This window comes from Lentzea indica, from assembly GCF_012184385.1.
In the GTDB taxonomy this organism is placed as follows: Bacteria; Actinomycetota; Actinomycetes; order Mycobacteriales; family Pseudonocardiaceae; genus Lentzea; species Lentzea indica.
The window spans coordinates 1-55,817 of record NZ_VSRL01000005.1; the positions used below are offsets into that span (position 1 = coordinate 1).

Below are 55,817 nucleotides of genomic sequence, written 5' to 3' on the forward strand. Positions count from 1 at the left end.
CTTGCCGGCCTGCTGCTGGCGCACGCGCCCCTTCGCGGGCGGCCCTCCCGGCTGCTGGTGGGGCCCAGGCTGGGGCACCGGCACCTGCGGCGGCAGTTGCTGGTACGGCTGTTGCGGCTGGCCGGGCTGTCCCGACTGCGGCGTCGGCTGGCCAGGTCCTGGCAGGTTGTTGTCAGTCATCACCACTCCCGCGGGCAAGGTACCTAGCGACGCGGCTGAAGCATGGCCGATTCAGTGACGAGTGTCCTAATAGCAACACTCGACCGAACCCGGCGCACAGCCGTCTCACACGGCACGGGCATCATGGATGAGATGTCTCCGAGCGCCGGTTGGTTGAGTCGATCAGGTCACATCCGCGACACGCGGCTTGTGATGGTCGGCGCGTTCGTGGGCGCGTTCGTGCTGTTGATGTTGTCCGCGTTCACGTCCGTGCTGGCAGGAGGCCCGCTGGGCACCAAGCGCGAGCTGGTCAACGCCTCCTACGAGGCCGTGGCCGGCGAATGCCTGGACTGGACGAAGGCCGACCTCTCCGACGCGAAGAAGGTCGACTGCTCGGCGGCCCACAAGTTCGAGGTCACGGGCATCGCGGACATCACCGGCGCGTACCCGAAGGAAGCGCCGTTCCCGAACGCGGAGGCGTGGGAGAAGATCGCCCAGGAGCAGTGCGCCCAGGCGGCCACCACCTACATGTCCGGCAAGCTGGACCCGGAAGGCAAGTACGGCGTCAGCACGTTGAACCCGGACGAGCACCGCTGGTCGGAGGGCTACCGCCAGCTCCGCTGCGGCCTGCAGGTCGCCGCACCTTCCGGCGCCGCCCTGCCGTCGTTCGGCAGCGCCAAGACCCAGGACCAGTCGAACGTCTACGACCCCGGCGTGTGCGTCGCGCTCGGTGAGAAGAACACGGTGGGCGACCCCGTCGAGTGCGCCCAGCCGCACGCGTTCGAGATCATCGGCGTCGTCCAGCACCCCGAGGGCGAGTTCCTCGCGCCCGAGAAGCAGGACGCGATCATGTCGGAGAAGTGCGCGGCGATCGCCGCCGAGTACACCGGCGGCGCGGACCTCAAGGCGAGAGGCCTGCTCGTCACCTGGGACACCCGTTCGGAGAAGAGCTGGGCCGTCGGCTCCCGCAAGGCGAACTGCAAGGTCGGCGCCGTCCCCCAGGGCGAGAACCTGGTGGCGTGGAAGGACAGCGTCCGCAACCCCAACGGCGCACCGCTGACCACCTCGAACCCGCCGCAGACCACGTCGGTCAAGCCCCAGGACGAACCGACGGGCGCCCCGCTGCACTCCGAGTCCGGCAAGCCTTCCGAGTCCGGCAAGCCCTCAGAGTCCGGCAGGCCCGACAAGTCCTCCGAGTCCGGCAAGCCCACCACGACGTCAGAGAACCGATGACCGTCGAGATGACCCGCGCGCGCTTCGACGAGCTGGTCGAAGAGGCACTGGACCTGATCCCGCCCGAGTTCATGCACGCGATGAACAACGTCGTGGTGCTCGTCGAGGACCGCAACCCTTCTGAGCCGTCGCTGCTCGGGCTCTACCAGGGGATCGCGCTGACCGAGCGGAACACCGACTACGGCGGCACCCTGCCCGACCACATCTTCATCTACCGCGAGGCGATCCTCGACATCTGCGACTCCGAGGAGGACGTCGTGGAGGAAGTGATCATCACCGTGGTGCACGAAATCGCCCACCACTTCGGAGTGGACGACGCGAGGCTGCACGAGCTCGGCTGGGGCTAGTTCGCGGAATTCCCGTCACGATACGTTTACTCTGTGCAATAGTACCTGGGCAGCGGCAACCGCCGCGTGAGAAGTCCTGGGGGACAGATGAAGAAGAGTTTGGCGTTCGTCGCCGCGTGTTTGATGAGTGCGAGCGCACTGGCGACCGCACCCGCGGCGCAGGCCGCGAACGAGGACTGCGTTTTCCAGCTCGACAACCCGCACGCGTCGCACCACGTGCGCGGCACGACGAATGCGGCAGCGACGATTCGGTGCAACAACGAGAAGAACTACATGGGCATCACCATCGAGCTCTTCACGCACACACCGGTCGCACAGCGGGTCGGCTTCGCTGAGAACGGCAATCCGAGCGGCTCAGCGAAGTTCTTCCGGCTCAACGCGAGCTGGGGCCAGTGCCGGAACGGCATGGTCATGAGCGCGCACGCCAAGTACGCGGTGGTCGACAAGAACGAGCAGTCCACTCTCCTTGAGAAGGACTCCGGTCGCGTGACTGTGAGCAACTGCCCGTAGGTACACGCCGAGATGCAGGTAGACGCGACGCCGGTCATGCGCGAACTGGTCAGCAGGTTCGCGGATGATCCGGCGCGTGTCGACGCGTGGTCGGATTCCGAGCTGTACGCGGAAATCGCTCTTGCCGCGTCCGTTGTCGCCGGAGAGAGTTCTGTTCATGAGCACTTGTGGAACAACGCTGCCGCGGAACGCATCAACGCACGGATGAATTCAGGGTGGTTCGCCGACGTGAGGCTCGGGTCACCGCAGGCGCATTATCGAGACCCCGGCAGCACTCCTCGGGCCGTGAACGTGACGAACGGCGATCCGCGCTCGATCATCGGGCAGAAACCACAGGGTGCGCTGTGGACCTCGTCCCATCTCCCCGACGGATCGAACGGCTGGTCCATCTTCGAACAGGGCGGGGCACGCGAACTCGTCGACGTGAAATTCGACCCGCATCGGGTATGCGTTCATCACCTGGACGACATCCAGGACTACGTGACCCTCGTGACGCGATACCCGCGTACCGCCGAAGGAAATGCACACGTCGACTGGGTGGCAGCGGCAGCCGACCTCGACGCCGTTCATCTCACCGCGCGCGGCCTCGCGAGAATCGAGGGCGTCGTCCGTGACACCCCGTTCGGAGCCGCGTGTCTGGCCGGTTGGAACGCCGAGTGCACCGCGTGGCTGCGCAGCCCGCCCGCCTAGATCTCCACGCCGGCCCACGACCGGCACACCCAGCCGTCACCCTCGGACTCCAGCACCACGACACCGGTGTTCGGCAGCAGGTTCTCGGCCAGCTCGACCGGAATGTTCGACGCCAGCGCCAGCGCGCCCATCCGCCCGGCGCCGCCATGGGTCACGACCATGACCGTGCCGTCCTGCCGGATGGAGTCGACGGCGCCCAGGAACCGGTCCAGCACCTGCTGCCCGGTCTCACCACCTCCGGGAAACGGCACGTCCAAGGAGCCCTCTGCCCACTTGATCACGGTGTCCAGGTAGGTCTTGTAGGCCTCGGTGTCGTTGCGACCCTCGAGCGAACCGACCTGGATCTCGTGGACGCCCTCCAAGATCTGCACGGGCAGCCCGAAGCGTTCGGCGGTGGGAGCGGCGGTCTGCTGGGCGCGCAGGCCGATGCTGGCGTAGACGGCGGCGATGTCCTCGGCGGCGAGGGAGTCGGCCAGCTCGCGGGCCTGCTTCTGGCCCAGCTCGGTGAGCGGGGGACCCGGCATGGCCGTGTCCAGTTTGCGTTCGATGTTCGACGCCGTCTCACCGTGCCTGACCAGCAGCAATCTCACCCGCGCTCGCCCTTTCTGACAGCATCGACCCAGGCGGCTGCTGCGGCGAACTCGTCGTTGTGAGCCTCAACGGGCCCGTGGTCGGCCTTCGGGAAGGACCCGAGGAACCGGATCTCGCGCGAGTGTCGGTGCAGCGCGGCCAGCGCGTCACCGATCCTCGGTTCTGCGATGTGCCCCTCGACGTCGATGTAGAAGCGGTACTCCCCCAGTTTGCCCTTCGTGGGGCGCGATTCGAGGCCGGTGAGATTGATGCCACGCAACGCCAGCTCGGTGAGCAGCTCCGACAGGACGCCCATGCGGTCCGGGGTGGTCACCACGACGCTGGTGCGGTCTGCTCCGGTCGGCTCAGGCAGCTGACCCGGCTGGCGCAGCAGGAGGAACCGCGTGCGCGCGTCGGCCACGTCCAGCACGTCGACGGCGAACTCCTCCAGTGCGTAGTGGTTGATCGCCACCGGAGCGGTCACGGCCGCGTCGAACTCGCCGCGTTCTACGGCGGCGGCGGCAGCGGCGGTGGACGAGGTCGCGATCGAGGTGGCGCCGGGCAGCTCGGCGGCGATCCACTCGCGGACCTGGGCCAGCGCGTGCGGATGCGATGCGATCGTCTTGATCTCAGTGGTGCCCGGCCGGACCAGGACGCTGAACCGGACGTCCAGCACGGTCTCGGCCACCGCGACGACGGGCTCGTCGCGCACGAGAGCGTCGAGCGTCGCGGGCACGGCGCCCTCGACGGAGTTCTCGATCGGCACGCACGCGAACTCGGTTTCGCCCTTGCGCAGCGCGGCGATCGCGAGCTGAATCGTGTCCGCCGGGACGAGCTCGCCCTCGAACCGCAGTGCGGCCTGCTCGGTGAAGGTCCCCTGTGGTCCGAAGTACGCAATGCGCGGCATCAGGTCAGCCTAGAGGCGAGAATCACGCCTGTGTCAGCGGCCAAACCTGGGTTCCGTCAGGACCGTTCGAACTGGAATGCTTGAGGCGTGCCCGCTCTAGCGCCTGAACTCGTGTTGTGCGCGGTCGACGAACCGATGGCGAACGCTTGGCTCGCCGTCGCGGACGGACGCCCCGAGGTGCGGGTGCATCGCGGGTCCGTGCTGGACATCCACGCGCAGGCCATCGTCAGCCCCGCCAACTCGCAGGGCTGGATGCGCGGCGGCATCGACGCCGTCTACGCCACGGCGTTCCCACAGGTCGAGAACAACGTCCGCAGTGCGGTCCTCGCGCTGCACGGCGGTGAGCTGCCGGTGGGCGACGCGCAGATCGTGGCCACCGGCGAGACCGAGCCGGCCTGGCTGATCAGCGCGCCGACCATGCGGCGGCCCGGCGAGCGGCTGCCGATCGACACCGTCCATCCGTACCTGGCGGCGCGGGCCGTTCTGCGGCTCTGGCTCGAGGGTCGGCTGGAGGACGGCACGCCGGTGCGCGACGCCGTCCACACCATCGCGATGCCGGGGCTCGGCACCGGGGTGGGAGGCGTCGCGCCGTCCGTTTGCGCGCATCAGGTCGCGGCCGCGTGGGACGAAGCCTTCAACCCCCTGCACGTCTAGTGGCGTGGCCCAGAACCCAGCCACCATTCTGGGCCACGCCACGAGGTTGTGCACAACCCTGTGGACAGAGGTGTGGACACCTGTGGACTACTGCCGGGGCGCGACCCATCGTTCCAGGTCGAGCTCATCTGTGATGGGGATGCCGTAATCCCCAACCGCGGGGATCTCGGGCTTGAGCTTCCGTGCTTCCCGCACTGCGTCCGGTCTCAACGCCGACAGCTTGAACCCCCGCCGCTGGTAGAAGCGGACCGCGTCGAGGTTGTCGTTGGTGGTCGTCAGACGCACCCGATTGCAGCCGAGTGTGCGCGCCTGGCGAACCGCGGCGTCGACCAGCGCGGTGCCGACGCCGCGGCCACGCCGCAGCGCGCGATCGTCACGATCTCCAACTGGTGGTTCGCCACCGCGTAGGTCAGCAGGCCCAAGACCTGCCCCTGCTTCTCCACGAGGAAGCCCGGCAGACTCGCGGGGAAGAACACCTCGCCGTGCGCGACGGCGGTGTGTGCTCCCCATAGCTCGAGAACCAATCGGGCGACAACTATGCGATCTGCTTCCTCGATCGGCCGTACCGAGCCTTCTGCCATGACAAAGACTGTGCCAATTTGAGTCACGCTCGTGAACAGCCATTCGACGTACGGTGGATTCGTGCCAGTGCGAGTTTTGTTGGTGGACGACCACGAGGTCGTGCGCAGAGGGTTGCGCGAGATGTTGGACGACGAGGCGGACATCTCGGTCGTCGCCGAGGCCGGATCCGTCGACGAGGCGGTGACCCGAGCCGGATCGAACCCGCCCGACGTCGCCGTCGTGGACGTTCAGCTGCCCGACGGCAGCGGCGTCGACCTCTGCCGGTCGCTGAGGGACCTCGGCATCCGTTGCCTGGTGTTGACAGCGTTCGACGACGAGGAAGCATTGGTCGGGGCCATCATGGCCGGTGCGTCCGGCTATCTGCTCAAGCAGGTCCGCGGCCAGGACGTCGTCACGGCCGTGCGCGAAGTCGCGGCTGGACGGTCCCTTCTGGACCCCGCCACGACGGCCCGCGTGCTCGAACGGATGCGCAACCCGGCCCCTGTCGGCCTCACCGATCAGGAACAGCGCGTGCTGGAGCTGATCGGCGAGGGCCTGACGAACCGCCAAATCGGTGAACGGCTCTTCCTCGCGGAGAAGACCGTGAAGAACTACGTCACGTCCGTGCTCGCGAAACTCGGCATGGAACGCCGCACGCAAGCCGCCGCATGGGTGGCTAAACGGGGACGGACCAGGTGAGCGTCGTCCCGTTCGGCGAACTCACGACGCGGAAATCGCCACTCGCGGCCTTCGCCCGTTCAGCGAGATGCCGCAATCCGCGCTGAGTCACGCCGGACGGGATGCCGCACCCGTTGTCCGCGACACGCAGCAGCAGATGCTTCTCGTCACGCCGTACGTCGATCTGGACGTGCGTCGCGCCTGAGTGCCGCACGACGTTCGACAGCGCCTCTCGCAGCGCCGCCCGTGCGTCGTCGGCGTGCTTGCGCGGCACGTTCGCCAGGTCGCCGGCCACGTGCAGGCGCGGCGAAAATCCGAGCAGCTCGCCGGCCGTGCGGACCTCGGCCTTGATCGAGTCGTGCAGGTCGGTGGAGTCAGCGGGGTCGGTGTTGCGCAGCTTGCGGACGGTCGCGCGGACCTCGGCGATCGTCTCGTCGACGAGCTCGACGGCCTCGGAGATCCTGGCGCGCTGGGACGCGTCGAGTTTCTTGCCCAGACGCCGTTCCAGCAGGTTGAGCTGCACGCCGGCGCCGTAGAGCCGCTGGATGATCACGTCGTGGAGGTCGCGGGCGATGCGCTCGCGCTCCTCGTAGACCGCGACGCGCTGCCGTGCGGTGAAGCCCTCGGACAGCACGACGGCGAGGCCGGCCTGAGCCGCGAACGCCGACAGCACGTCCACCGTCTCCTGCGTGAACGGCGGCTTGTCCCGCCGCCGGTAGACCGCGAGCGCACCGATCTTGCGGTCCGACGTGCCGAACGGCGCCACCGCGAACGGCCCGTAGCTCCGCAACGCCTGCGGCACGTACGGGGCCGTGCGCGGGTCGTTCGTCACGTCGTCGGCCATCACCGGGACCCCGGTGCGCGCGGCCTTCGCTGCGGCGCTGCGCGGGCTGAGCGTGGCGACGACCGGGTCGCCGCTGGACGCCTCGACGGTGAGCGTGCCGTCGTCGTCGGCCGTGGCGAGCATGGCCAGCCCGAGGTCGGCGTCCGCGATCTCCGCAGCCGCCTCCACCACGAGCCGCAGCACGTTCTCCGGGTCTTCCAGCGCCGCCGACGTGATCTCGGTGGACGCGACGAGCACGCGCCGCGCCAGGGAGGGGTCCATGGTCCTCAACGGTATGCGGGGGTGCCGAGGTCCAGCACCAGGTCCGCCCGTGCCGCCTCGTCCGGGCGGTGGGTGATGTGCAAGATCGTCCTGCGGTCCTGCCTGAGCTGCTCCAGCAGTTTCCTCGCGGTCGGTTCGTCCAGGTGCGCCGTCGGTTCGTCGAGCAGGACCACGTCGGCGTCGTGCAGCAACGCCCTGGCCAGCGCGAGCCGTTGCGCCTCGCCGCCAGACACCTGGTCGGGCCGGATCACCGTGTCCAGGCGATCGGCCCACTCCGGCAGGCACGCCTTGCGCAGTGCGTCACGCAGCTGCTCGTCGTCGTGCGGGCCCGACATCCGCAGGTTCTCCCGGACGGTCGTGCTGACCAGCATCGGCTCCTGCGGGCACCAGGTGGCGCGCGGCAGCTCGACGATGCCGCGCTCGGGCTGGAGGAAGCCCAGGAGCAGCGCGAACAACGTCGACTTGCCGCTGCCCGACGGTCCGACGATCGCCACGTGCATGCCGGGCTCGATGTTGAGGTGGAGATCGTGGAGCGTCGGCTCGGTCGCGCCTGGCCAGCGGACGTCGACGTTCTCCAGCCTGATCCGCTTGCCCTTCGGCGCTTCCGGGCGTTCCGGGGCATCGAACTGCAGCCGCGCACTGGCTTCCTGAAGAGCCTTGCGTTGCTGAGCGGCCAACGGCAGAGCCGCCAGCGGTTCGGCGAGCGCGAGCGGGACCAGGCCGAGCACCGGGTTGCCGGTGGTGGCGCAGATCAGGGCCGCCGCACCGGTCGCGAGCAGGACGATCGCCGTGGCCGCGCCCGTGCCAAACGCTTGCTTGCGGGTCTCCCCGGCAAGGTCGACGTCTTCGGCGTGCAGGCGCGCCAGCAGGCGGTGGTGGGCGTCGTGCGCGATGAGGTCCGGTGCGGCGGCGAGTGCGTTGATCGTGTCGCGGGCGACCTTGCGGCGGCCCTGGCGAGCTTGGTGCTGGCCCGCCGTTCGGTCCAGACGGCCACGGCCGGGGCGGCGAGTCCCGCCGTGAGGAGCAGTCCTGCCAGCGTCAGAGCCGCAACCGGATCGATGAACGCGAACAGGATCGTGGTCGCGATGCCCGCGCCGACGGCCACGACCGGTGGCACCAGGACGCGCGGCACCAGGTCCCGCACGGTGTCGGTGTCCTCGACGAGCCGCTGCAGGCCGTCACGACGTTGGGTCCGCACGAGCCTCAACCACAGCTTGGTGCGCAGGTCCGTGGCGAGACGAAACGTCTCGTCGTGGGTGACCAGGCGCTCGATGTAGCGGAGCACACCCTTGCTCAGCGCGAACGTGCGCACGCCCACGACCAGCACCGACAGCGTGAGGATCGGCGGCATCTCGGCGGCGCGGGCGATCAGGTGAGCGGCCAGCGCGGTGAGCGCGATGCCCGCGACGGCCGCCAGCACGCCCAGCCCGGCGCCCTTCCACGGGATCGGCAGGCGCTTGGGGCGTTCCTGCTGCGTCTCCTCGGTGACGACCCTGGCGAACGTCTCGTCTTCCGTCGCTTCCTTGTCGCGGTGCGAGGCGAGGACAACTGCCGCCGTGGCGCTTGCTCTCTTGATCGCTTTGTCGACTTTGCGACTTGTCACCGGGTCGAGGTGCGCGGTCGGTTCGTCGAGCAGCAGCACCGTGGCGCCGTGGCGCACCCTCAGCAGAGCGCGCGCGACTGCGACGCGTTGGCGTTCGCCGGTCGAGAGATCGGTGATCCGGCGGTCGAGCAGATGTGCCGCGACGACCTCGTGGGCGACCTGCTCGATGTCGTCCGCGTCCGGAACCGTGAGCTCCAGCTCGGCGCGCGGGGTGGCGGCGGCGAACGCGGGCTTCTGCGGCACGTAAGCGATGTCTCCTGCGACGAACGCCGTGCCGTCAGTCGGCTCCAGGAAGCCCAGGAGCACCTGGAACGTCGTCGACTTGCCCGCGCCGCTCGCACCTTCGAGTCGGTAGATCTCGCCGGGCCGGACGTCGAAGCTGACGCCGTCCGGAGCGAACCCGCCCCTGCGCAGGACGCGGAGGTTGTCGACGTGGACGGAACCGCCGGGCACTCGCGGCCGAGTCCTGTCCTCGTGGTCGACGACCTCGGCGACCCGGCGCACGGCTTCGAGGCCGTCCTCGCTGGCGTGGTGGGCCGCACCTGCGGCGCGAAGCGGCAGGTAGCACTCGGGCGCGAGGATCAGCACGACCAGCGCGGTCATCAGGGTCATGTCGCCGTGGACGAGCCGGACGCCTACGCCCACCGCGATCAGCGCGACCGAGAGGGAAGCGGCGATCTCCAGGACGAGGGCGCTCAGGAACGCGATCTTCAGCGTTCCCATGGTGGCTTTGCGGTGCTGTTCGCCGATCTGTTTGACCGCACTGGCCTGCTGCTTCGCGCGACCGAAGACGGTCAGGACCGGGAGAGCGCGCAGAAGTTCGAGGAGCTGCGCGGACAGGAGCTCGGTGACGTCCGCAGCCTTCTGCACGCGCTTCTCGGTGTACCAGCCGATCAAGGCCGCGAAGACCGGGATCAGCGGCACGGTGACCGCGATCAGGACCGCCGACGGCCAGTCCGTGAAGAGGATCCACGCGCCGACCAGCGGCGGCACGATCACGGCTGTGACCAGCGCGGGCAGGTAGCGGGTGAAGTACGCGTCGAGCGCGTCGAGGCCCTTGGTCGCGAGCACCGACAGCTCGGCAGTGCCGCGGTCGGCGATCCAGCCGGGGCCGCGTTCGAAGGACTTCGCCAGCAGCTGGGTGCGCAGCTCTTCCTTGGCACCGGCGGCCGCGCGGGCGGCGGCACTTTCCGTTGCCCACGAAAGGCCTGCGCGCGCCACGATCGCCACGGCCAGGAGCGGGAGGCCTTCGCGAGTCGTGATCACCGACGCCAGCGCGACGGCCTGGGCGACGAGCACCAGGGCGTTGAGGAACGCCAGCGCGCCCACCCCGACGAGGGCGCGCCTGCGTTCCTGGAGAGCTGGGGCAGAGCTCCCAGCGGGCCTCTTCTCATCTCAGTGCACCGGGATGTGCCGCACGCCGATGCGCTTGCGGAACACCCAGTAGGTCCAGCCCTGGTAGACGAGCACCGCGGGCGTGCCGAACCCGGCGACCCAGGTGATCACCTGCAGCGTGTACGGGCTGGAGGCGGTGTTGGCGACCGTGAGCGACCAGGCGTCGTTCAACGTCGACGGCAGGACGTTCGGGTAGAGCGAGCCGAACAGGATCGCGACGCTCGCCGCGATCGCGAGTCCCATCAGCGCGAACGACTGGCCGTCGCGGTTCAGGAGCAGCCGCCACATCGCGGCGGCGAGGACCAGCACGACCACGCCCGCCCAGAGGCCCGCGACGATCGCCAGCAGGGCGATGAGCGGCAGCAGTGCGACCGGCGCGAGCGTGAGCGCCACGCGGCGAGCCCGTTCGCGGATCTCGCCCTCGGTCTTGAGAGCAGTGAAGACGGCGCCGTGCACCAGGGCGTAGCCGGCGAACGCCAGCGCGCCGACGATCGTGTCGAGCCGGAACGCCGCGAAAGGCGAGCCGACGCGGTCACCGTTCGCGTCGATCGGCAGACCCAGCACCGTCGTCGAGATCAGCAGGCCGACGCAGAGCGTGGCGGTCCACGAGCCGACGATGATGACGGTGTCCCACGCCTTGCGCCAGCGGGCCGACTCGACCTTGCCGCGGTAGTCGAACGCGACCCCACGCCCGATCAGCGCGATGAGGAACAGGGTTAGTGGCAGGTACGCGGCACTCAGCAGTGCCGCGTACCAACCGGGGAAGGCCGCGAACGTGGCACCGATCGCGACGATGAGCCACACCTCGTTGCCGTCCCAGACCGGCCCGATGGTGTTGATCATGACCCGGCGTTCGGCGTTGTCGCGCCCCAGAACGGGCAGCAGCATGCCGACGCCGAAGTCGAACCCTTCGAGGAACAGGTAGCCCAGCCACAGCAGGGCGATCAGTACGAACCAGAGCGTCTCCACGTCGCCTCTCCCCTAGTACGCGAACGCCAGGGCGCCGTCGTCGGTCTTCTGCGGCAGTACGCCGGGAATCCCGCCTCTGACGTACTTGCGGATCAGGTAGAACTCCACGACAGCCAGCACGCTGTAGACCGTGGTGAGCGCGATGAGCGAGGTCAGGATCTCGCCGGGTGTCGAGGCGCTGACCGCCTGGGCGGTGAACATCCACACACCGTCCACACCGGACGGATTCGGCACGACCACGAACGGCTGCCGCCCCATCTCGGTGAAGATCCAGCCGAAGCTGTTGGCCAGGAAGGGAGTCGCGATGCCTGCGAGGCCCAGAGCCGGGAACCACCATCCGGTGGGCGTCCGGTTCTTGCGCGTCAGCCACAGCATCAGGACGCCCAGGCCGGCCGAGATCCCACCGAACCCGATCATCAACCGGAAGCCCCAGTAGGTCACGGGAAGCGCGGGCACGTAGTCGATCGGCTTGCCGCTGAGCTCGCCGAGCCGCTCGTCGACAGGGTAGAACTCGCCGTACTTCTCCTGGTACATCGGGACCAGGTCCTGGATTCCCTTGACCTCGCTGCTGAAGTCGTTGTGCGCCAAGAAGCTCAGCAGTGCGGGCACCGTGATGCTCTTGACGTTCTCGCAGTCGGGCCTGCGGACGTCGCCGTACGCGAAGACCGAGAAGCTCGCGGGCTGTTCGGTGTGGCACAACGCTTCCGCGGCGGCCATCTTCATCGGCTGCTGCTCGAACATCAGCTTGCCCTGCAGGTCGCCGCTGATCGCCAGACCGGCGAACGCGACCACGCCGACCCAGGTGCCGAGCTTGAGCGAGCTGCGCCAGACACGTTCTTCTTCAGATTTCTTGTAGAGGTGCCAGGCGGCGATGCCTACGAGGAACGCCCCTGCCACCGCGAACGCACCGGCGATGGTGTGCGGGAAGGCGGCGAGCACCGTGTTGTTCGTCAGCACCGCCCAGATCGAGGTGAGTCGCGGCCGGCCATCGTGCAGCTCGATGCCGACCGGGTGCTGCATCCACGAGTTGGCGGCGAGGATGAAGTACGCGCTGGCCATCGTGGCGAGGCTGAACGCCCAGGCGCAGGCGAGGTGGACCTTCTTGGGCAGCTTGTCCCAGCCGAAGATCCACAGGCCGAGGAACGTCGACTCGACGAAGAAGGCGACGATCCCCTCCATCGCGAGCGGCGCCCCGAACACGTCACCGACGAACCGCGAGTAGGCGCTCCAGGCCATGCCGAACTGGAACTCCTGCACGATGCCCGTCACGACACCCATGGCGAAGTTGATCAGGAGGAGCTTCCCCCAGAACTTCGTCATCTTGTAGTAGCGCTCGTTGCCCGTGCGCACCCACGCGGTCTGCATCCCGGCGACCAGCAGGGACAGGCCGATCGTCAGCGGCACCATCAGGAAGTGGTAGACGGTGGTGATGCCGAACTGCCACCGCGCGAGTTCGAGTACGTCCACGTTTCTGAGACTAGGTCTCGATCATGGCCGCTATCAGGTACGACGGTCCCGTCCAGGCTCGGGACCAAGGTCCCGTGCGCGAAGTCACGCCTATCGGGTGACATGCGTCAGTTACGATGGATCCGCCAGAGGGGAGTAGTTCCCATCGGAGTTGTCGGCCGGTGGCGTGGTGATCGACATACTGATCCGCCTTCGAGTGGATCCGGTCCCACACCCGTCTTGTACGGGCGAACGAGACCTCCGGCCGGGTTGCAGCATGCCCGGTCGGGGTCTGTTGCGCCTCCGTCCGGGCTCGTATTCGGACGTGGAGGACCTCTTGGCCACCTCATTGCTCGCGTTCATCACCGCGTTCGCGGTGGTGTTCCTCGTCGAGCTCCCTGACAAGACCATGGTCGCGACCCTGGTGCTGACCACGCGCTACCGCGCCTGGCCGGTGTTCACGGGCGTGGTTCTGGCCTTTGCCGTGCAAAGCGTGGTGGCTGCCGCCTTCGGCTCGGCCCTCACGTTGCTACCGGACCGCGTGGTGTCCGGTGTGGTCGCTCTTCTCTTCGGCGTGGGTGCGTTCTTGTTGTTGCGCGAGGGGTTCTCGCGGGACGAGGACTCCACGGACGAGGCGGGGGTGCGCACTGACGTGCCGTTCTGGCGAGCGGCTCTGACGTCGTTCGGCGTTCTGTTCGCGGCGGAGTGGGGCGATGCTTCGCAGCTCGCGACCGCCGGGATCACCGCTCGGTACGGGGCACCGTTGATGGTCGGGCTCGGGGCCTGGCTGGCGTTGGTCGCCGTGGCCGGGCTCGCCGTGCTCGTGGGACGGAAGCTGGCCGGGCGGTTGCCGACGCACTGGATTCAGCGGGTGGCCGGGGTGATCTTCTCGGTGTTCGCCGTGGTGGCGTTGTGGCAGGTGTTCTGAGGACTACCAGACCGGGCGAAGTCCTGGTTGGTCCTCGCCGTGCACGTGCTGCAGGTACGCGGCGAGGCCGGTCTTGATGGTGTTGAGCGTTTCCTGCCCGATCGCCTCGGCCATCTCCTGCTCCAGGTCTGACCACAGGTTGTCCGCGAACTTCAGGTAGTCGCGACCCTTCGTGGTCAGCGTGACGTACTGCGCCCGTTTGTCGGTGGGATGGGGTTCGCGGAGGACGTAGCCCCATTCGTCCAGCTCGTTGACGATCTTCGCCGCAGCCTGCTTGGTGACGCCGAGGTGCTGTCCGATGTCGACGGTCGTGGCGCGCTTGGCCTTGAGGAACCGGAAGACGTAGCCGTGCGCCGGCCTGAGGGGCTCCAGGCCGACCTGCCTGAGGCGGTCGTGGAACTGGTCGCCCATGGCGCGGTAGGTCATCGCCAGCAGCATCGGCACCGGGTCCATGTGCATCCCCTAGTAGACAACCTGGTTGACCTTATTCTATAGTTGGACAACCTGGTTGACTACTTTGGAGGTTGTCTTGTTGGTTACGGGGGATTCGGCAGAGCTGCACGAGTTCGGCGGGTTCGAGTTCAGGCCGCTGGCCGTGCCTTCTCGCGGGAGCACCGAGATCGCGATGTGGACCGTTGACGTGCCGGAAGGAGGCGACGGGAAGCCGCACTCCGTTTCGAAGGAGGAGGTCTTCTACGTGCTGTCCGGGTCGGTGACGATCCAGGGGCACACGGCTCAGGCCGGCGACGCGATCGTGGTGGCGCCGAACACCGAACTGTCGTTGACGGGTGGGCCCGCTCGGGTCCTCGTGGCGACCTCGGTGGGGATCAAGGGCACGCTGGCCGACGGGCAGACGATCACGCCGCCCTGGTCCGTCTAGTTCGCGGGAGAGCCCCCTTCTGGGGGCTCCTGGTTGGTGTCCGGGACCTCCTCGCGGAGGTCGCGGGCGATCTTCTTGGCCTCGTCGATGAGTTCCTGGGACTCGTCGAGGCGTTCTTCGTCCGGTGCGGTCACGGCTCTGGGATCGGCGGATTCGGTGATCGCCAAACTCAGTCCAGCAGGCTACGGACGTGAGCGGCGAGGCGCTCCGCGATCTCCAGGTCCCACTCGTCGTCGGAGGCGGGCTGAGGGGTCTCGCCTGCGACGACGCGTTCGCCGAGGCAGGCGGCGCTCGGCGGGCGTGAAGTCGGTGATGGCGCGGCGGAGCAGGGGCAGGGCGTCGTCGAACGCCTCGCCGCGCAGGCCCGTCAGCCACTCGTCGATGAGGCCGAAGAGGCGGGGGTCGGCGGCCAGGAGGGTCGCCGAGCCCCTCAGGAAGCCCGCCACGAAGGCCGTGGCGACGCTTCGGTGGAGGCGGGCCGCCACGTCGTCGCTGGTCAGTTCGCCCGCCTCCCACAGGAGGCGGGTGGCCCTGCCCGTCGGGAGGCCGTGGGCCTCTGCCTTGACGAGGGCGTGGAGGGCTCGCCACCAGGTCTTCTGGTGGTCCTCGTCGGCGGCGAGGCGGGTGGCCTCATGGGCGCCGTCCACCACGGACAGGGCGTGTTCGGCGGTTTCGTCGTCGACGTTGCGGCCAGGCGAGCGGGAGGCCACCGCGCCTCGCGTCAGGAGGCCGTGGAGGGCTACGCGCAGCAGTTCCGGGTCGGTGCCGCGGACCGAGCCGTAGCGGACCGTTCTGGCCAGGTCCGGAAGGGCGGCGAGCAGTTCCAGGGCGTCGGTGGCCATGGCCGCGCAACGGTCGAGGGCGTTGCGGGCCTCGGTCACGGCATTGGGAAGTTCGCAGCCCACGGACCTGGTCAGCGTTGCCGCCGCGTCGGCCACTCGGGTGGCGTCCTGTGCGGCCTGGGTGAGGACGTTCTCTGCGGCCGTGTGGACGGTGGTGCCGAGGCGCGCGGCCACCGCCACGGACACCGCGAAGATCGGGTCCCAGCGCAGCTGCCAGACCTCGGCGAAGGTGCCCAGGGAGTTCGAACGATCCGGTTTGCCCCACGGGACGCCGAGGACTTCCAGTCGCTGCAGGAGTTTGGAGCGTTCGCGGTCGGTGTCCTTGCGGAGGTCCAGTTTGAGCTGCTTGGGCTGGACGTCCGCGGGCAGGCGGAGTTTGCGTTGCAGGCGTTGGAGGTCTGCGGCCAGCGGTGAACGCGGGACGGCTTCGCCCACCTCACCGAGGCGTTCGCCCACGACGAGTTTGCGGTGGACGAGCTGCAGCGGGATCTCGTCGCCACCGCAGAGCACGGCCAGCGCCGCTTCGTTCACCTCGCTCAGTCCCGCGCTCGGGCGTTCCCTCAGTGCGGCAAGGGTTTCCGCGAGCCTGACGGCTTCCACGGCACTCGCTGTCGATGCCGGGAGATCTTCTTCTCGCAGGATTGCGGCGGCTTTGGCGAACCAGCGCGGCACCACGTCTTGTTGGTGCTGCCACAGGTGGGCGTACCAGCCAGGAGAGTCGATGCCGGCACCGTAACCCGACTCGGCGGCGAGCTGACCGTGGCTCCAGGGGACCCAGGTACCGGAGATCTTTCGGCGGCGCATGCCTTTCAGCAGCGCGGTGTCCGCGGCGACGGTCGGATTGGTGAGCAGCGCCGGGACGTGCCAGGCACCGCAGACGACCGCGATCGGGCCGTCGGCTTCCTTGCGCGCCTTGCGGATCGTCTGACGCATGAACGCTTCTCTTCGTAGCGTGCGTTCGCCTACTTCACCTTCGAACTCTGCCCTGACAGCGACCATGGCCTCCGCGATGGCGTTCGCGAGGTCGATCGGGTCCGACGCGCTGTGCTCGACGACGTCTTCCCACCAGCGTTCCGGATCGTCGAAGCCCGCGGCCTCGGCGAGCAGGCCGATGGGGTCGATGTTGCCGCTCGGGCCGTCGTCGCCGATCGAACTCGCCGCGGGCAGGTCGAAGAACCGCGCCTGGACGCCGTTCTCGTCGGCGTAGCGCAGTGCCTGCCACTCCGGGGAGAACTCCGCGAACGGCCAGAACGCCGCGTTCTCGGGTTCCGCCTCGTCGTGCAACAGGATCGCGACCGGCGGTGTGAGGGCGTGGACGTGTTCGAGGAGTGCGTCGGCCTCCGGCGGTCCTTCGATCAGGATGAGCACTGGTCGCGTTTGCTCCAGCGCTCGCTTGACCATCCGTGCCGAGCCGGGGCCGTGGTGCCGGATGCCCAGGAGGACCGGATCAGTCACCGCTGACTTCCAGGCACGCGCGGTAGAGGTCACGCCATTCGGCGCGCTCCTTCAGCACCGTCTCCAGGTACTCCTGCCACACGGTCGCGTCCGACACCCGGTCCTTGATGACCGAGCCGATGAGCCCGCTCGCCAGCTCGTCCGCGCCCAGCGTGCCGTCGCCGAAGTGGCCGGCGAGCGCCATGCCGTTGGCGATGACCGAGATCGCCTCCGCCGTGGACAGGCTGCCGCTCGGCTTCTTCAGCTGCGTGCGACCGTCCACAGTGGAACCGTTGCGCAGCTCGCGGAAGATGCGCACGACGCGGCGCACCTCGTCCAGCGCGGGCGCTCCGAAGGGAGCTGGAGCGCCTTGCCGAGCTGCTGCGACCGGGTCAGCACGATCTCGACCTCGGCGTCCTCGGTCGCGGGCGGCGGCAGCACAACGGTGTTGAACCGCCGCGCGAGCGCCGACGACATCTGGTTCACGCCGCGGTCGCGGTCGTTGGCCGTGGCGATGACCGTGAAGCCGGGGACGGCCTGGACCTGCATGTTGAGCTCGGGGACCGGCAGCGACTTCTCGCTCAGGATCGTGATGAACGAGTCCTGCACCTCGGACGGCATGCGGGTCAGCTCTTCGACCCTGACGACAGCGCCGCTCTGCATGCCCTTCAGCACCGGGCTCGGCACGAGCGCGTTCTCGCTCGGCCCTTCCGCGATGAGCCGGGCGTAGTTCCAGCCGTAGCGGACCTGGTCCTCGCTCGTGCCGGCGGTGCCCTGGACCACGAGCGTCGAGTCGCCGCTGACCGCCGCCGCGAGGTGCTCGGACAGCCACGACTTGGCGGTGCCCGGCACGCCGACGAGGAGCAGCGCCCTGTCGGTGACCAGCGTGCCCACCGCGACCTCGACGAGCCTGCGCGCGCCCACGTACTTCGGGCTGATCACGGTGCCGTCGGGAAGGGTGCCGCCCAGGACGTAGGTGACCACCGCCTGCGGGGACAGGCGCCAGTTGGGCGGCCGCAGGCGGTCGTCCTGGGCCGCGATGGCTTCCAGCTCGGCGGCGTACTGCTGTTCGGCCGTCGGCCTGAGCACGGCGGTCACTGGGCCTCCTGGGTCGGGTTCTCGAATTGTGCCTGGTCGGCTGAGGCGAAGGACTCGCGCAGGCGGATCCGGAGGCGCAGGACCTCCAGCTCCAGGGAGTTCTCGGGCCAGCGGCGGGTCAGACCCTCCCAGTTCGCGCCGAGCAGATCCGCGTCACCGCGGGCCAGCAGGACGGCCGGCGGGCGGCCCGTACGCCAGCGCGGGTCGGGCAGGGCGGCGTAGCGGTGCAGGAGAGCGCGGGTGGTCTCGGGCGACCACGGGGCAGGGAGCTGTGCGCAGGCGTGGTCGAGAAGGTCGTAGTGCCAGTTGACGGAAACCGCGACAACCGCTTGCTCGGCCACGCTAGCGGGCAGCGCCGCCAGCATTTCGAGCTGTTCCATGCCGGTGAGGGTTTCGGCGGCGCCACCGCCCAGGGTCGTGGATCGCCGGCGGCGGCCAGCTGGTCGGCGATGCCCCTCAGGAGGGCGCCGGCCCAGGGGCCCCTTCTCAAAACGTTGGCAGCCTTGGCGTCGTTGGTTTCGAGGCGTGCGGTCCAGTAGGACGGCGGCACGCTCGCAGCGGCGGCACGGATGCGCCCGGCCACACCCTTCTCGGAGCCGTCGCGCATGAGGTCGCGTTGCTCGGCGAGGTCGGGTTGCGCGGTCCAGAGCTCGTCGGTCTGGACGTCGAACCCGTCGTCGGTCAGCCAAAGGCCTCGACCGAGGCGGTCGGCCGCTCTCGTTGCGAGGGCTGAGGTCGGAAGCTTGCGGAGCAGGCGGAGGGCCTCGTCGTGGACGGCGGAGGCTCGGTCGTCGAGGGCTTCTTCCAGAAGTTCTTCGTCGGACGGGCTCAGGCCGGTTTCGAGGGCGCTGATGAGGGCCTGGCGGTCGGATGACCGGCGCGAGACCTCGAACTCCGTGGCGATGAACGCGCCTGTGCCGGCCGGGTCGGCCTTGCGCTTGCGGCGGAGGGCGCGGACCCGTTGGGCGCTGGGGAGGTCGAGGACTTCCTCGAGAGGGACCTCGTCGGTGAGAGGGGCGGTGCCGCTCGCCCAGGACCAGCCGGGGCGGGTGTTGGCGAGCCAGCGGCCTCTCGTGCCGAGAACCTCCACGACCGCGGCCCTCAGGCCCGGCCGGGCGGTGCCGAGCGCGAGCAGGGCGGGGAGCATGCGGTGCTCGGCCACGACGTTGCCGGCCTTGGCGAGGGCGCACCACTCGGTGAGGAGGACCTCGTCGTCGAGGCTCATGATCGCTTGCAGGACCGCCCTGGCGGCTGGGCGAGGTAGCTCGGCAGTCTCGGGCGGGGCAAGGGGCAGCGGATCGGCTTGGACCTCTTGCGGGAGGGTGGCGCCGAACGCGGCCACGCCCAGGGCGGCGCAGTCGGAGAGCAGGTCGGTCGGGGAGCCGCCGCCTCGGGTGGTGCCGATGAGGAGGTCTTGGACGGTCTTGGACCACTCGGCCTTCACGCCGCCACCTCCGTGACGCGACGGCACAGTGCACGGCGGAGAACCTGCGGCGGCAGCGTGGCGGTCACGCGACCACCTCCAGTGCGCCGTCCAGAGCGATGGCGCCGATGCGGAGGGCGTGACCGTCCCACAACGCCCACACGTCGAACGGGATGCCCCCAGTCAGCGCCAGGGCCATGTCCAGGCCGCTGTCGTCGCGGACCGGTAAGCCGTGGCCGGAAGCGTCGACCAAGGACGTGCCGCACAGCCGGACGGAGGCGCAGCCCAGGGGGAACAGGCGTTGCCACGGATCGGCCATCAGCATCGGCTCAAGCGACGCCAAGGCCGAGCGCCACGAATCCGGCGCCGGCACCGGGTCCGGGGCTCGCGAGCCGGCCAGCTCGCCCAGGGCCACGCGGTCTGAGCCTGGGTAGGGGTGGACCAGGGCGGAGGACTCCAGGCCGTGCGGCAGCAACGGGACGGGGACGCCCACGGCCGAGTGGCGGATCGCCACCACCCAGCGCCCCGTCTGGCGGCCCCAGCACCACTGGCGGACGGTTCGGACGCGGCCGTCGTCGGTTTCCAGGCGCAGCAGGGCCACCCAACGGTCTGTGATGCCCGGGATGGCTCGGACGGTCTCCTCGGGGACCGTCACGCCCAGCCTGGAACGCGGCTGGACGAAGCACAGCAGGTGCAGGCCGCCGAGGCGGTCGGCCACGTCGTGGGTCCAGCGTGGGCCCGAGCGCGACACGATCTCCTGGATTTCGGCGACGGCCGCGGCCACGCCGGGGACCTGGGCGTCGATCATGCGGGCGATGAAGGCCTGCCACCACGAGGCTGGGCGGCCTGGCAGTGACGCCACGCCCGCCGAAGCCACGTCGAGGAGCCAGTCGCGCAGGCCGTCGATGCCCGACGACATCGCCGCGGCTCGGCGATCAGCCGTCTTTTCGCGTGCGCGGGCTCGGCGGGCCACTGCTTCTGGTGAGGAGTCCAGCTCACGGGCGGCCCGCTTGGCGGTCCACTCCTCGACCCAGTCCGGCGGCAGCGCGTCCGGGATGTCGAGCTCCTGCAGGCTCACGGCGTGCTTGCAGGGGAACTTGCGGGACGGGCACGTGCACTTGGCGGAGCCCGCGGCCAGGTCAACGCACACGCGGTACGGCACGGAGCCGGAACCCGTGTAGAGACCCCACAGCACCGGCAGGGCCTTGCCCAGGCCCTGCCAGCGCATCGGAACGGCTCGTGTCCTCACAGAACCAAACTAGCGAGGACCTCCGACAGAAAATCAGGCCGGACCGCGACGGGCCCACGACCACGCATAGGCCGGGTCCTCACAGGCCTCGGCCGCCTCGCCCAGCTCCAGCGGGCGGAACGTGTCCACCATGACCGCGGTCTCGTCGAAGTAGTCCACACCCAGCGACGCCTCGACGGCACCCGGCTGCGGGCCGTGCGTGCAGCCTGAGGGGTGCAGCGACATCGAGCCGATGCCGATGCCGGAGCCCTTGCGCGCCTCGTAGTTGCCGCCCACGTAGAACATCAGCTCGTCCGAGTCGACGTTCGCGTGGTTGTACGGCACCGGCACGGCCAGCGGGTGGTAGTCGACCTTGCGCGGGCAGAACGAGCACACCACGAAGTTCGGGCCCTCGAACGTCTGGTGCACGGGCGGCGGCTGGTGCACGCGGCCGGTGATCGGCTCGAAGTCGCGGATGTTGAACGCCCACGGGTACAGGTGGCCGTCCCAGCCGACGACGTCGAACGGGTGATTCGCGTAGGTGAAGCGAGTCAGCCCCGCACGGTGCCGCACGAGCACGTCGACGTCCGTGCCCTCGACCAGCAACGGCTCCTCAGGTCCCCGGATGTCGCGCTCGCAGTAGGGCGAGTGCTCGAGGAACTGGCCGGCCTTGGACAGGTACCGACGAGGTGGCCCGATGTGCCCGGTCGCCTCCAGCACGAGCAACGACATCGGCGACGAAGGAACTACCCGGTACGTGCACGAGGTCGGGATCACGACGTAGTCGCCATCGCCGACCGTGAGAGCCCCGTAGATCGTCTCGATGACCCCCGAGCCACCCTGCACGTACAGCAGCTCGTCACCGGAAGCGTTGCGGTACAAGGGAGAAGGCGCGGAAGCGACCACAAAACCAATGCTCACGTCCGGGTTCCCGAACAGCTTCCGCCGGCCGGTCACGGCGTCAACATCATCAGAAGCCCAGGTCAGGTCGCCTGTCTTGAAGTGCCGGGGCTTCAGCGGCAGGTTCGGCGCAACGGACCCGCGCTCGTCCTTCACCGTCTCCGCGTTCACGATCGCGGTGGGCAGGTACCGGTGGTAGAGCAGGGCCGAATCGGCCGAGAACCCCTCGACTCCCATCAGCTCTTCCGCGTAGAGCCCACCGTCCGGTTTGCGGAACTGGGTGTGGCGCTTTCGGGGGATCTCCCCGACCTGGCGGTAGTAGGCCATGACGTGTCTCCGGGCGTTCGACTATCGGACATCTTTGTTCAGTTGGCGGTACACGGCTAGCGTGTCAGCCGTGTCAAGCGCTGTCGAACTCCGTGCGCCCGGTCCGCGCGGTACTCCGCCCCTGCTCGCGAGGCTTGTGGACGATGCCGCGCTGTTCCCTCCGGGGAACGCGTCGATGCCCGACGCGGTGCGCGGTCACCTCGACGGACGAGTCGGCGAGTGGTCTGGAGTCATGGGACTTTTCCTGTGCCCCGCCTCCCGTCTCGCCGAGTTGATCACCGAGCTCATCAAGGTCAAGCCTCCCAAACCGATCGCGCTGAGTCTCGTGATCGACACCGGCCTCGGCGGTGTGCCGAAGGCGGTGTCCATCGTCGAGAGCAGAAGCGAGCTCCTGGCGCTGCGCATGGTCGAGATGCCCGCACCGTCCGATGTGGACGAGGTGTGGCTCGAGCGCGTGTCGGAGTTCGTGCCGGAGGACGTCATCCGCGTCGTCGAACCCCGCCGCGGCGGGGCCGAGTGGCTCGACGGCGTCCGCCGGGTGATCGAGCACGGCAGCTGGCCCAAGCTCCGCTGCGGGGGCTTGAGCCAGGAGAACTTCCCCAGCGTCGACGAGGTCGCTGACTTCCTGTCCGTCGTCAGCGGTGGCGGCGTCGCGTTCAAGGCGACCGCGGGCCTGCACAGGGCCGTCCGCTACACCGACGAGCAGAACTTCACCCACCACGGCTTCCTGAACCTCCTCGTCGCCACGGCGCGCAGCCTCAGCGGCCGCGACGTCCGCGAGGCACTGGCGAGCACCGACGCCGAGGCGCTCACCGCCGAGGCCAAGGCGCTCAGCGACCAGGCCGCGCACGCCGTCAGAGGCGTGTTCGCGAGCTACGGCTCGTGCTCGCTCTCCGAACCTGTCGCCGATCTCGAGGGGCTTGGACTGCTGTGAGCTGGATCAGCGACCCGAACTTCACCGAAGACCAGCCGTTCGGACCGCAGACCCTCCCCTACGGCGTCGTCGACGGGGGCGTGGCCGTCCGCGTCGGCGACCGGGCGTTGCTGCTGAAGAGCCTCGCCCTGGGCAAGTGCAGCGAGTACGTGCAAACGGACTCGCTGGACCCGCTGCTGAAGGCCGGCCGCCCGGTGTGGAGCGTTCTGCGCGCCAAGCTCAAGGAGATCGTGACGGCGACGTCCGCCCCCAAGGGCGCGGAACTCGTCGGGATCGAGACCGCGAAGCTGCCGTTCACGGTCGGCGACTACGTGGACTTCTACAGCTCACGGCACCACGCCGAGAACGTCGGGAAGATGTTCCGCCCCGACGGCGACGCGCTCACGCCGAACTGGACGCACCTCCCGATCGGCTACCACGGCCGCGCGGGCACGGTGTACGTCTCCGGCACGGACATCGTGCGTCCCAACGGCCAGAGGCGCGGCAGCGAAGGCCCGAAGTTCGGTCCCTCCGAGCGCTCGACATCGAGGCCGAGGTCGGGTTCGTCTGCGGCGGACCGCAGGCGGCCAACGTCTCCACGAGCAGGGCAGCCGAGCACGTCTTCGGCGTCGCGCTGGTCAACGACTGGTCGGCGCGCGACATCCAGGCCTGGGAGTACCAGCCGCTCGGCCCGTTCCTGGCCAAGTCGTTCGCCACGTCGATCGGCGCCTGGATCACGCCGCTCGAAGCGTTCTCAGTTGCACGCGTCCCGACGCCGCCGCTGCCGAACAAGCTGCACGACTACCTGACCTGTGATCAGCCCTGGGGCCTGGACATCACCATCACGGTCGAGCTGAACGACACCATCGTCGCGAGGCCTCCGTTCCGGGAGATGTCGTGGTCATTTGTGCAACAGCTGGCCCACATGACGGTCAACGGGGCTACGGTGCGCCCAGGTGATCTGTTCGCCTCCGGCACGGTCTCAGGACCGGAGAAGGACGAGCGCGGCTCGTTCCTCGAGTTGAGCTGGGGCGGCAAGGAACCGTTCAAGCTCGACGACGGCTCCACGAGGTCTTTCCTGGAGGACGGCGACACGGTCAGGCTGACCGCGACGGCTCCTGGCGAAGGCGGTTCCGTGGTCGGTCTCGCCGAGGTGGTGGGCACAGTTCGGAGTGCGTGATGGTCGGAGCGACGAAGGAGAGCTCGCTGACCCTGGAACGGGGTCTGGCGCTGCTCCAGGCGGTCGCTGAGGCGGAGTCCGAGGCACCGTCGATCTCGGAGCTCGCCACGGCCATCGGCGCGTCCAGAGCCGCGGTCTACCGGCTCCTCGTCCCGCTCCAGGCGCGCGGGCTCGTGCGCAGGGAGGGTTCGAAGGTCCGGCTCGGCCTCGGCGTGCTGAGGCTCGCCTCCAACGTCCTCCCCCAGCTGCGGATGGCGGCCAACCCGGCCCTGCGCGAACTCGCGGAGAAGGTCGGCGCCACCGCACACCTGACCGTCGCGGACGGCACCGAGGCGCAGGCCGTCGCGGTCGTCGAACCGTCGTGGACCGCTTTCCACGTGGCGTACCGGGTGGGTTCCCGTCACCCGGTGCACCGAGGGGCGGCAGGCAAGGCCATCTCGCAGCCCGTGGACAACTGGGTCGTCTCCACCGGCGAGCTGCAGCCGAACGCGCACGGCGTCGCGGCACCCGTACGCGGCGTTCCCGGCCTCAGGGCGTCCGTCGGCGTTGTGGCGCTGGAGAAGCTCGACGCGGACATCGTCGGCCCACACGTCGTGCGTGCGGCCGAAGAAGTGGCGGCGGCCCTCAAATGAGCCTGGAAACACCCGCAGAACGCCTGAGGCGCTGGCGGCTGCTTCTGGGCCCGAGCGCTGAGGACGTGGCCGAGCTCGGCGATGACGACCAACGGCGCGATGGCGCTCTCACGGGCCTCTACGGCGGCGGCAGCGAACGCGGCGCCGGTCTGGGTGCCAGCACTCCGCAGCTGCACCGGTGGCTGGGCGACGTCCGCAAGTACTTCCCCACGTCCGTCGTGCAGGTGATGCAACGGGACGCCGTCGAGAAGCTCGGCCTCAGGCAGCTGCTGCTCGAACCCGAGCTGCTGGAGTCCGTCGAGCCGGACGTGAACCTCGTCAGCACCCTGCTGCAGCTCTCCCGCGCCATCCCCGCCAGGACCCGCGACACCGCGAAAGCCGTGGTGCGCAAGGTGGTCGAGGACATCGAGAAGCGCCTGAAGGACCGGCTCGTCGAGGCCGTCCGCGGCGCCGTCGACAGGTCCAGGCGAACCCGCAGGCCGCAGCTGCAGGACGTCGACTGGGCGTCGACGATCAAGGCGAACCTCAAGAACTACCAGCCGCAGCACAAGACCGTCATCGTCGAGGACCTGATCGGCCACCGCAGGCGCAGCAGGACCGCGGCCATGCGGGACGTGATCCTGCTGGTCGACCAGTCGGGTTCGATGGCGGACTCGTTGGTGCACGCCGCGGTTCTCGGGTCGGCGCTCGCGAGCATCCGGTCGATCTCGACCAGGCTCGTCGTGTTCGACACCGAGGTCGCGGACCTGACCGACCAGCTCAGCGACCCGGTGGATCTTCTGTTCAGCGCCCAGCTCGGCGGCGGCACGGACATCAACCGCGCGGTCGCCTACGCGCAGACCCAGGTCCGCAGGCCCACCGACACCGTCATCGTGATCCTCAGCGACCTCTACGAGGGCGGTTCGGAGGCGGAGCTGCAGCGCCGGGTCCGTGAGCTGGTCGCGAGCGGCGTCACGGTCGTCAACCTGCTCGCGCTGAGCGACAGCGGCACCCCGGCCTACGACCACGAGCTCGCCGCGAAGCTGTCCGCCCTTGGCGCACCCGCGTTCGCGTGCACGCCGGACAAGTTCCCCGAACTGCTGGCGGCGGCACTGCGCAAGGACGACCTCACGCAGTGGGCGGAGTCCGAAGGCATCGCAACGGGCCGTTAGCGGTCCACGACCCGTCCGCGCGTGAGGAACGCAAGCCCTCGCGTCATGACCACGACACGGCCTCGTTCGTCCGGACCGGCGATCCACACCCGTCCGGTGTGGCGGATCAGCACGCGCGCCCGCTCCGGCAGCTCTGGCAGCCTCAGGTTGTTCTCCGAATCGTGCACCTTCAGGTACGCCTGCCGTCCGATGCGCCGGCCGGGCACGAAGCTCACCGCGACGGGACGAAACGGGAAACGGTCGATCAGCTGAAGGGACCCGCGCCGGGTGACGAAGTGCCGCAGTCCCGGCGCGGCGAGCTCCAGCACGACCGGGATGGACAGCACGGTGAGCCAGAGCCAGCCGATCATCAGCACGACACCGAACGCGGCCACAGCGAAGAGGATGTGCCCCACAGCGCGACGATCCGCGCGCACGAGGCAGGTGTCGCTCCAGTTCTCGATGATCATTTCTGCACACGCGCCGGGATGAGCTGGGGTACCCCGCGGAACGTGATGACGGTGTTCCCCGCCGAGTCCGGCGGCACGAACCACACGCGCCGATGACGCGCGATCCGTCCACGCAGGAAAGGACCGACGCGCACGGTCAACAGAAGCGGCGGCGACGACAACACGACCAGACGCCCTCCTTCCCACTGCACATGGGCGAAATGCCACGGTTCACCTTCCGGTAAACGCACCGGACGGCGACGTGTCACCACCCACAACACGGCCGCGGCGAAGAAGAGCAGGACCAGCGCCACCGGTGAAGACCACGACCACACGAGCACCAGCACGAACTGGAGCGCGAAGGCCACACCAGCGAGAACGGTCCACATGAGGGCACGACGGCTCGCCCGGTCGACACAGTGCCGGGTCCACCGATCGTCGAGCGCCGTCACCTCGGTGGACGGCTTGTTGGGCACGACCACCTGTCCACCGTACAGGTGACGCTTCCCTTGATGAGCGCAGCTAAGTTAGGCTTGCCTAACCTTCGAGGAGGTGTAGCGGTGACCGACACCCAGACCAAGCGCCCGCCGGCGCCGCACGCCGCAGAGCGGGCTCGCACGATCACGGCCCGCGGTGGTCATGCCGCACTGCTTCCTCAGTCCGGTTCCCGCACCAGCCCGCTGTTCCACCACGTGCACCCGTGCGGCACCACGATCTTGCTGCTCGCCGACGAACATCCACTGGTCGGGCAGTTGTGGCAGACGCCGCGAGCCGAGGTGACGGCGATGCTGGAGATCGCCGACCAGGCGCCGGTGCCGTTGCGAGAACCCGTCCGCGGGCTGTTGTGGCTCACCGGCTGGGTCGCCGCGCTCGACGGCAACGAGGCGCGCGACGAGATCCTCGCGGTCGCCGACGTGCGGCCGGACCACCGCCTCCTCGACGCTGGTCACGGCGCTTCGGTGCTGAGGCTCACACCCGCGTCGATGGTGATCGCGGACGCCGAGGGCACGTCGTCGATCCGGCCGGAGCAGTTCGCGAGCGCGACGCCGGACCCGTTCTGCCGCAACGAGGACAACTGGCTGCGGCACCTGGAGGCCGCGCACCGCGACGTCGTGGGCCAGCTGGCCCGCCATCTGCCGGAGGAGCTGCAGAACGGGCACGTGCGGCCGCTCGGGCTCGACCGGTTCGGGCTGCGGCTGCGGGTCGAGGCCGAGTGCGACGACCACGACGTGCGGATCGCGTTCTCCAAGCCGGTCAGCACGCCGACGGAACTCGCCGCCGAGCTGCGCAGGCTGATGGGCTGCCCGTTCCTGTCCCAGAGGTAGCGTCACGCGGGTGACCTTGATTCCCGCTGCCGAGAAGATTCCCGCTGACGAGAAGCGCGGTTACCAGCTCGAACTGCTGATCGTCTTCAGCATGACGCTGGGTCTGTCGGGCATGCGCAGCCTCGTGCGGCTGCTCGACAGCCTGCTGCAGCCGACCCCGCTGAACCAGCAGTCGGTCGCGATCAACGTCCCGCAGGCGCGCGCCGATCTGCTGGACCTGGTGGCGCAGCTGCTCGGCGTGCTGCAGCTCGCCGCGTGGGGCGGCATCGGTCTGTACCTGTTGTGGCGCACCGGGATCAAGCTGCGGGTCATCGGGCTCGACGGCACGCGCAAGCTCGCGGACTCGCTGGGCGCGCTCGGGCTGGCCGCGATCATCGGCATCCCCGGTCTCGCGTTCTACTTCGCCGCGTGGGGGCTCGGGCTGAACCTCGCCGTGAAACCATCCACTTTGGACAACGCGTGGTGGATGAGCGTGGCGCTGATCCTCGCCGCCGCCGGCAACGCGTGGGCGGAGGAGGTCCTCGTCGTGGGCTACCTGATCACGCGGCTGCACCAGCTCGGGTGGCGCCAGTACACGGCACTGTTCGCGGCCGCCGTGCTGCGCGGCTCGTACCACCTCTACCAGGGCTTCGGCGGGTTCGTCGGCAACCTGATCATGGGCCTGGTCTTCGGCTTCTACTGGCAGCGAACCAGGCGTTTGTGGCCGTTGGTGATCGCCCACACCATCCTCGACGTGGTCGCTTTCGTCGGTTACACAATGTTGCGAGGCAAAGTCAGCTGGCTGCCGTAATGATTCGACCGTAGAATCTAATATTCCACACCATTCGTTGCGTGTTTGTCCTCAGCAGCGGCGATTTATGCTGTTCAGGGTTACGCTCGTCCGGTGACTGCGCACACGATCGCTGAGACCGAAGCACTCCCGGACGCCGCGCCCCGCGTGGACAGCGAGGTCGGCCCGCTGCGCACGGTGTTGCTGCACCGGCCGGGCAACGAGCTCAAAAGGCTCACCCCGCGCAACAACGACCAGCTGCTGTTCGACGGCGTGCCGTGGGTCGGCAGGGCCCAGGAGGAGCACGACGCGTTCGCCGCGACGCTGACCTCCAAGGGCGTCGAGGTCCTGCTGCTGGCCGACGTGCTGGTGCAGGCGCTGGAGGACAACCGCGCGCGCATCGCCGGCATCCACAGCGCCGTCAACGAGCGCCGCCTCGGCATCGACCTGGCCGACGCGCTGCGCAGCCATCTCACCTCGCTGCAGGCCCCGCAGCTGGCGCAGGTGCTGATGACCGGCATGACGTTCGAGGAGATGCCGGCCGCCGAGGGCGCGTCGCTGGTGCGCAAGATGCACCTGCCGATCGACTTCGCCGTCGACCCGCTGCCGAACCTGCTCTTCACCCGCGACTCGTCGGTCTGGGTCGGCGACCGCGTGGCCATCACGTCGCTCGCGCTGCCCGCCCGTGACCGCGAGACGACCCTCACCGACCTGATCTACGCCTACCACCCGCGGTTCCGTCGCACTGGCCGTGCGTACGGCGCGCACTCGGCGCCACTGGAGGGCGGCGACGTTCTGCTGCTCGCGCCGGGCGTGATCGCCATCGGCGTGGGCGAGCGCACCACCCCCGCCGGCGCGGAGTCGTTCGCGCGTTCGGCTTTGGCCGACGGTCTCGCGCACACGGTGCTGGCGGTGCCGATCGAGCAGGAACGCGCCACGATGCACCTCGACACCGTCTGCACGATGGTCGACCGCGACGCCGTGGTGATGTACCCGGCGATCAGGCACACGCTGACGGCCTACCCGATGCGTTCCGACGGCAACGGTGGCGTGCGCGTCGACGGCCCGGAGCCGTTCCTGGAGGCGGCCGCAGAAGCGATGGGCATCGAGCGGCTGCGCGTGATCGACACCGGCCTCGACGTCATCACCGCCGAGCGCGAGCAGTGGGACGACGGCAACAACACGCTGGCGGTCGGCCCAGGTCTCGTCGTGGCGTACGAGCGCAACGTCGAGACGAACGCGCGCCTCGAGGACGCGGGCGTGGAGGTGCTGCGGATCGCCGGTTCGGAGTTGGGCTCGGGTCGCGGTGGCCCGCGTTGCATGTCCTGCCCGATTGACCGCGCGCCATTGGTGTAGGCCGTTAGGAATACCTAACCTTTGTTTGGTTCACCTTTCCAAACAAAGGTTAGCTTTTCCTGGAATGCGCACTTGAGGAATGTCGGCTACCGTACTCGCCATGGCCTCGAACGTGAAGAAGATTGCCCCCAAGAAGTCGAAGTTCCACGAGCTCCTGCAGACTCAGGTCGGCAACGAGTTCTCCGCTTCGCAGCAGTACATCGCCCTCGCCGTGTGGTTCGACAACGAGGACCTTCCGCGCCTCGCGTCGCACTTCTACAAGCAGGCTCTCGAAGAGCGCAACCACGCGATGATGATCGTCCAGTTCCTCATGGACAACGACATCCCGGCCGCCGTTCCCGGCATCGATGCCCCGATCAACGACTTCAAGACGCCGCGCGACCTCGTCGACCTGGCCCTGCGCCAGGAGCAGCAGGTCACCGACCAGATCGTGGCGCTCGCCAAGGCCGCCCGCGAGGAGGGCGACTACATCGGCGAGCAGTTCATGCAGTGGTTCCTCAAGGAGCAGGTCGAGGAGGTCTCCTCGATGAAGACGCTGCTCACGATCATGGACCGCGCGGACGGCAACATGTTCTACGTGGAGACGTTCCTGACCCGCGAAACCGTGGGCGGCGACAGTGCCGACTCCGGCGCTCCGACCGCCGCCGGTGGCGCGCTCTGAAGTTTTTCTTCGCACGCTTGAGTGCCTGATTCTGGAGCCCGCCTCACCTTCACGGGTGGGGCGGGCTTTTTCGGTTGATGCGGGCGGCCTGCCGGGTCAGGTATTCCCGCTCGGCGAGGTTCGACGCTTTTTCGGCCGCCTCGACGTAGAGCCGTGCCGCCGTTTGCAGGTCGCCGTCACGCTCGTGGAGGTATGCGGCTACCGCGGTGTAGCGGGGCAATGAATCGTCCAGTTCGGCGAGTGCTTTCAACCCGGCGCGTGGCCCGTCGGCCTCGCCCACGGCCACCGCGCGGTTGAGCCGGACGACGGGGCTCTCGGTCAGAGCCGCTAGCTCGTCGTACCACTCGACGATCTGCACCCAGTCCGTTTCCTCGGCTCTTGGTGCGTCGGCATGCAACGCGGCGATGGCGGCCTGGGCCTGAAACTCGCCGAGCTGGTCCTTCGCCAGCGCAGCCTGAAGGATCTCGACGCCCTCGGCGATCAGCCTCGTGTCCCACTTCTCGCGGTCTTGGTCGGCGAGTGCGACCAGGCTGCCGTCGGACGCGATCCTGCTGGCACGCCGCGCGTGGTGCAGCAGCATGAGGGCGAGCAGGCCCGCCACTTCGGGGTGATCGATGGTCGTGGCGAGCTGCCGGGTCAGCCTGATCGCCTCCGCGGCCAGGTCGACGTCACCGGAGTAGCCCTCGTTGAAGACCAGGTAGAGCACGCGCAGCACCGTGGCGACATCGCCGGGCTGGTCGAACTGCACGTCGCTGACCGTCTTCTTGGCCCGGCTGATGCGCTGGGCCATGGTCGCCTCCGGCACCAGGTAGGCCTGGGCGATCTGGCGGGTGGTCAAGCCGCCGACGGCGCGAAGCGTGAGCGCAACCGCCGATGACGGCGTCAACAACGGGTGCGCACACAGGAAGTAGAGCTGCAGCGTGTCGTCGGCCGCCGGTACGGGACCGGGTTCCGGTTCGGCGTCGACGAGGTCCTCGCGCCTCTTGCGCGCCGTTTCGGCCCTCGTCGCGTCGAGGAACTTGCGCCAGGCCGCGGTGACCAGCCAGCCCTTCGGATCCCGCGGCGGGTCGGCCGGCCACACGCGAACAGCCTCGACCAGCGCGTCCTGCACGGCGTCCTCGGCCGCCGCGAAGTCTGCTCCGCGGCGGACGAGGATCCCGAGCACACCCGGCGTGAGGCTCCTCAGCAGTGCCTCGTCCATGTCACTCCGTGATCGTCGGCGAGTTGCCGTAGAACGGACGGACCTCGAGCCACTCGTGGATCGGCTTCCCGTCCTTGCCCGGTGCCGCCGACAGCTCCCCCGCCAGCTCGATCGCGCGCTCGTAGCTGTCGACGTCGATGATCATCCATCCGGCGATGAGGTCCTTCGTCTCCGCAAACGGGCCGTCGGTGACCGGCGGCCGTCCCTCACCGTCGTAGCGGACCCACGCCCCCTCCGAGGAGAGCGCCTGACTGTCGACGAACTCACCGGTGGCGTTGATCTTGTCCGCGAAGTCCCGCATGTACTGCAAGTGTGCGGAGATCTCGTCCGGCGTCCACTGGTCCATCGGCACGTCGTTGACCGCCGCCGGGGCGCCGCGGTAGTGCTTGAGCAGCAGGTACTTGGCCATTTCGGGTGTCTCCCTTGGTGCTGTTGCGACCCATCTTGGTCGCTTTCACCACGGGGACGGAGCCGATCGGGGCTTCTCGACACGACTGCTCAAGATTTTTCGGCTGGTTGTCCGGCTTCGGCGTGGACGCGCAGGATCAAAGGAAAGCCATGGCGCAGTGGACGTTGATCGCGCCGATCTTGATGAGGACGACCTTGTCCGTGTCCGCGAGGTGGTCGAGCTTGGAGCTGCCCTGGAACGAGTAGGTGGCGTTGCTGCCCACCGTTGCCGACCAGCCCGCGCGGTACTCGGAAGCGTTCGGGTAGGCCGTCTTGACCTCGGCGAAGGTCGAGCCGACACGGATTCCCCCTGACGTCTCGGCGTCCGCGGGCAGCGTGATCCGCTCGACGCCGTACTTCTTGGAGATCGCGACCTTGTCGTCGGCCACGCAGCCGGCCTCACCGGGGCTGTCCCAGGTCAGGTCGGTCAGACCCGCGGCCCGCGCCTCTTCGAGCGTCATGCCCAGCTTGAGGGCGCCGTAGCCCAGGCGGGTGTCCACATTCACCACGGCCTGCGGCTTGGGCGGGTTCGTGACCGTCTCGGTCACGACCTCGGTGACGACCGTGGACGGTGACGCGCCCGTGTCGGACGGCGCCTGGGCGACCGGTGCGGCGTTCTGCTCCGGCGCGGGCGTGGACGTGCACGCGGCCAGACCGAGAGCAGCAGCAATGGTGACGAGAACGATGGAGCGCTTCATTTCAATCCCCCAGGCCATTTGTTTCGAGACACCCATAAGACGTCGGCGTGGCTCGATGGTTGCAAAGTTCGTTGTCACGAAAAAGTCACGGCGAACCGATTCATTTCAGGCGCGCACCAATAACCCGCCAAAATTCCCCGTGGCGGGTTATAGGACATCCATAAGACGTCGCGCTCGCACAGTGGTTGCCGGGTCGACGTCACGAAGGAGCAACGAGACCTGTTCGGACCAGCGGGGATGCCGAAGTCCCGCCGCACCCCCAAGAGCGGCGGGACTTCGGCAAGATCAATTAATCAGACGGTCGCACAGTCATTGGCGGCCAAGCGCATGAAGATCGTGGTCACTGCAGTGCCGTCGGTTTCGAAGACGTACGACCAGGCCGGTGTCGCCGCCATTGGGGCGACCATGGCGGAACCGCTCTGCGTGGCGTTCGAATAGGCGGCCTTCACCTCGTCCACCTTCGAACCGACACCGATGCCTTTCCGCGTCTTGGCATAGCTCGCGAGCGTGATCCGCACGATTCCCTTGGCCGGTGAGATGATCACGGCATTGGTGTCGGGCACGGACTGCGTCGCGTAGGCCTTGCACCTGTTCTCCGGGTCGGCGGCGCTGCTCGGTTCGACCAGGGACCCCGTCTTCAGCGCGGCTTCCTCGGACATCCCGAGCACCAGTGACCCGTACTGGCCCGGTTCCGACTGTGGCGTGGGCGGCGCTGACTTGACGGGTGGGCTGGACTTGGTCGGGTTCCCGGGGTTGGGCTTGCCGGTGTTGTTGCCGTTGGGGTTCGGCGGCGGGTCGACCGTCACGGTCGCGGTCGCGGTGAACGTGCTGACAGACGGTGGGGGCGTGGTCGAAGAGGCGCTCGACGTCGAGGTCGGCAGCAAGTCTCCTGCCGTGTGGTCGCCGGAAGAGCGCAGCTGGGTCAGTCCGATCCCCGCACCCACCAGCACCACCAAAGCGAAGGTGGTGGTCATGGCCGATCGCCGTCGCCGGCGGCGATCTGCACCGCGGAGCACCGCGTCGGTCGCGTCCGGCGTGGAATGGACGTCCAGCCGATCGTCGCTGAAGAGCCTGCGCAGCTCGTCGTCGAGGTCGTCCACCGATCAGTCCTTTCCCAGGCGTGTTCGAAGACTCGCCATCGCCTTGCTGTTCTGGCTCTTCACCGTGCCGCACGAGATTCCGAGCGCTTTCGCGATCTCGATTTCGGAGAGGTTCTCGTAGTAGCGCAGCACGACCACCGCGCGCTGCCGTGGCGGCAACGCGCGGAGTGCTTGCCAGAGCGGTTCGTTTTCGAGCCTGCTCAGCTCGGGAGCGACGACACCGCTGTCGGGGAGGTCGGCCACGAGGTTCTCGCGGCGTCTCCGGCGCCAGATGCTGATGTGCGTGTTGGCCATCGCCCTGCGGACGTACGCGAGCGGGTCGTCACCCTTGCGCTGCACGGCAACCCAGCGTGACCCGACCTTTTCCAGCACCGACTGCACGAGGTCTGCCGCGTCGTGCGGGTTTCCGGTCAGTGCATGGCCATAACGCAGAAGCCCGGGCATCGACATGCGCACGAACTCAGCGAAATCCCCCACGGCTTCCGCTCTTCCCCCGCCGCTTTCGGCGGCCAACTCCAGTCCTAGCACCGCCGTCACGGCACGCCCCCTCCCCGAAGCAGCGAACTGGCTTCGAGGAGTTCACGCCCAAGCGTGCGGAACGGTTGCCCCACTAAATCACAGAACGGCAACGGCTTCCGGTAGAACGAACGAACCGTCAGGCTCGCACGGGAAGTCGTGGACCTCCAGCACCGCCGCGACCGGGATCTGCCCGTACACGTGCGGGAACCACAGCGGCGAGTCCGCCACGGCCTCCCACCGGACCGGCACGTCGAGCAGCTTCGGGTCGATGACGAGCAGCAACAGCCCGCTCTGCCCGTGGAAGAACCTGCCGGCCGTCACGTGCACGACGCCCCTGTCGGAACAGTGGACGAAGTCCTCGCCGACGGGCGAGATCGAACCGGCCGACCGGGCAGCAGCCCAGCCGGCCGTCGAGATGATGTGCAGCAGCACTTATCCACAGCTCCTTGTGGACAACCATGTGGACAACGCTGTGGATGGACTAGCGCAGCGTGATCTGACGACCCCGCAGGCCGTCACGAGCGCGGCGCTCGGCGTCGGTCAGCGGCTCGTCGGAGGCCAGGGCCTCCAGCAAACGCTTGCCCAGCGCCTCGGCCGGGTCGGCCCACTCACGGGCGTGCATCTCGCGGTCGAGGTCCCAGACCGGCACCAGCAGGCCGTGCGCGCGGAACGAACCGGCGTACCGGGAGCCCTCGCCGAGGTCCAGCTCGCCGCGGGCGGCCAGACGCGCCATCGCGGGCAGCAACTTCTCCTCGGGCTCAGGACGGACCCAGCGCAGGTGCGCCTTGTCGCCAGCGTCCACCCAGTACGCGGCCTTCACGCCGGGAGCGTCGACGCGTTCGGTCGGCAGGATCGCCGCGTTCGCGCGCTCCAGCGACAGCGCCACGTCACCCGAGGGCTCGGTGCCCTCCGGCATCCACCAGACGAAGTCGGTGTGCAGCACGGGAACGATCTCGGCCTCGGGGTCGAGCAGGTCCTGCAGGCGGCCGGGGTTCTCGCCGTTGTCAGGGCCGACGATCGGCAGCACGTCGCCGGTCTTCGCCTGCTGCGCCCACTGCAGCGCACGGGCCAGGTCGCGGCTGATGTCACCGGACCGCGTCTGCACCTGCAGACCGATGAACGGCACGTCGTCGCCGCGGATCAGGCCGGCGGCGGCCATCGGCAGCACGGTGGCCAGCGTGACCTCGCGGCCGTCCTTGACCGGCAGCTTCGCGATCGCCGACGCACGAACTCGCGCAGCGCGATCAGCTCGCGACTCGGAGGCCAGGCCCTCGAACGGCCGCGACACGATCACGTCCGTCGCGCCGCCGGGCGCGCCGTGGCAGGCCTTGTAGCGCTTGCCGGACCCGCACGGGCAGGGCTGCTTCGGGTTGATCCCGTCCTTCGGTGCGTCCTTGACCGCGGTCCGCTTGGCCACCTTGGCCCTCCTCGTGCTCAGGCTTGTCAGGTCGCCAAATTAGCCGTCAGCAGGCGGCGGGTGTTCGCCGGGGCATTGGTCGCGACGTAGCGGACACCCAGGTCACGGCACAGCGCGACGTCCTCGGGGCTGTCCACGGTCCACACGTACGTCTCGTGCCCCGCCCGCCTGGCCCGATCGACGTAGTCGGGGTCGTTGCGCAGCACGTGCACGCCCGGTCCGGTGTAGTCGGCGAACGACGGCAGCGCGCCACTGCGGTACCGGGCGAGGCGGTCGAGCAGCAGCACCGTGCGGATGTCCGGAGCCATCTCCCGAAACACCTTCACCGCCGTCGGCGAGAACGACATCATCACGATCTGCTTGTCGAGCTCGTGCCTCTTCAGCGCCTCGACGAGCTTGCGCTCGATCTCGTTGCGGTACCGGACCGGGTGCTTGGTCTCGACGAAGAGCTGCACGTTCGTGCTCTTGACCAGCTCCAGCAGCTGGTCGAGCACCAGCAGTTCAGCCGGCTGACCGTGGCGGTGCCAGCTGCCGTAGTCGAACTTCTGCAGCTCCTCCAGCGAGAGCGCGCTGACCGTGCCACGCCCGTTCGAGGTGCGGGTGAGCGTGCGGTCGTGCACACACACGATCTCACCGTCACGCGAGAGGCGGATGTCGCACTCGAGCCCGTCCGCGCCCTCCTTCAAAGCCAGCTCGTAGGCGCCGATGGTGTGCTCAGGACGGTCGGTGGACGCGCCACGGTGCGCGACGACGGAAGGCTGCTGCACAACCCCGAACAGTAGTGCCGTTACCGCCGACCTTCACCGCGTCTTCCACCACTCAGCGGGGCAAAGGCCGGCGGTCACGGCACTGGTTCCTCCGCAACAATTTGAGGCATCAATCAAATGGACGTGGACGAAACGCGGATCGCGACTTACCGTCCCGCCTTGTGACGTTCGACCAGCGCGATCCCGAGTTCATCGCCGACCCGTACCCGGCCTTCGCCGCCCTGCGCGAAGCCGGTGAGGTGCATCACCACGAGCAGATGGGTGTCGCCGTCGCCGTCTCGCACGCCGCCTGTTCCGCCGTGCTGCGGCACCGTTCGCTCGGCCGGATCTGGTCGGACGTGAAGCCGGTGGAGCAGTTCATGGCCTTCAACCTCCTGCACCGCAACTCGCTGCTGGAGAACGAGCCGCCCACGCACACCCGCCTGCGCCGCCTGGTGGCCGCCGCGTTCGGCCGCGGCCACGTCGAGCGCCTGCGTCCGTGGGTCGCCGAGCTGGCGACCGGCTCGTCGACGAACTGGTCGAGAAGATCGACGACGTGGCCAGGCCGACCTGCTCGCCCACGTCGCGGCGCCGCTGCCGGTCGAGGTGATCGCCGAGCTGCTCGGCGTTCCCGGGCAGGACCGCTACCTGTTGCAGCCGTGGTCGAACGCCATCGTGAAGATGTACGAGTACGGCCTGCCTCCTGAACAGCAGCAAGCCGCCGAACGCGCCGCCACGGAGTTCGTCGCCTACCTGCGCGAGCTGATCGCGTTGCGCCGCAAGAACCCCGGCTCAGACCTCGTCTCCGACCTGGTCGCCGTCACCGACACCGACGGCGCCCGGCTCACCGAGGACGAGCTCGTCGCCACCGCCGTGCTGCTGCTGATGGCCGGCCACGAGGCCACGGTCAACGTGATCGGCAACGGCGTGTACGCCCTGATGCGGCACCGCTCGCAGTGGGAACGCCTCTCACCCGAGGTGATGCCGACCGCCGTCGAGGAACTGATCCGCTACGACTCGCCGTTGCAGCTCTTCGAACGCACCGCCACCGAACGCGTGGAAATCGCCGGCCACGTCATCGAGCCCGGCGAGAAGATCGCCGCCCTGCTCGGTGCGGCCGCGCGCGACCCGTTGGTCTTCGAAAACCCGGACACGCTCGACGTCGGGCGCGAGAAGAACCAGCACCTCGGGTTCGGCATGGGCATCCACTACTGCCTGGGTGCGCCGCTGGCCCGCATCGAGGTGGAGGCGGCGCTGTCCTCGTTGCACCGCAAGCTTCCTGGCGCCGTGCTGGCGGAGGAGCCGAACCGGCGCGCCGAGTTCGTGATCCGCGGGCTGCACTCGCTGCCGCTCAGCGCGGATAGCGTTTCGGGAGCTTGAAACCGCGCTCCTTCAGCACCTTCCGCAAGCGATCCGGGTAGTCGGTGATCAGGCCGTCGACCCCGGTGTCGATCACCTCGTGCATCCGTGACACCTCGTCCACGGTCCACGGGATGACAGCGAGGCCCTGTCCGTGAGCTTCGGTGACCAGTTCCTTCGTGGTCATCGTGTGCACCGGGGACAACGCCGTGGCGCCGAAGCTCCGCACCGCACGAGCCACGCTGCCGCCGAAGTCGTCCAGGTTCAGCCCGCCGGTCCACGGCGAGCCCGGCCGCAGGAAGTCCGGCTGGGTCAGCGCCACCAGCGGGATGCGGGGCTCGACCTCGCGCAGCCTCATCAAGGTGCCCCAGTCGAACGACTGGATGGTCACGTTCGCCATGAAGCCCGAGCGGCGGATCTCGCGGACCGCGCGTTGCACGAACTGCTCGCGCGGTGCGGTCTCGTGCGGGGCGGCGGCCTCGACCTTGGTCTCGATGTTGAAGCGGATGCCCCATGCGCGATGCCTGCGCGCCAGGTCGAAGAGCTCGGCCAGCGTGGGCATGCGGGCGCCTGGCGAGAGCTCCTGGTCCGGGTACTGCGACCACCTGGTGCTGCCGCAGTCGAGGGTGCGGACCTGGGCGAACGTCAGGTCCTTCACGTACTTGCCCGCGTAGGGGAACGCGGGGTCGCCGGGGAACGCGGGCGAGGTGTCGAGACACTTCGCCGGGTTCGTCTTGCGGTCGTGGGTGATGACCTCGCGGCCGTCCTTGGTGATCTGCAGGTCGAGCTCCAGCGTCGTGACGCCGAGCTCCAGTGCCTTGCCGAACGCCTTGAGCGTGCTCTCCACCGTCAGGCCGATGCCGCCGCGGTGTGCCTGGAGGTCGAAGTCCCTGTGGTGGTGCGCCTGGGCGACGCCTGGTGTGGCCATTGCGATCACCAGAGCCCCGATGAGTGTCCGCATCCACCCAACCTGGCACTCACTGAGGAGGGCCGGAAGGTCCTTGAGGACGAACGTCTCTTGAACAGATCAACGGGGTGAGCCGGACGCGCGGACCGACCGCAACGGCGGTTCGGGAGCGTCCTTGACCTCCACCACCCGCATCAGCCGGACGGACGCGGCGTCCACCGGCAGCAGGAGCGTGGTGATCCGCCGGACGACGAGCGCCGTGGTCACCGCGACCCCGGCGAGCACGAAGTCGCCGAGCGCGTGCAGCAGCACACCGTCGGCCAGCGCCTGGGTGCTGTCGCGGAACGACCACAGGACCGTGATCACGAACATCAGCCCAGAGCCGACCCACAGGCCCCACCACCAGCGCAGGAGCCTCGACGGACGGGGACGTTCGCCTGCCGGTCGGCGCGCCACCGCGTGTTCGAGCTCCGCGAGCACCGAACCCGGCACGACGAGGTTCACGCCGGGCACGACCAGTCCGATGAGAGCCGCGCGGTCCGAGCGGGACGGCCCGTAGCCCACGAGGGTCGCGGCCACGTTTCGCGTGCGGCGCACCCACAGCAACGTGAGCACGAGCGACAGCAGGCAGCCGGTGAACGTGATCGCCGAGGAGGACACCACCATCGCGTCCGACGCGCTGACCACGCCGGCCGAGAGCGCGCCGAAACGGCTCAGCGCGACCAGCACGTAGCGCCAGATCTCGGACAACGCGCCCCACACCGCGACGCAAGCGAGCAGCCAGAGCGAGTTCTGCGCTGTCCTGCCAGCCGGCGCACGCCGTCGACCGAGTCGGCCTGCTCGACCGCGCCGGGGCACGGCCGTCGGCCAGCGCCACGCCAGCAGCGGAAAGCCCCAGCGCGGAGGGACCGGGTAGTTCGGCGGGCCGCCGTAGGACAGCTTCTGCGACCGCCGCGACGGCTGCGGGTACGCACTGGGTGGCGGAGTCGCCACCCAGTCCACGCGCATCGGTTGCAGCGGCTGCACGATCAGATGACCTCGGGTTCCATGCCGTCGGTGCCGCCCTCGAGCGGGCGGCCGGACGCGTCCCAGTGCTGCATGCCGCCCTCGACGTTGACGGCCTCCCAGCCGTTCTCGTTGAGGTACTGGGTCACGCGGGCGGAACGGCCACCGGCGCGGCACACGACGTAAAGCTGCACGTCGTTCGGCACCTCTTCGAGACGGGCGCCGATCTCGCTCATGGGGATGTGCAGCGCGCCGGGCGCATGGCCCGCGTCCCACTCGTCCTGCTCACGCACGTCCAGCAGGACGGCGCCTTCCGGGAGCACGGCGGGAACTTCGGCGATCTCCACGCTTGGAACAGTCACGCCGTAGATGTTCCCATGCCGGAAGTTGCACGGACGTGAACCTCCGGCACGGGTCCATCCTCAGGCCTCCCCCGCGATGGCGGGCCCGAGCCTCGCGAACTGCTCCTCGGACAGCGGCGGGGTCAGCCGTCCCGGTCCGATGCGCTCCCAGTAGCCCTGCTGCGCCGCGGGACGCAGATCCTTGCTGCCGTAGTTGGCCAGCTCCAGTTGCAGCAGCAGGCCGTCCGGCCGGTACACCTCCATGACCTGCAAGAGCGTCTGGAACGGCTCAGCGGCGCGCACGTCGTGGAGCTGGATGACCGTGCCGTCGGGCAGCACCGTCCGGTACGGCGGCGCGCAGTTGCCGAAAGTCCAGAGGCTGTCGTCGGCGTACACCGTGGCGGAGCCCGCGAACCTGCCCGCGGTGAGCCTGACGCTGCCGGTGCCACCGCCGTCGGCCAGGTCGACCGCGTACTCCGCCCTGCCAACGCCCGGCGACAGCGCGCTGACCTGCACCTCGGGCACCTGCCTGCGCACCGTGTCGATCCACTTCGCGACGAAGTCGTCCGGCAGCCGCTCATTGCCGATCGGTGTCGCCAGCGCGAGCTTTCGAGCTTGGATGTTGCACCTCGGCATCGAGACGATCGGCCGTCCGTCCGGCGGTGGTGCGGTGGCCGCCGGGGTCCACGTCCCGTACGGGATCTGCGGTGGTGTGTTGACGCGCGGCCAGCCCACGGAGTGGACGACGGTCGCGGGTCCCGCGTCCGGCTCGTTCGCCGGCGTGGGCGGCGGTCCGGCCATGTTCAGCGTCGTTGCGCCGATGCCGATGCCGGCGACCACCGCGACCACGCCGAGCACCGCTCCGGCCCGCTGGGCGAACACCCTGCGCCGGCCGCGCTTCATCACCACGTCCAGCGTGGTCGTAGGAGGGGGCGCGGCGACGTCGAGAGCTCCGCGCAGCTTCTCTTCGATGTTCATCAAACACACTCCGAGTTCACCGGCTCGCCGTACGCCTCGCGGAGCGTCGCCAAACCCCTGGCTGTCTGACTCTTGACGTTGCCCACCGAACAGCCCAGCTCAGCGGCCGTCTGCTCGATGGACAGGTCGTGCACGAAACGCAGCACGAGCGCGGCCCGTTGCTTCGGCGGCACCTGCAGCAATGCGGCGTTCAGGCGGGCGTCGGGATCGGAGAAGCCACCGCCGACCCCGTGTTCGGGCAGGTCGGCGAACGGGCGTTCACGGTCGCGGCCGCGGCGCCTGCTGTCGAGGAACAGGCGCGTCACGATCGTGCGGACGTAAGCCTCCGCCGTTTCGCGCCTTATGCTCGGCCACTTCGCGTACGCCTTCACGAATGCGTTCTGCGCGAGTTCTTCCGCCTGTGACCAGTCGCCGCACAACGCGTACGCCGTGCGCCGAGCCCAGTCGAACCTGCTCGTGAAGAACTCCGAGAACTCCTCGTCTCGTCGCACTCCGGTCCCCCAAGCTTGTGCTGCGTTCGCGTTCAATACGCGGTCAGCACGACCAGGGTTGCACGAACGAAAAACGGGCCGCCCCAGCAGGGACGGCCCGTTTTCGGTGAAACCGTTAGTGCGCGATGGCCTTCTCGGCGCCCGCACCGGTGAGGGAGCGGACCTCCATCTCGGCCTGCTTGATCGGGTCGGCCTTCTCCCTGGAGAGGATCGTGCCGATGTAGCCGAGCAGGAACGCGACCGGGATCGACACGATGCCGGGGTTCGACAACGGGAAGAGCGCGAAGTCGGAGTTCTTGAACATCGACGTCGGCTGGCCGGAGACCGCGGGCGACAGGACGATCAACGTGATCGTCACGGCCAGACCGCCGTAGATGCTCCACAGCGCGCCCGAGGTGTTGAACCTCTTCCAGAACAGCGAGTAGAGGATCGTCGGCAGGTTCGCCGAGGCCGCGACCGCGAACGCCAGCGCCACGAGGAACGCGATGTTCTGGCCGTTGGCCACGATGCCGCCGCCGATGGACACGAGACCGATCACGACCGCGGTGATGCGGGCGACCTTGACCTCGGAGTCCTTGTCCTCCGCCTGGCCCTTCTTGATGATGTTGGCGTAGATGTCGTGTGCGAACGACGCCGACGCCGTGATCGTCAGACCCGCCACGACCGCCAGGATCGTCGCGAACGCCACCGCGGCGATCAGGCCCAGCAGGATCGGGCCACCGAGCTCCAGCGCGAGCAGCGGAGCCGCCGAGTTCGCCTTGCCGGGCGCCCCATTGATCTTGTCAGGGCCGACGAGCGCACCGGCGCCGTAGCCGAGAACCAGCGTGAACAGGTAGAAGATGCCGATCAGCCAGATGGCCCACACGACCGAGCGACGGGCTTCCTTCGCGGTCGGCACGGTGTAGAAGCGCATCAGGATGTGCGGCAGACCCGCGGTACCGAGCACCAGGGCCAGCGCCAGCGACAGGAAGTCCAGCTTCGTGGTGCCGTTCTTGCCGTACGCGAGGCCGGGGCCGAGCAGCTTCTCGCCGGCCTTGGGCGCGTTGTCCACAGCGGCGCCGAGCAGCGTGGACAGGTTGAAGCCGTACTTGCCGAGCACCCACACGGTCATGATGCCCGCGCCGGCGATCAGCAGGACCGCCTTGATGATCTGCACCCAGGTGGTGCCCTTCATGCCGCCGATGAGGACGTAGGCGATCATCAGGGCGCCGACCACGGCGATGACGAGAGCCTGGCCACCCGAGCCCGTGATGCCGAGCAGCAGGGCGACGAGACCACCGGCACCGGCCATCTGGGCCAGCAGGTAGAAGAACGAGACGGCCATCGTCGACGTGGCGGCGGCGGCGCGGACCGGACGCTGGCGCATCCGGAAGCTCAGCACGTCACCCATCGTGTACTTGCCGGTGTTGCGCAGCAGCTCGGCGACCAGCAGCAGCGCGATGAGCCACGCCACCAGGAAGCCGATCGAGTACAGGAAGCCGTCGTAGCCGTTGATCGCGATGGCACCCGCGATGCCGAGGAACGAGGCCGCGGAGAGGTAGTCACCCGCGATCGCGATGCCGTTCTGCGGGCCGGTGAACGCGCGACCGGCGGCGAGGTAGTCAGCAGCGGTCTTGGTGTTGCGGCTCGCCCGGATGACCACGAACAGCGTGATCAGGACGAAGACACCGAAGATGCTGATGTTGAGGATCGGGCTGGACTCGTTCACTTGCCGTCTCCCTCGATCTCACCACGGAGCTTCTCGGCCAACGGGTCGAGGTTCTTGTTGGCGTGCCGCACGTACAGCGTCGTGATGACGAAGGTCGACACGAACTGCAGCAGCCCGAAGATGAGCCCGACGTTGATGTTGCCGAACACCTTGGTGGACATGAAGCCGTGCGCGTAGTCCGCGAGCAGCACATACAGCAGGTACCACGCGAGGAACAGCCCGGAGACCGGGAACACGAACTTGCGCAGGCGGTGCTTCAGCTGCGCGAAGTCATCACTTGCTTGGACATCGACCCACGTCTGGGCATCGGGGGCCGACTCGCTCGGGGTGTGTTCAACAGTGCTCACAGTCCCCTCCTCGCGGTACTCGTCGTGGGTGTCAGCAACGTGACAGGCACGTAATGCCTCCAGGTGCGGTCCTGTTCTTGGTGCAGACCGTATGGAGACTTGAGTCACTCAGGTAAGACCCCGTCCGTGCCCATGCGCCCAGCAGTCGGGTGATGCGACGAACGGTCAGTATGCGTAGACGAACAGCACTCTGCGTGATCGCAATCACCGTTCACCGATTCGAGTGAGTAAATTTCACCCATTTGAAACACTGGCTACTTAACGTGTTCGGCCAGCTCCCCTGCGCTTGTCCTCGGCCATTCTGGCCTTCTCCTCGGCCGTGCCGAAGCGGGCGATGTCGCGGTCGCGGATGAAGCCCAGCGGGTCCGGCGCGTGCAGTCTCAGCAGGATCTGGTTGACGTCCGCCGGTGCGCGTCTGCGGGTCGCCTTGCTGACGACGATCATCGTCATGAACGCGAGCGGCACCGTGATCAGCGCAGGTTGCGTGATGAAGGCAGGCGCCCAGCGGCCGGTGTAGGAGCTGACGACGCTGACGACCTGAGCGGTGATGACCATGCCGCCGCCGACCACGAGCCCGCACACGGCGCCCACCCAGGTGAGCCCGCGCCACCAGATGCCGAGCACCAGCAGCGGGCAGAACGTCGACGCCGCGAGCGCGAACGACATGGCCACGGTCAGTGACGCATCGGCGCGCGGCAGAAGCAGAGCAAGACCGATCGCGACGAGTCCGGTGAACACGGTTGCCCACCGGAAGTCACGAACCTTGCCCGGCATGATGTCCGTCGAGACCACGCCGGCGACGGACACCACGAGCCCGGACGAGGTCGACAGGAACGCCGCGAACGCACCGGCGGCGACGATCGCGCCGAGGATCTGGCCACCCAGGTTCGGCACCATCGTCTCCGGCAGCATCAGCACCGCGGCGTCCGTCTTCCCGTTCACCAGCAGCTGCGGCAGGTAGAGCCGGGACAGCACGCCCAGCACCGTCGGGAAGATGTAGAAGAGCCCGAGCAGGTAGAGCACGTGCAGCGCCGTGCGACGGGCCGCCTTGCCGTCCGGGTTGGTGTAGAAGCGGACCAGGACGTGCGGCAGGCCCATCGTGCCGAGGAACGTCGCGAAGATCAGCGAGTACGTCTTGATCAAGTCGGACAGGCCGCCGGTCTGCGGCCGGGTCCAGTCGCGGTTGGTCGTCGGTGAGCCCTCGACCACCGGTACCGGGCTGCCCGCGGTGAACTCCATCGTCGTGCCGGGGCTCAGCTCGTAGACGCCGCGGCCCCAGAACACCGGCCCGTCCGCGTTCCGGCCGTCGATCTGGCCGTGCACCTTCAACGTCAGCGGCTCGTCCACGCGAACCTTGACGTCCTGCTCGGCCACGGTGATCGTCTCGGCCTGCGGGAACCTGACCACGCCCTCGTCGCTGAGCGGCTGCGTGCCGCGGTCCGGCGAGGCGAGGAACACCACGAAGAGCACGAACGTCGGCGCGGCGATCGCGAAGAGCTTGCCCCAGTACTGGAACGCCTGCACGAGCGTGATCGCCCGCATGCCGCCGCCCAGCACGTTGACCACCACGATGACCGTGACGATCAGGCCGCCGAACCACGCGGGCAGGCCGGTGATCGTGGTCAGCGTCAGCCCCGCGGACTGAAGCTGCGGCACCAGGTACAACACGCCGATGCAGACGACGAAGAACGTGCTGAAGTGCCGCACGTTCACCGATCCCAGCCGCGCCTCCGCGAAGTCCGGCAACGTGTACGCGCCGGACCGTCGCAGCGGCGCCGCGACGAAGAGCAGCAGTGCGAGATACCCGGCGGTGAAGCCGATCGGGTACCAGAGCGCGTCGATGCCGTCCTTGAGCACGAGCCCGGCCACGCCGAGGAACGACGCAGCGGACAGGTACTCGCCGGAGATCGCGGCGGCGTTGCGGGTCGCGGGGATCGCACGGCGCGCCACCAGGAAGTCCGGGGTGGTGTTCGCCTTGCGGGACCCGACGTACCCGAGCAGGAAGGTCACGGCCGCAACGGCGAGGATGGCGCTGAGGCTCCAGATCGTGGCGTTCACGTCAGCGGTCGACCATGTTCACGAAGTCGCGCTCGTGCCTTTCGGCCTGTCTGCGGAACACCCACCCGACCCCGTAGAGGATCGGGAAGGGCGCGAGACCGAGCACGAGCCAGGGGATGGGGATGCCGAGGATCTTCAGGTCCCCGACCTGCGGGAACAGGTAGAAGGTGATCGGCAGCAGGCACATTCCGATCAGGACCGCGAAGGCGAGCCCGAACGCGGACTTCAGCTGCTGCCGGATGAGGTCGCGGACCAGCTTCTCACCGACGCTGGTCTGCTCCTCCAGCTCGATGATCGTGCGCAGAGCCTTGCCGCGAGCCTTCGTGGAGTCCGCGAGCACGACCCTGCGCCTGCGCGGCTTGCGAGCCTGCTCACCGAGCCAGGCCTCACGGGCGGACTCCTCGGGTTTCCCCGCGTCGTGCCTGCTCACCAGCCGCTCTTCGGCGGTCGGACGATCCGTTCCTTGAGCTCCTTGGTGTGCCGGCGGCTCACCGGAAGCTCCTTGGCACCCTCACCGGTGCCGATCACGACCGCGTAGCCGTTCGCCGTCATCCGCAGCTCGCTGACCAATGGCAGTGCCACCAGGTACGACCGGTGGATGCGCACGAAACCCGCGTTGGCCCAGCGCTCTTCGAGCTGGGCGAGCGGGATGCGCACCAGATGGCTGCCGTCCTGCGTGTGCAGACGCGCGTAGTCGCCCTGCGCCTCGACGTACCGCACGGACGCGCGTGGCACGAGCTTGATCGTGCCGCCGAGCTCGACGGGGATGACCTCGTCGTCGGTCGGTTCCGCGGCCATCTGGGCGGACTGGGCCGGAGCCGCGGTCGGCGCCGCCGTGCGGCCCACGCGGTCAGCGACCCGGGAGATCGCCTTGAGCACGCGCTCTTCGTTGATCGGCTTGTTGATGAAGTCGAGCGCGCCGACGTCGAACGCCGTGACAAGCGCGTCGCGTTCCTCCACACCCGTCACGAAGACGAGGGCAGGCGGGTAGCGGAACGCGCTCAGCACCCGTGCGAGATCCATGCCGGACAGGCCGGGCATGTTGATGTCAGCGAACACCGCGTCGACCGGCGGAAGGCCGGCCTTGGTCCTCGCCATGACCTCCTGCTCGTAGTCACCCCTCAGGATGCGCAGAGCCTCGGCGGCGTCGAAGGCCGTGAGGACGCGCCGGATGTGAGGGCTGCTCTCGAGCAGGAACTTGATCTCGCTCAGGCCAGGAGCCTCGTCATCGACTGCGAGGACGAGGAGACCGGCGTTGTCATGGGTACTCACTGTGTCGGGCATCTTGCCCATCAATGTGCGGTCATGTCTACGTCAGGGGTTGACTCGACACGCCCTGTGAAACCGAACTGATGCTCACAGCCCGAATCGGGACCAGCGAGCACGTTCCTCGATGCTCGCGAGCACCTGCGTCACGAGATCGCCCGATCGGGTGGACGTGCCGGTCAGCCCGAGCTTGGCCAGCAAGGGCCTGCGCGGCTCGGCGATGGTCAGTTCGGCGTCGGGGAACCGCTTGGCGATGACGCTGCGGATGGTGCCGATGCCGTCCACGAGACCGAGCTGCTGGGCCTTCGTCCCCGTCCAGATCTCGCCGGTGAAGATCTCGTCGTCCTCGCCCTTGAGCTTGCTGTTGCGCCGCTCCTTGACCCAGGCCTTGAACTGGTCGTGCAGATCGGCGTGCAGGCCCTTGAGCCACTCGACGTCCTCGGGCTTCTCGGCCTGGAACGGGTCGAGCCGCACCTTGTTCTCCCCGGCCGTGTAGACGCGGCGCTCGACGCCGGCCTTGTCGAGGAGGTTGTTCAGGCCGAAGCCCGCGCTGACCACACCGATGGAGCCCACGAGAGAGGTGCCGTGCGCGTAGATCTCGTCGCCGGCGCAGGCCAGCCAGTAGCCGCCGGACGCCGCCACGTCCTCGCAGAACGCGAGCACCGGCACGTGCTTCTTGTTGGCCAGCTCCCGGATGCGCTCGGCGATGAGCGCGGACTGCGTCGGCGCACCGCCGGGCGAGTTGATGAGCAACGCCACGGCGATCAGGCGCTCGTTGTCGAACGCGCGGTTGATCGCCGACTCCACGTTCTGGAGGCTGATCGTGTTGCGCGCGACCGGCGAGGACTGCGGGGTGATCACCCCGTGCAACCGCACCGCGGCGACGACCGGCGGCCGCTCACCCCGGTCCATGACCCTCGGGAGACGGGCCGCGATCTTGTCCGTGACGCTCATGTACTCGACAGTACGTGCGTTTCGCGGACACGCGGGAGCCCAACTGGGTTGTCGGTTGCTCCCGCGTGACCTGGAACACGTGGGGCTAGCATCGGTGGTGTGACGTTCAACCCGATCCGCTGGCTCGAGCGCTATGTCGAGTGGTGGGACGACCGGGGCAGGCAAAACGCCGCCGGGCCAACGCCCATGCACATCTACTGGATGTGGGTGAGCTGGAGCGTGTGCGCCGTCGTGCTGATCACGACTTTGGCTGTTGCAGCACGCTGACCTGCAGCGCTTCTCAGCACCTGCAGCTGGAGAAACCCTTCGCGGTGCACTTGATGCAGACGCGGACGCGCTCGGGTGCCTGTTGTTCCTGCAATTGATGTTGCCCTTAACTCGCGGCCGGCCTCGACGCGGGAACGCCGGCTGTTCATTGGTCAACACCACAATCGGCACGATCGGCGCTCGGGTTGAGGATAGTTGCGCTCGCAACTTCAGGCGCGGATCGCCGGCTGCTCGACGGCGATGAGGCCGGGCATCGCGCCTGAGTGATGTGCGGGCTCTCAGCTGTTCACCGGCAGGAGTAGATCGAGGTGCACGGTGCCGGTCCGGTGGTTTCGCTCACGACGATCAGCGTGATGACCAGTGCAGCGGCGATGATCGGGATGATGACCAGCATCAACATCAGGATGCGACGGATCGAATGCAGCAGGATCACCACTTCGGTCGTTGCCTGCACACCCGCTTCCTCGGCCGTTGAGGACGCGCGGATACGTCGCAGCGATTCCGCCGGATACGAGCCCGACCAATCCGGACCTGTGCCAGGACCTGTTGCCTTCGACACGTATGGCTGGAACGGGCCGACCTCCGAGTTGATCTGGGACTCATCGGGCGCCGTCTGCGGCTCATCAGACACGGTGGTACCTCTCGTCCGTCGCTGCACGACCGACGCGCCCGGCCGAACACACGGACTTTCGCACCTCACCGTCGCGGCGTTACCCAGCCGCGCATCCTGTTGAAGGGACCCGAGCGCCTGGTTCGGTGGTGTGCTCGACCACGCCGCCGGCGCTGATCAGGCGCGGATCGCCGGCTGCTCGTTCGTCATCGGCTCGTCCGTCAGCTGCGACCCGAGGTTCAGGTTCGGCAGCACGTTCCTGGCGAACTTCGGCACCTTCAGGATGACCTTGGTGCCCGCGTTGGGCGCCGTCTCCACGACCAGGGCGTACTCGGCGCCGAACACCGTGCGCATGCGGTCGTTGATGTTGCCGATGCCGACGTGCGCGCCCGTCTGGTGGGCGTCCTTGATGTCGTCCAGGCGGTCGGGGTCCATGCCGACGCCGTCGTCCTCGACGCTGATCAGGGCCTCGTTGCCGTTGTCCTCTGCCGTGATCGTCAGCATTCCGCCGCCGGGCTTCTTGGCCAGGCCGTGGCGGACCGCGTTCTCGACCAGGGGCTGAAGAACGAGGAACGGCAGGACGACCTGCAACACCTCGGGCGCGATCCGCAGCCGGACGTTGAGCCGGGACCCGTACCGGGCCTGTTCGATGGTCAGGTAGCGGTGGATGTTCGTCAGCTCGTCGGCCAGCGTCGTGAACAGGCCGTCCGTGCGGAACGAGTAGCGCGTGAACTCGGCGAACTCCTGCAGCAGCTCGCGGGCGTGGGCGGGGTCGGTGCGGATGAGCGACGAGATGGTGTTGAGGGCGTTGTAGACGAAGTGCGGCGAGATCTGGGCTCGCAGGGCCTTCACCTCGGCCTGGGCGAGCGCCTGCCGTTGCTTCTGGACGACCTCGAGCTCCAGCTGGGTCGAGACGAAGCGGGCGGTTTCCTCGGCCATGCGGATCTGGCGCTTCGAGGCGACGCCGGAGACCACGATCAACGTGCCGGCGACGTCGCCCTCGACAACCAGCGGGACGACAACAACGCTGTGCAGGGAGCACGGACCCTGGAGCTCGCAGCCGAGCTTGCGGTGGTCGACGTGTTCCTTGTGGCAGTTGTTGATGGCACGGGCGACCGTGTCGCGGAGGTACTCGTAGTGGTCGTTCGCGCCGCCGTCCCACGACAGGACGGTGCCCTCTTCGTCGGTGATGGCGACCGCGACGCACCGCAGCATCTCGCGCAGGTGAGGCGTGGCCTTGTCAGCGGCTTCCTGGGTCAAGCCCGCGCGAAGGTCGCTCGACGCCTTGGACATGCGGTCCAGCATGTCCATCACAGCATCCTCGACGGAGGTGCTGACTCGCCGAGCGCGGCACAGCATCACGAAGAGGCCCAGAACGGCCAGGGTCGCGATGACGCCGAGCACAGCGCGCTCGGTCAACAGGTCGCCCACAAGGCACATGCTGTGCTGTGGGGCACCCGTATAGCAAGAGGCGCGCCCGGCGTACCCCCGGACGGTCCACCGATCCGGCTAGACATCCGATGAATTTGGGGAGAGGGTGTGCGCGTGAAAGTGGCACTGTTCGCGACCTGCCTGACCGACACGTTCTTCCCGTCGACGGCGCGTGCCGTGGTGCGTCTGCTGGAGCGGCTCGGCTGTTCGGTGGAGTTCCCGCTCGATCAGACGTGCTGCGGGCAGATGCACTTCAACACCGGCTATCGGGAGCAGTCGAAGCCTCTGGCGCGCAAGTACACCGACGTCTTCGGCGGCTACGACTTCGTGGTTGCGCCATCCGGGTCATGCGCGGGCATGGTTCGGGAGATCCATCCCACGCTGGGTGAGTCTCCGCCGCGGACGTTCGAGCTCGCGGAGTTCCTCGTGGACGTGCTCGGTGTGACGGACGTGGGCGCGTGGTTCCCTCACCGGGTCACCTACCACCCCACCTGCCACTCGTTGCGCATGCTGGGCGTGGGGGACAAGCCGTTGGCACTGCTCAGGGCGGTCAAAGCGCTCGATCTGGTGGAACTGCCGGACTCGACGCAGTGCTGCGGCTTCGGCGGCACGTTCGCGATCAAGAACGCCGAGACGTCCACGGCCATGCTCGCGGACAAGATGCGGTGCGTGCTCGACACCGGTGCCGAGGTTCTGAGCGCCGGTGACAACTCCTGCCTCATGCACATCGGCGGTGGCCTCTCACGGCTGCGCACGGGCGTCCGGCCGGTGCACCTGGCGGAGATCCTGGCTTCGACGGAGGAGGACCCGTGGCGCGCAACCCCGTGACGTGGCTGGGCAGCCCGACGTTCCCCAAGGCCGCCAAGATCGCGCTCGCCGACACCCAGCTGCGGCAGAACCTGCGCAAGGCCACCGGGACCATTCGCGGCCGGCGCGCGGCGGCGGTCGCGGAGATGACCGACTGGGAACAGCTCAGGGTCGCCGGCGAGCAGATCAAGGACGACGTCCTGTCGCGCCTCGACACGCTGCTCCTTCAACTGGAGGAGTCCGTCACGGCACGAGGCGGCGTCGTCCACTGGGCACGGGACGCCGCTGAGGCCAACCGGATCGTGCTCGACCTCTGTCGTGCCGAGAACGCTTCCGAAGTGGTCAAGGTCAAGTCCATGGCCACGGCGGAGATCGGGCTCAACGAAGCCCTCGAAGCCGGTGGCGTGCACGCGATCGAGACCGACCTCGCCGAGCTGATCGTGCAGCTCGGCGACGACAGGCCGTCGCACATCCTGGTGCCCGCGATCCACCGCAACCGCTCGGAGATCCGCGAGATCTTCCAGCGCCGCATGGGGGTCGAGGTGTCGGACGAGCCGGCGGACCTCGCCGAGGCGGCGCGGGTGTACCTGCGCCAGAAGTTCCTCACGACCAAGGTCGCGGTGTCCGGCGCGAACTTCGCCGTGGCCGACACCGGGTCGATCGTGGTGCTGGAGTCCGAGGGCAACGGCCGGATGTGCCTGACCCTGCCGGACACCCTGATCACCGTGATGGGCATCGAGAAGCTCGTGCCGACGTGGCAGGACCTCGAGGTCTTCCTGCAGCTGCTGCCCCGGTCGTCCACCGCGGAACGGATGAACCCGTACACGAGCGTGTGGACCGGCGTAACACCCGGCGACGGCCCGCAGAAGTTCCACCTGGTGCTGATCGACAACGGCCGCACCGCGACCTTGACGGATTCCATCGGGCGCCAAGCGTTGCGCTGCATCCGGTGTTCGGCGTGCCTCAACGTCTGCCCGGTCTACGAACGGACCGGCGGCCAGTCGTACGGCTCGGTCTACCCCGGTCCGATCGGCGCGATCCTGACGCCGCAACTGGTCGGTGACATGCACGACCCGCAGGCCGCCTCACTTCCTTACGCCTCTTCACTTTGTGGCGCGTGCTTCGAGGTCTGCCCGGTGCGCATCGACATTCCGTCAGTCCTCACGCACCTCCGTGCCGAGGTCGTGGAAGCCAAGGGACGCACGGCGGAGTCGGTCGCGATGGCGGCCGCCGCATGGATCTTCGCCTCGGCCTCCCGGTACGAGAAGGCGCAGAAAGCCGGTTCCCTGGCCCGGTTCCTGGCCAGGGACGGGCGGATCACGTCCCTGCCGTGGCCGGGTTCGAAGTGGACGTCCTCACGGGACGTTCCCGCTCCCCCAGCAGAGTCCTTCCGAGCGTGGTGGAGGAAGAACCGTTGCCAAAAATGATCAATGCAGCCGCACGCGAAGAGATCCTGCAGCGGATCCGGGACGCGAAGGTGCCCGCAGCTCAACCCGTGATCCGCGGCTACAACCAGAAGGGACCGGGCGGCGTCGAGCTGTTCGCCGAACGGGTCGCCGACTACCGCGCGATCGTGCACACCGTCTCGAACGTGCCCGAAGCGCTGACATCGTTGCAGGGCAAGCGAATCGTGGCGCCGCCGGACGTTCCGGAGGAGTGGCTGGTCGACGGCGTCACGTGGCTGCGCGAGCCGTTGTCGATCGAGGAGCTCGACCAGGCCGACGGCGTGCTGACCGGGTGCGCGGTGGCGATCGCGGACACCGGCACGATCGTCCTCGACGGCGGCGAAGCCCAGGGACGTCGTGCGCTCACGCTGCTGCCGGACTACCACCTGTGTGTGGTGCGGGCGGACCAGATCGCGGCGTCGGTGCCAGAGGCTCTCCAACGGCTGGAGCCCACACGGCCGTTGACGTTCATCAGCGGTCCGTCCGCGACGAGCGACATCGAGCTCAACCGGGTGGAGGGCGTCCACGGCCCACGCACCCTGGAAGTCCTCATCGTCACTTGAGCAGGCGTGACAACCGGCGGTCGGCCAACGGCTTGCCGCCGGTCTGGCACGTCGGGCAGTACTGGAACGCCTTGTCCGCGAACGACACCTCACGAACCGTGTCACCACAGACGGGGCACGGCAGCCCTGTCCGCGCGTGGACCCGGAGCCCCGACCGCTTCTCGCCCTTGAGCCGGGCCGCGTCCTGCCCGACCGACCGCGCCACCGCGTCGGTCAGCGTGCTGATCATTGCGTCGTGCAGCCGGTCCAGTTGCTCCTCGTTGAGCTTTCCGGCCGTCGCATAGGGGGACAGCCGCGCCATGTGCATGATCTCGTCGGAGTAGGCGTTGCCGATGCCCGCGATCAGGCCCTGGTCGGTGAGTGCCGTCTTCAGCCGCTCGGTCCGCTTGTCGAACAAGTCTTCCAGCTGCGTGCGGGTGATCCCCAACGCGTCGGGGCCCAGCCTGGCGACGCTCGCGATGGTCTTCGGGTCGCGCACGATCCACGCCGCGAGCCCCTTCTTGGTGCCCGCTTCCGTCAGGTCGAACCCCGGCCCCTGCCCAGGCGGTCCGAGGTGCACGCGCAACGCCAAAGGCCCTCGCCCCTGTTTGGGCGGCGGCGCGGACATGGTGTCGGCCCACCTCAGCCACCCCGCGCGAGCGAGGTGAACGACGAGGTGCAGGCCGTCCGCGACCTCCAGGTCGAGGTGCTTGCCGTGCCGGTGCGCGCCCACGACCTCCTGGCCGTGCAGCGCGGTCCACGGCGGGTCGAACGTCTTGAGCACCTGCAGTGACGCCACGTCGACGCGGTGCACGGTGCGGCCCACTGCGTTCTCACGCAGGTGGTGGACCAGTGCTTCTACCTCGGGTAGCTCGGGCACCGGTCCAGTGTCGCATCAGTCGACGGGTTGCAGCGGGCCCTCGACGTCCGGCAGCGAGTGCATCTCGATCGTGCGAGCCACCCGCGAGGCCTCCTGACGCACCGCCAGCGGGCCCCTGACCTGCCCGATCCACCGCTCTGGCGGCAGCTCGTCCGCCGTGGCCTTGCTCTCCGCGACCAGCGTGTGCGGCCGTCGCAGCGCCCAGCGGACCGGGAAGAAGGCGAACAGGAAGATCAGCGCGAGGATCAGCCACGCGGGCACGACGACCTGGTCAGGCGTCCACGCGACCAGCACGACCACCATGACGAGCAGCATTCCGCCCATCATGATGCCGGGCAGGGCACCGCCGCTGACGTCGTGCTCGAAGTCGTCGGATTCCACCGGGTTGCGCCACTCGATGCGGCTGTGGACCGTCCACATCCGCCCGTCGGCACCGCGCACCAGCCGCGTCATGTACCCGTCTCCCACGCTCGGTCGGTCTTGGTCAAACCGTACCTGGCGCGGGGCGAGCCTTGTGGGTGAACTCGGCCGAGCTTGATCGTCACCGTCAGTTCTCGTAGGCCGGCTTCGGGTAGAGCGTGATCGTCGTGGCCGTGGTCTGCGCGGTCGAGCACGGCTCGGAGGGCGGCGGTGGCGGTGGCTCGGAGGTCGTGGACGGCGTGTTCAGCGACTTGACGTCACGCGCCGTCGTGGTCACCGTGCTGGCCACCTCGGACGAGGCGGACGACGAGCGCCCGACCGGCAACGCCCGCTCGGTCGGCGGTTCCCGGTGCTGTTCCTGGGCAGGAGGCGCGTTGGACGTCGTCTTGCGCACGGTCTCCTCCCGCTGCCCTCCGCCGGGGTTGACCACGTTCTCCTGAGTCTTCTCCTGCTCGGCCTGGGGTGGCGGCGCGACCACGAGCTCCTGACTGTGCCCTGAGCTGGCCGAACCCGAGGTGTTCATGGCGATCACCGGGTGCTGGTCCGGCTGCAGGACCGCGACGCCGGGGCCACCGTTGAACACCGCGGCCATCGTCCCGAACAGGCCGACGGTCGCCACGCTCGCGGCCGCGATGGCCAGTTTCGTCTTGCTGAGCAGCACCTTGCCTGCGAACGCGAGGCCGAGCGTGGACGGCACGATCAGGAACGCCGCGTTGGCGCGCAGGGTCGCGCAGACCTCGTTCAGCTCGGTGTAGAGCTGTGAGCAGGACGAACAGGTGTCCAGGTGGGCTCGGATCCGGCGTTCCTCGACGCCCTGGACCCCGCCGGCGGTGTAGGTGCCGAGCTTCGAACGGATCGCCGCGCACGACGAACGCCCGTCGTCAGCGGCGAGGTGGGCCTGCAAGTAGGCCGCACGGAGGCCCTCACGCGCGCGACGGGCCAACGCAGACATGGCGTTCGGCGAGAGACCGAAGTGCGGTGCCACGGTGGCGGGGCGCTCGCCCTCCACCTCGACGCGCCACAGCACGACCCGCCAGCGTTCCGGCAGGCTCGAGAAGGCTCTGGTGATGAGGTTGTGCTCGGCCCGGCGGTTCGCGTTGTCCGCGACCGGCTCGACGCGGCGGCTCAGTTCCTCGTCCTCCACCGGCACGTCCCGGCGCCGGCCGCTCCACTCCCACGCGACGCGGCGGGCCACCGTCAGCAGATAGGTGCGGACGTGGTCCGTGGGACCGCTGCCGCGGCGGATCGCCTGCAGCATGCGGAAGAACGCCTCAGCCGTGAGGTCATCGGCTTCCGCCGCCTCGCGCACGTGCCTGAGGGAGAAACGGCGGATCGCGTCCGCGTGCCGGGAGAACAGTTCGCCGTAGGCCGAGTCGTCTCCTTCGCGCACCCTGGCGAGCAGGTCCCGGTCGACCTCGTTCTCGTCGACCATCACAGGCTTCAACATGCCATAAGGGGCCAGACCTGCTCCTGGATGAGAACAGGTCGATATACAAGAGCATCCGTTCGGCGTGGGCTGATCGGCGCAACGCGATCGGTGACGAGACGGTCACAGGTGGGCGTCGGACGGT

61 protein-coding genes and 3 pseudogenes are annotated in these 55,817 nt (G+C 68.5%); 21 read left to right on the plus strand and 43 right to left on the minus strand.

Going from position 1 to position 55,817, the window contains the following annotated elements:
• Nucleotides 1-180, minus strand: a 180-nt coding sequence (locus FXN61_RS02295; protein WP_188134582.1) for a hypothetical protein, incomplete at its 3' end; no start/stop codon positions are given.
• Between the two features lie 192 nt (nt 181-372).
• Here FXN61_RS02295 and FXN61_RS02300 point away from each other — a divergent pair.
• The 4 genes from FXN61_RS02300 (at nt 373) to FXN61_RS02315 (ending at nt 2,939) form a co-directional block, all read left to right on the plus strand.
• Entirely contained in the window at nt 373-1,392 is a 1,020-nt protein-coding gene (locus FXN61_RS02300) for a septum formation family protein (protein WP_167969744.1), read from the plus strand.
• Nucleotides 1,389-1,739 carry a metallopeptidase family protein gene (locus tag FXN61_RS02305; protein WP_167969745.1) on the plus strand — a complete coding sequence of 117 codons (351 nt, stop codon included), beginning with the start codon at nt 1,389-1,391 and terminating at the stop codon, nt 1,737-1,739. Before FXN61_RS02300 ends, FXN61_RS02305 begins: the two co-directional genes overlap by 4 nt.
• Before the next feature lie 87 nt (nt 1,740-1,826).
• Nucleotides 1,827-2,249, plus strand: coding sequence for a hypothetical protein (locus FXN61_RS02310; RefSeq protein ID WP_167969747.1), 423 nt, complete (start codon nt 1,827-1,829; stop codon nt 2,247-2,249).
• Between the two features lie 12 nt (nt 2,250-2,261).
• Nucleotides 2,262-2,939, plus strand: a complete 678-nt coding sequence (locus FXN61_RS02315; protein ID WP_167969748.1) for a hypothetical protein — start codon at nt 2,262-2,264, stop codon at nt 2,937-2,939.
• On the opposite strand, the gene FXN61_RS02320 is transcribed toward FXN61_RS02315, so the two are convergent.
• Nucleotides 2,936-3,529 (minus strand): histidine phosphatase family protein, encoded by a 594-nt coding sequence (locus tag FXN61_RS02320; RefSeq protein WP_167969750.1) that lies wholly within the window; start codon nt 3,527-3,529, stop codon nt 2,936-2,938. The two genes, FXN61_RS02315 and FXN61_RS02320, sit on opposite strands and share 4 nt — an antisense overlap.
• Entirely contained in the window at nt 3,526-4,416 is an 891-nt protein-coding gene (gene pheA / locus FXN61_RS02325) for a prephenate dehydratase (RefSeq protein WP_167969751.1), read from the minus strand. Before pheA ends, FXN61_RS02320 begins: the two co-directional genes overlap by 4 nt.
• Nucleotides 4,417-4,551: 135 nt before the next feature.
• Between pheA and FXN61_RS02330 the strand changes: the two genes are divergently transcribed.
• Nucleotides 4,552-5,070, plus strand: coding sequence for a macro domain-containing protein (locus tag FXN61_RS02330; protein WP_167969891.1), 519 nt, complete (start codon nt 4,552-4,554; stop codon nt 5,068-5,070).
• 87 nt (nt 5,071-5,157) lie between these two features.
• On the opposite strand, the gene FXN61_RS51425 is transcribed toward FXN61_RS02330, so the two are convergent.
• Together FXN61_RS51425 and FXN61_RS51430 are read right to left on the minus strand one after the other, a co-directional pair.
• Entirely contained in the window at nt 5,158-5,433 is a 276-nt protein-coding gene (locus FXN61_RS51425) for a GNAT family N-acetyltransferase (protein ID WP_246290600.1), read from the minus strand.
• Entirely contained in the window at nt 5,346-5,651 is a 306-nt protein-coding gene (locus FXN61_RS51430) for a hypothetical protein (RefSeq protein WP_246290611.1), read from the minus strand. Before FXN61_RS51430 ends, FXN61_RS51425 begins: the two co-directional genes overlap by 88 nt.
• A gap of 61 nt (nt 5,652-5,712) precedes the next feature.
• Here FXN61_RS51430 and FXN61_RS02340 point away from each other — a divergent pair, with 61 nt between their 5' ends.
• Nucleotides 5,713-6,330 (plus strand): response regulator, encoded by a 618-nt coding sequence (locus tag FXN61_RS02340; protein WP_167969753.1) that lies wholly within the window; start codon nt 5,713-5,715, stop codon nt 6,328-6,330.
• Here the strand turns inward: FXN61_RS02340 and FXN61_RS02345 are convergent.
• The 5 genes from FXN61_RS02345 to FXN61_RS02360 form a co-directional block, all read right to left on the minus strand.
• Nucleotides 6,308-7,414, minus strand: coding sequence for a GAF domain-containing sensor histidine kinase (locus FXN61_RS02345; RefSeq protein ID WP_167969755.1), 1,107 nt, complete (start codon nt 7,412-7,414; stop codon nt 6,308-6,310). The genes FXN61_RS02340 and FXN61_RS02345 overlap by 23 nt on opposite strands.
• Nucleotides 7,415-7,419: 5 nt before the next feature.
• Nucleotides 7,420-8,142 (minus strand): ATP-binding cassette domain-containing protein, encoded by a 723-nt coding sequence (locus tag FXN61_RS51435; RefSeq protein WP_312877500.1) that lies wholly within the window; start codon nt 8,140-8,142, stop codon nt 7,420-7,422.
• 23 nt (nt 8,143-8,165) lie between these two features.
• Complete coding sequence (cydD, locus tag FXN61_RS02350; RefSeq protein WP_312877501.1) at nt 8,166-10,346, minus strand: thiol reductant ABC exporter subunit CydD; 2,181 nt, start codon at nt 10,344-10,346, stop codon at nt 8,166-8,168.
• Nucleotides 10,347-10,412: 66 nt separating this feature from the next.
• Nucleotides 10,413-11,381: a cytochrome d ubiquinol oxidase subunit II gene (cydB, locus tag FXN61_RS02355; protein ID WP_167969757.1), complete on the minus strand. Its 969-nt coding sequence runs from the start codon at nt 11,379-11,381 to the stop codon at nt 10,413-10,415.
• 12 nt (nt 11,382-11,393) lie between these two features.
• A complete protein-coding gene (locus FXN61_RS02360; protein WP_167969759.1) occupies nt 11,394-12,848 on the minus strand; it encodes a cytochrome ubiquinol oxidase subunit I in 1,455 nt (484 codons plus the stop codon).
• Nucleotides 12,849-13,176: 328 nt separating this feature from the next.
• Here FXN61_RS02360 and FXN61_RS02365 point away from each other — a divergent pair, with 328 nt between their 5' ends.
• Nucleotides 13,177-13,755 (plus strand): TMEM165/GDT1 family protein, encoded by a 579-nt coding sequence (locus FXN61_RS02365; protein ID WP_167969892.1) that lies wholly within the window; start codon nt 13,177-13,179, stop codon nt 13,753-13,755.
• Nucleotides 13,756-13,758: 3 nt separating this feature from the next.
• Here the strand turns inward: FXN61_RS02365 and FXN61_RS02370 are convergent, their stop codons facing one another.
• A complete protein-coding gene (locus tag FXN61_RS02370) occupies nt 13,759-14,208 on the minus strand; it encodes a MarR family winged helix-turn-helix transcriptional regulator (RefSeq protein WP_246290594.1) in 450 nt (149 codons plus the stop codon).
• A gap of 79 nt (nt 14,209-14,287) precedes the next feature.
• Here FXN61_RS02370 and FXN61_RS02375 point away from each other — a divergent pair, with 79 nt between their 5' ends.
• Nucleotides 14,288-14,635 (plus strand): cupin domain-containing protein, encoded by a 348-nt coding sequence (locus FXN61_RS02375; RefSeq protein ID WP_246290595.1) that lies wholly within the window; start codon nt 14,288-14,290, stop codon nt 14,633-14,635.
• Here FXN61_RS02375 and FXN61_RS02380 read toward each other — a convergent pair.
• The 6 genes and pseudogenes from FXN61_RS02380 to FXN61_RS02405 form a co-directional block, all read right to left on the minus strand.
• Nucleotides 14,632-14,769, minus strand: coding sequence for a hypothetical protein (locus tag FXN61_RS02380; RefSeq protein WP_167969763.1), 138 nt, complete (start codon nt 14,767-14,769; stop codon nt 14,632-14,634). The genes FXN61_RS02375 and FXN61_RS02380 overlap by 4 nt on opposite strands.
• Before the next feature lie 48 nt (nt 14,770-14,817).
• The gene (locus FXN61_RS02385; RefSeq protein WP_167969765.1) at nt 14,818-16,932 is read right to left on the minus strand and encodes a DUF5682 family protein; all 2,115 of its coding nucleotides are present in this window, start codon (nt 16,930-16,932) and stop codon (nt 14,818-14,820) included.
• Nucleotides 16,925-18,009, minus strand: a pseudogene (locus tag FXN61_RS55040) (ATP-binding protein). Before FXN61_RS55040 ends, FXN61_RS02385 begins: the two are co-directional and overlap by 8 nt.
• Before the next feature lie 118 nt (nt 18,010-18,127).
• Nucleotides 18,128-19,453: a DUF5691 domain-containing protein gene (locus FXN61_RS02395; protein ID WP_167969767.1), complete on the minus strand. Its 1,326-nt coding sequence runs from the start codon at nt 19,451-19,453 to the stop codon at nt 18,128-18,130.
• Between the two features lie 64 nt (nt 19,454-19,517).
• Nucleotides 19,518-20,681, minus strand: a complete 1,164-nt coding sequence (locus tag FXN61_RS02400) for an SWIM zinc finger family protein (RefSeq protein WP_167969769.1) — start codon at nt 20,679-20,681, stop codon at nt 19,518-19,520.
• A gap of 33 nt (nt 20,682-20,714) precedes the next feature.
• A complete protein-coding gene (locus tag FXN61_RS02405) occupies nt 20,715-21,887 on the minus strand; it encodes a homogentisate 1,2-dioxygenase (protein WP_167969771.1) in 1,173 nt (390 codons plus the stop codon).
• A 70-nt stretch (nt 21,888-21,957) separates the two neighbouring features.
• Here FXN61_RS02405 and FXN61_RS02410 point away from each other — a divergent pair, with 70 nt between their 5' ends.
• The 4 genes and pseudogenes from FXN61_RS02410 to FXN61_RS02425 all read left to right on the plus strand — a co-directional run bounded on the left by FXN61_RS02410 (nt 21,958) and on the right by FXN61_RS02425 (nt 25,763).
• Nucleotides 21,958-22,821: a hypothetical protein gene (locus tag FXN61_RS02410; protein ID WP_167969773.1), complete on the plus strand. Its 864-nt coding sequence runs from the start codon at nt 21,958-21,960 to the stop codon at nt 22,819-22,821.
• A pseudogene (locus FXN61_RS02415) lies at nt 22,818-23,980 on the plus strand (fumarylacetoacetate hydrolase family protein). Before FXN61_RS02410 ends, FXN61_RS02415 begins: the two are co-directional and overlap by 4 nt.
• The gene (locus FXN61_RS02420) at nt 23,980-24,612 is read left to right on the plus strand and encodes an IclR family transcriptional regulator (RefSeq protein WP_167969775.1); all 633 of its coding nucleotides are present in this window, start codon (nt 23,980-23,982) and stop codon (nt 24,610-24,612) included. Before FXN61_RS02415 ends, FXN61_RS02420 begins: the two are co-directional and overlap by 1 nt.
• Nucleotides 24,609-25,763: a VWA domain-containing protein gene (locus tag FXN61_RS02425; RefSeq protein ID WP_167969777.1), complete on the plus strand. Its 1,155-nt coding sequence runs from the start codon at nt 24,609-24,611 to the stop codon at nt 25,761-25,763. Before FXN61_RS02420 ends, FXN61_RS02425 begins: the two co-directional genes overlap by 4 nt.
• Here the strand turns inward: FXN61_RS02425 and FXN61_RS02430 are convergent.
• Nucleotides 25,760-26,212 (minus strand): hypothetical protein, encoded by a 453-nt coding sequence (locus FXN61_RS02430; protein WP_167969779.1) that lies wholly within the window; start codon nt 26,210-26,212, stop codon nt 25,760-25,762. The two genes, FXN61_RS02425 and FXN61_RS02430, sit on opposite strands and share 4 nt — an antisense overlap.
• Nucleotides 26,209-26,673 (minus strand): hypothetical protein, encoded by a 465-nt coding sequence (locus FXN61_RS02435; protein WP_246290596.1) that lies wholly within the window; start codon nt 26,671-26,673, stop codon nt 26,209-26,211. Before FXN61_RS02435 ends, FXN61_RS02430 begins: the two co-directional genes overlap by 4 nt.
• 78 nt (nt 26,674-26,751) lie before the next feature.
• Between FXN61_RS02435 and FXN61_RS02440 the strand changes: the two genes are divergently transcribed.
• The 4 genes from FXN61_RS02440 (at nt 26,752) to FXN61_RS02455 (ending at nt 30,302) form a co-directional block, all read left to right on the plus strand.
• A complete protein-coding gene (locus tag FXN61_RS02440) occupies nt 26,752-27,516 on the plus strand; it encodes a DUF2470 domain-containing protein (RefSeq protein ID WP_312877502.1) in 765 nt (254 codons plus the stop codon).
• A 91-nt stretch (nt 27,517-27,607) separates the two neighbouring features.
• The gene (locus tag FXN61_RS02445) at nt 27,608-28,306 is read left to right on the plus strand and encodes a CPBP family intramembrane glutamic endopeptidase (RefSeq protein WP_167969896.1); all 699 of its coding nucleotides are present in this window, start codon (nt 27,608-27,610) and stop codon (nt 28,304-28,306) included.
• Nucleotides 28,307-28,453: 147 nt separating this feature from the next.
• A complete protein-coding gene (locus FXN61_RS02450; protein WP_167969897.1) occupies nt 28,454-29,641 on the plus strand; it encodes an arginine deiminase in 1,188 nt (395 codons plus the stop codon).
• 100 nt (nt 29,642-29,741) lie between these two features.
• On the plus strand, nt 29,742-30,302 hold the full coding sequence (locus FXN61_RS02455) for a ferritin (protein WP_167969783.1): 561 nt from the start codon (nt 29,742-29,744) through the stop codon (nt 30,300-30,302).
• Nucleotides 30,303-30,351: 49 nt separating this feature from the next.
• Here the strand turns inward: FXN61_RS02455 and FXN61_RS02460 are convergent, their stop codons facing one another.
• The 8 genes from FXN61_RS02460 to FXN61_RS02495 form a co-directional block, all read right to left on the minus strand.
• Nucleotides 30,352-31,503 carry an RNA polymerase sigma factor gene (locus FXN61_RS02460; RefSeq protein ID WP_167969785.1) on the minus strand — a complete coding sequence of 384 codons (1,152 nt, stop codon included), beginning with the start codon at nt 31,501-31,503 and terminating at the stop codon, nt 30,352-30,354.
• Between the two features lies 1 nt (nt 31,504).
• Complete coding sequence (locus tag FXN61_RS02465; RefSeq protein WP_167969787.1) at nt 31,505-31,912, minus strand: YciI family protein; 408 nt, start codon at nt 31,910-31,912, stop codon at nt 31,505-31,507.
• Between the two features lie 136 nt (nt 31,913-32,048).
• Nucleotides 32,049-32,648 (minus strand): hypothetical protein, encoded by a 600-nt coding sequence (locus FXN61_RS02470; protein ID WP_167969789.1) that lies wholly within the window; start codon nt 32,646-32,648, stop codon nt 32,049-32,051.
• Between the two features lie 293 nt (nt 32,649-32,941).
• Nucleotides 32,942-33,748 carry a hypothetical protein gene (locus FXN61_RS02475; protein WP_167969791.1) on the minus strand — a complete coding sequence of 269 codons (807 nt, stop codon included), beginning with the start codon at nt 33,746-33,748 and terminating at the stop codon, nt 32,942-32,944.
• Between the two features lie 3 nt (nt 33,749-33,751).
• The gene (locus FXN61_RS02480) at nt 33,752-34,198 is read right to left on the minus strand and encodes a SigE family RNA polymerase sigma factor (RefSeq protein ID WP_167969899.1); all 447 of its coding nucleotides are present in this window, start codon (nt 34,196-34,198) and stop codon (nt 33,752-33,754) included.
• A gap of 165 nt (nt 34,199-34,363) precedes the next feature.
• Nucleotides 34,364-34,699, minus strand: a complete 336-nt coding sequence (locus FXN61_RS02485) for a DUF952 domain-containing protein (protein WP_167969793.1) — start codon at nt 34,697-34,699, stop codon at nt 34,364-34,366.
• Nucleotides 34,700-34,748: 49 nt separating this feature from the next.
• Nucleotides 34,749-35,684, minus strand: a complete 936-nt coding sequence (locus tag FXN61_RS02490) for a DUF5926 family protein (protein ID WP_167969795.1) — start codon at nt 35,682-35,684, stop codon at nt 34,749-34,751.
• 26 nt (nt 35,685-35,710) lie between these two features.
• Nucleotides 35,711-36,451 (minus strand): glycerophosphodiester phosphodiesterase family protein, encoded by a 741-nt coding sequence (locus FXN61_RS02495; protein ID WP_167969797.1) that lies wholly within the window; start codon nt 36,449-36,451, stop codon nt 35,711-35,713.
• Between the two features lie 161 nt (nt 36,452-36,612).
• Between FXN61_RS02495 and FXN61_RS02500 the strand changes: the two are divergent.
• Nucleotides 36,613-37,810 (plus strand): annotated as a pseudogene (locus tag FXN61_RS02500) (cytochrome P450).
• On the opposite strand, the gene FXN61_RS02505 reads toward FXN61_RS02500, so the two are convergent.
• From FXN61_RS02505 to FXN61_RS02555, 11 genes are all read right to left on the minus strand, one after another.
• On the minus strand, nt 37,782-38,750 hold the full coding sequence (locus FXN61_RS02505) for a glycerophosphodiester phosphodiesterase (protein ID WP_167969799.1): 969 nt from the start codon (nt 38,748-38,750) through the stop codon (nt 37,782-37,784). The pseudogene FXN61_RS02500 and the gene FXN61_RS02505 overlap by 29 nt on opposite strands.
• Nucleotides 38,751-38,816: 66 nt before the next feature.
• On the minus strand, nt 38,817-39,722 hold the full coding sequence (locus tag FXN61_RS02510; RefSeq protein WP_312877504.1) for a DUF4328 domain-containing protein: 906 nt from the start codon (nt 39,720-39,722) through the stop codon (nt 38,817-38,819).
• Between the two features lie 2 nt (nt 39,723-39,724).
• Complete coding sequence (locus FXN61_RS02515; protein WP_312877505.1) at nt 39,725-40,063, minus strand: rhodanese-like domain-containing protein; 339 nt, start codon at nt 40,061-40,063, stop codon at nt 39,725-39,727.
• Between the two features lie 60 nt (nt 40,064-40,123).
• Nucleotides 40,124-41,020, minus strand: coding sequence for a hypothetical protein (locus FXN61_RS02520; protein WP_167969801.1), 897 nt, complete (start codon nt 41,018-41,020; stop codon nt 40,124-40,126).
• Nucleotides 41,020-41,511, minus strand: a complete 492-nt coding sequence (locus FXN61_RS02525; protein WP_167969803.1) for a SigE family RNA polymerase sigma factor — start codon at nt 41,509-41,511, stop codon at nt 41,020-41,022. The genes FXN61_RS02520 and FXN61_RS02525 overlap by 1 nt, the downstream gene beginning before the upstream one ends.
• 115 nt (nt 41,512-41,626) lie before the next feature.
• Nucleotides 41,627-43,219 (minus strand): monocarboxylic acid transporter, encoded by a 1,593-nt coding sequence (locus FXN61_RS02530; protein WP_167969805.1) that lies wholly within the window; start codon nt 43,217-43,219, stop codon nt 41,627-41,629.
• Nucleotides 43,216-43,566: a DUF485 domain-containing protein gene (locus FXN61_RS02535; protein WP_167969807.1), complete on the minus strand. Its 351-nt coding sequence runs from the start codon at nt 43,564-43,566 to the stop codon at nt 43,216-43,218. The genes FXN61_RS02530 and FXN61_RS02535 overlap by 4 nt, the downstream gene beginning before the upstream one ends.
• Before the next feature lie 258 nt (nt 43,567-43,824).
• A complete protein-coding gene (locus FXN61_RS02540) occupies nt 43,825-45,624 on the minus strand; it encodes a sodium/solute symporter (protein WP_167969809.1) in 1,800 nt (599 codons plus the stop codon).
• 1 nt (nt 45,625) lies between these two features.
• Nucleotides 45,626-46,054 carry a hypothetical protein gene (locus FXN61_RS02545; RefSeq protein ID WP_167969811.1) on the minus strand — a complete coding sequence of 143 codons (429 nt, stop codon included), beginning with the start codon at nt 46,052-46,054 and terminating at the stop codon, nt 45,626-45,628.
• Nucleotides 46,051-46,917 carry a LytR/AlgR family response regulator transcription factor gene (locus tag FXN61_RS02550; RefSeq protein WP_167969813.1) on the minus strand — a complete coding sequence of 289 codons (867 nt, stop codon included), beginning with the start codon at nt 46,915-46,917 and terminating at the stop codon, nt 46,051-46,053. The genes FXN61_RS02545 and FXN61_RS02550 overlap by 4 nt, the downstream gene beginning before the upstream one ends.
• Nucleotides 46,918-46,980: 63 nt before the next feature.
• Nucleotides 46,981-47,844: a S49 family peptidase gene (locus FXN61_RS02555; RefSeq protein ID WP_167969815.1), complete on the minus strand. Its 864-nt coding sequence runs from the start codon at nt 47,842-47,844 to the stop codon at nt 46,981-46,983.
• 99 nt (nt 47,845-47,943) lie between these two features.
• Here FXN61_RS02555 and FXN61_RS02560 point away from each other — a divergent pair, with 99 nt between their 5' ends.
• Nucleotides 47,944-48,111: a hypothetical protein gene (locus FXN61_RS02560; protein WP_166048541.1), complete on the plus strand. Its 168-nt coding sequence runs from the start codon at nt 47,944-47,946 to the stop codon at nt 48,109-48,111.
• Between the two features lie 286 nt (nt 48,112-48,397).
• Here FXN61_RS02560 and FXN61_RS02565 read toward each other — a convergent pair whose 3' ends face one another.
• Nucleotides 48,398-48,742 (minus strand): hypothetical protein, encoded by a 345-nt coding sequence (locus tag FXN61_RS02565; protein ID WP_167969817.1) that lies wholly within the window; start codon nt 48,740-48,742, stop codon nt 48,398-48,400.
• A 156-nt stretch (nt 48,743-48,898) separates the two neighbouring features.
• Complete coding sequence (locus FXN61_RS02570) at nt 48,899-50,161, minus strand: sensor histidine kinase (protein WP_167969819.1); 1,263 nt, start codon at nt 50,159-50,161, stop codon at nt 48,899-48,901.
• 111 nt (nt 50,162-50,272) lie between these two features.
• On the opposite strand from FXN61_RS02570, the gene FXN61_RS02575 reads away from it, so the two are divergent.
• Genes FXN61_RS02575 through FXN61_RS02585 form a run of 3 tightly spaced genes read left to right on the plus strand, consistent with a single transcriptional unit; the run spans nt 50,273 to nt 52,967 of the window.
• Nucleotides 50,273-50,980 carry a (Fe-S)-binding protein gene (locus FXN61_RS02575; RefSeq protein WP_167969905.1) on the plus strand — a complete coding sequence of 236 codons (708 nt, stop codon included), beginning with the start codon at nt 50,273-50,275 and terminating at the stop codon, nt 50,978-50,980.
• Nucleotides 50,962-52,386, plus strand: a complete 1,425-nt coding sequence (locus FXN61_RS02580; RefSeq protein ID WP_167969820.1) for a LutB/LldF family L-lactate oxidation iron-sulfur protein — start codon at nt 50,962-50,964, stop codon at nt 52,384-52,386. The genes FXN61_RS02575 and FXN61_RS02580 overlap by 19 nt, the downstream gene beginning before the upstream one ends.
• Nucleotides 52,383-52,967, plus strand: a complete 585-nt coding sequence (locus FXN61_RS02585; RefSeq protein ID WP_167969822.1) for a LutC/YkgG family protein — start codon at nt 52,383-52,385, stop codon at nt 52,965-52,967. Before FXN61_RS02580 ends, FXN61_RS02585 begins: the two co-directional genes overlap by 4 nt.
• Here FXN61_RS02585 and FXN61_RS02590 read toward each other — a convergent pair.
• From FXN61_RS02590 to FXN61_RS02600, 3 genes are all read right to left on the minus strand, one after another.
• A complete protein-coding gene (locus FXN61_RS02590) occupies nt 52,960-53,826 on the minus strand; it encodes an Fpg/Nei family DNA glycosylase (RefSeq protein ID WP_167969823.1) in 867 nt (288 codons plus the stop codon). The genes FXN61_RS02585 and FXN61_RS02590 overlap by 8 nt on opposite strands.
• A 15-nt stretch (nt 53,827-53,841) precedes the next feature.
• Nucleotides 53,842-54,279 carry a DUF983 domain-containing protein gene (locus FXN61_RS02595; protein ID WP_167969825.1) on the minus strand — a complete coding sequence of 146 codons (438 nt, stop codon included), beginning with the start codon at nt 54,277-54,279 and terminating at the stop codon, nt 53,842-53,844.
• A gap of 94 nt (nt 54,280-54,373) precedes the next feature.
• On the minus strand, nt 54,374-55,693 hold the full coding sequence (locus FXN61_RS02600; RefSeq protein WP_246290597.1) for a sigma-70 family RNA polymerase sigma factor: 1,320 nt from the start codon (nt 55,691-55,693) through the stop codon (nt 54,374-54,376).
• Nucleotides 55,694-55,817: the final 124 nt, after the last annotated feature.

Coding starts and splice junctions, on each gene's coding strand:
- FXN61_RS02300 (WP_167969744.1), top strand. CDS start 373: ATGGTCGGCGCGTTCGTGGGCGCGTTCGTGCTGTTGATGTTGTCCGCG.
- FXN61_RS02570 (WP_167969819.1), bottom strand. CDS start 50,161: ATGTGCCTTGTGGGCGACCTGTTGACCGAGCGCGCTGTGCTCGGCGTC.
- FXN61_RS02405 (WP_167969771.1), bottom strand. CDS start 21,887: ATGGCCTACTACCGCCAGGTCGGGGAGATCCCCCGAAAGCGCCACACC.
- FXN61_RS02330 (WP_167969891.1), top strand. CDS start 4,552: ATGGCGAACGCTTGGCTCGCCGTCGCGGACGGACGCCCCGAGGTGCGG.
- FXN61_RS02310 (WP_167969747.1), top strand. CDS start 1,827: ATGAAGAAGAGTTTGGCGTTCGTCGCCGCGTGTTTGATGAGTGCGAGC.
- FXN61_RS02595 (WP_167969825.1), bottom strand. CDS start 54,279: ATGACGCGGCTGGTGCGCGGTGCCGACGGGCGGATGTGGACGGTCCAC.
- pheA (WP_167969751.1), bottom strand. CDS start 4,416: ATGCCGCGCATTGCGTACTTCGGACCACAGGGGACCTTCACCGAGCAG.
- FXN61_RS02520 (WP_167969801.1), bottom strand. CDS start 41,020: ATGAACATCGAAGAGAAGCTGCGCGGAGCTCTCGACGTCGCCGCGCCC.
- FXN61_RS02505 (WP_167969799.1), bottom strand. CDS start 38,750: ATGCGGACACTCATCGGGGCTCTGGTGATCGCAATGGCCACACCAGGC.
- FXN61_RS02600 (WP_246290597.1), bottom strand. CDS start 55,693: ATGTTGAAGCCTGTGATGGTCGACGAGAACGAGGTCGACCGGGACCTG.
- FXN61_RS02345 (WP_167969755.1), bottom strand. CDS start 7,414: ATGGACCCCTCCCTGGCGCGGCGCGTGCTCGTCGCGTCCACCGAGATC.
- FXN61_RS02455 (WP_167969783.1), top strand. CDS start 29,742: ATGGCCTCGAACGTGAAGAAGATTGCCCCCAAGAAGTCGAAGTTCCAC.
- FXN61_RS02465 (WP_167969787.1), bottom strand. CDS start 31,912: ATGGCCAAGTACCTGCTGCTCAAGCACTACCGCGGCGCCCCGGCGGCG.
- FXN61_RS02370 (WP_246290594.1), bottom strand. CDS start 14,208: ATGGACCCGGTGCCGATGCTGCTGGCGATGACCTACCGCGCCATGGGC.
- FXN61_RS02420 (WP_167969775.1), top strand. CDS start 23,980: ATGGTCGGAGCGACGAAGGAGAGCTCGCTGACCCTGGAACGGGGTCTG.
- FXN61_RS02460 (WP_167969785.1), bottom strand. CDS start 31,503: ATGGACGAGGCACTGCTGAGGAGCCTCACGCCGGGTGTGCTCGGGATC.
- FXN61_RS51430 (WP_246290611.1), bottom strand. CDS start 5,651: ATGGCAGAAGGCTCGGTACGGCCGATCGAGGAAGCAGATCGCATAGTT.
- FXN61_RS02470 (WP_167969789.1), bottom strand. CDS start 32,648: ATGAAGCGCTCCATCGTTCTCGTCACCATTGCTGCTGCTCTCGGTCTG.
- FXN61_RS02430 (WP_167969779.1), bottom strand. CDS start 26,212: ATGATCATCGAGAACTGGAGCGACACCTGCCTCGTGCGCGCGGATCGT.
- FXN61_RS02585 (WP_167969822.1), top strand. CDS start 52,383: ATGATCAATGCAGCCGCACGCGAAGAGATCCTGCAGCGGATCCGGGAC.
- FXN61_RS02315 (WP_167969748.1), top strand. CDS start 2,262: ATGCAGGTAGACGCGACGCCGGTCATGCGCGAACTGGTCAGCAGGTTC.
- FXN61_RS02425 (WP_167969777.1), top strand. CDS start 24,609: ATGAGCCTGGAAACACCCGCAGAACGCCTGAGGCGCTGGCGGCTGCTT.
- FXN61_RS02445 (WP_167969896.1), top strand. CDS start 27,608: ATGACGCTGGGTCTGTCGGGCATGCGCAGCCTCGTGCGGCTGCTCGAC.
- FXN61_RS02480 (WP_167969899.1), bottom strand. CDS start 34,198: ATGTCGATGCCCGGGCTTCTGCGTTATGGCCATGCACTGACCGGAAAC.
- FXN61_RS02555 (WP_167969815.1), bottom strand. CDS start 47,844: ATGAGCGTCACGGACAAGATCGCGGCCCGTCTCCCGAGGGTCATGGAC.
- FXN61_RS02550 (WP_167969813.1), bottom strand. CDS start 46,917: ATGGGCAAGATGCCCGACACAGTGAGTACCCATGACAACGCCGGTCTC.
- FXN61_RS02305 (WP_167969745.1), top strand. CDS start 1,389: ATGACCGTCGAGATGACCCGCGCGCGCTTCGACGAGCTGGTCGAAGAG.